49 protein-coding genes and 2 tRNA genes (2 of these 51 cut by a window edge) are annotated in these 57,671 nt (G+C 36.4%); 33 read left to right on the forward strand and 18 right to left on the reverse strand.

From position 1 onward, the window contains the following. The 7 genes from HUS24_RS01865 to HUS24_RS01895 all read left to right on the forward strand — a co-directional run. Window positions 1-8: the final stretch of a CvpA family protein gene (locus tag HUS24_RS01865; protein ID WP_173910362.1), read on the forward strand. It extends 583 nt beyond the left edge of the window; the window shows 8 of its 591 coding nt (coding positions 584-591); the start codon falls outside the window, past its left edge; its stop codon occupies window positions 6-8. Window positions 9-32: 24 nt separating this feature from the next. Continuing rightward, on the forward strand, window positions 33-1,577 hold the full coding sequence (gene purF, locus HUS24_RS01870; protein WP_173910363.1) for an amidophosphoribosyltransferase: 1,545 nt from the start codon (window positions 33-35) through the stop codon (window positions 1,575-1,577). A 124-nt stretch (window positions 1,578-1,701) separates the two neighbouring features. Continuing rightward, window positions 1,702-3,591 carry a M48 family metalloprotease gene (locus tag HUS24_RS01875; RefSeq protein ID WP_173911372.1) on the forward strand — a complete coding sequence of 630 codons (1,890 nt, stop codon included), beginning with the start codon at window positions 1,702-1,704 and terminating at the stop codon, window positions 3,589-3,591. Window positions 3,592-3,720: 129 nt separating this feature from the next. Beyond that, window positions 3,721-4,407 (forward strand): hypothetical protein, encoded by a 687-nt coding sequence (locus tag HUS24_RS01880; RefSeq protein ID WP_173910364.1) that lies wholly within the window; start codon window positions 3,721-3,723, stop codon window positions 4,405-4,407. 34 nt (window positions 4,408-4,441) lie between these two features. Beyond that, the gene (locus tag HUS24_RS01885) at window positions 4,442-5,413 is read left to right on the forward strand and encodes a D-glycerate dehydrogenase (protein WP_173910365.1); all 972 of its coding nucleotides are present in this window, start codon (window positions 4,442-4,444) and stop codon (window positions 5,411-5,413) included. A 142-nt stretch (window positions 5,414-5,555) separates the two neighbouring features. Further along, window positions 5,556-6,941: a M48 family metallopeptidase gene (locus tag HUS24_RS01890; protein ID WP_173911373.1), complete on the forward strand. Its 1,386-nt coding sequence runs from the start codon at window positions 5,556-5,558 to the stop codon at window positions 6,939-6,941. Window positions 6,942-7,050: 109 nt separating this feature from the next. Beyond that, window positions 7,051-7,416, forward strand: coding sequence for a hypothetical protein (locus HUS24_RS01895; RefSeq protein WP_173910366.1), 366 nt, complete (start codon window positions 7,051-7,053; stop codon window positions 7,414-7,416). Window positions 7,417-7,696: 280 nt separating this feature from the next. On the opposite strand, the gene HUS24_RS01900 is transcribed toward HUS24_RS01895, so the two are convergent. Continuing rightward, window positions 7,697-8,143 carry a GatB/YqeY domain-containing protein gene (locus HUS24_RS01900; protein ID WP_173911374.1) on the reverse strand — a complete coding sequence of 149 codons (447 nt, stop codon included), beginning with the start codon at window positions 8,141-8,143 and terminating at the stop codon, window positions 7,697-7,699. Between the two features lie 38 nt (window positions 8,144-8,181). Further along, window positions 8,182-8,397 (reverse strand): 30S ribosomal protein S21, encoded by a 216-nt coding sequence (gene rpsU / locus HUS24_RS01905; protein ID WP_001136722.1) that lies wholly within the window; start codon window positions 8,395-8,397, stop codon window positions 8,182-8,184. Between the two features lie 145 nt (window positions 8,398-8,542). On the opposite strand from rpsU, the gene tsaD reads away from it, so the two are divergent. Continuing rightward, window positions 8,543-9,553: a tRNA (adenosine(37)-N6)-threonylcarbamoyltransferase complex transferase subunit TsaD gene (gene tsaD / locus HUS24_RS01910; RefSeq protein ID WP_173910367.1), complete on the forward strand. Its 1,011-nt coding sequence runs from the start codon at window positions 8,543-8,545 to the stop codon at window positions 9,551-9,553. Between the two features lie 40 nt (window positions 9,554-9,593). Here the strand turns inward: tsaD and HUS24_RS01915 are convergent, their stop codons facing one another. Beyond that, on the reverse strand, window positions 9,594-10,031 hold the full coding sequence (locus HUS24_RS01915) for a hypothetical protein (RefSeq protein ID WP_173910368.1): 438 nt from the start codon (window positions 10,029-10,031) through the stop codon (window positions 9,594-9,596). A 149-nt stretch (window positions 10,032-10,180) separates the two neighbouring features. Then, a complete protein-coding gene (locus HUS24_RS01920; RefSeq protein ID WP_173911375.1) occupies window positions 10,181-10,522 on the reverse strand; it encodes an Imm51 family immunity protein in 342 nt (113 codons plus the stop codon). Window positions 10,523-10,914: 392 nt separating this feature from the next. Between HUS24_RS01920 and HUS24_RS01925 the strand changes: the two genes are divergently transcribed. Together HUS24_RS01925 and chrA are read left to right on the forward strand one after the other, a co-directional pair. Beyond that, window positions 10,915-12,447, forward strand: coding sequence for an esterase-like activity of phytase family protein (locus HUS24_RS01925; protein ID WP_173910369.1), 1,533 nt, complete (start codon window positions 10,915-10,917; stop codon window positions 12,445-12,447). A gap of 74 nt (window positions 12,448-12,521) precedes the next feature. Beyond that, entirely contained in the window at window positions 12,522-13,736 is a 1,215-nt protein-coding gene (gene chrA, locus HUS24_RS01930) for a chromate efflux transporter (protein WP_173910370.1), read from the forward strand. A 56-nt stretch (window positions 13,737-13,792) separates the two neighbouring features. Here the strand turns inward: chrA and HUS24_RS01935 are convergent, their stop codons facing one another. After that, entirely contained in the window at window positions 13,793-14,665 is an 873-nt protein-coding gene (locus HUS24_RS01935; protein WP_173910371.1) for an ATP-binding protein, read from the reverse strand. 197 nt (window positions 14,666-14,862) lie between these two features. On the opposite strand from HUS24_RS01935, the gene HUS24_RS01940 reads away from it, so the two are divergent. The 4 genes from HUS24_RS01940 (at window position 14,863) to HUS24_RS01955 (ending at window position 17,475) form a co-directional block, all read left to right on the forward strand. Further along, entirely contained in the window at window positions 14,863-16,374 is a 1,512-nt protein-coding gene (locus HUS24_RS01940; protein ID WP_173910372.1) for a DUF3336 domain-containing protein, read from the forward strand. Continuing rightward, entirely contained in the window at window positions 16,371-17,168 is a 798-nt protein-coding gene (locus HUS24_RS01945) for a protein kinase (protein ID WP_173910373.1), read from the forward strand. Before HUS24_RS01940 ends, HUS24_RS01945 begins: the two co-directional genes overlap by 4 nt. 108 nt (window positions 17,169-17,276) lie before the next feature. After that, window positions 17,277-17,361: transfer RNA gene (locus tag HUS24_RS01950), tRNA-Leu, on the forward strand. 40 nt (window positions 17,362-17,401) lie between these two features. After that, window positions 17,402-17,475, forward strand: a tRNA-Trp gene (locus HUS24_RS01955). A 191-nt stretch (window positions 17,476-17,666) separates the two neighbouring features. Here HUS24_RS01955 and mutS read toward each other — a convergent pair. The 4 genes from mutS to rpsT all read right to left on the reverse strand — a co-directional run bounded on the left by mutS (window position 17,667) and on the right by rpsT (window position 22,385). Continuing rightward, entirely contained in the window at window positions 17,667-20,306 is a 2,640-nt protein-coding gene (gene mutS / locus HUS24_RS01960; RefSeq protein ID WP_173910374.1) for a DNA mismatch repair protein MutS, read from the reverse strand. A 377-nt stretch (window positions 20,307-20,683) separates the two neighbouring features. Next, on the reverse strand, window positions 20,684-21,211 hold the full coding sequence (locus HUS24_RS01965) for a hypothetical protein (RefSeq protein WP_173910375.1): 528 nt from the start codon (window positions 21,209-21,211) through the stop codon (window positions 20,684-20,686). 14 nt (window positions 21,212-21,225) lie between these two features. Further along, window positions 21,226-21,630, reverse strand: coding sequence for a hypothetical protein (locus HUS24_RS01970; RefSeq protein WP_173910376.1), 405 nt, complete (start codon window positions 21,628-21,630; stop codon window positions 21,226-21,228). A gap of 488 nt (window positions 21,631-22,118) precedes the next feature. Next, a complete protein-coding gene (gene rpsT / locus HUS24_RS01975; RefSeq protein ID WP_065992630.1) occupies window positions 22,119-22,385 on the reverse strand; it encodes a 30S ribosomal protein S20 in 267 nt (88 codons plus the stop codon). Between the two features lie 213 nt (window positions 22,386-22,598). Between rpsT and HUS24_RS01980 the strand changes: the two genes are divergently transcribed. From HUS24_RS01980 to HUS24_RS02025, 10 genes are all read left to right on the forward strand, one after another. Next, the gene (locus tag HUS24_RS01980; RefSeq protein WP_173910377.1) at window positions 22,599-23,264 is read left to right on the forward strand and encodes an NAD(P)H-binding protein; all 666 of its coding nucleotides are present in this window, start codon (window positions 22,599-22,601) and stop codon (window positions 23,262-23,264) included. A 12-nt stretch (window positions 23,265-23,276) separates the two neighbouring features. Then, entirely contained in the window at window positions 23,277-23,789 is a 513-nt protein-coding gene (gene rraA, locus HUS24_RS01985; RefSeq protein WP_173910378.1) for a ribonuclease E activity regulator RraA, read from the forward strand. Between the two features lie 32 nt (window positions 23,790-23,821). Further along, on the forward strand, window positions 23,822-24,610 hold the full coding sequence (locus tag HUS24_RS01990; RefSeq protein ID WP_173910379.1) for a glutathione S-transferase N-terminal domain-containing protein: 789 nt from the start codon (window positions 23,822-23,824) through the stop codon (window positions 24,608-24,610). A gap of 242 nt (window positions 24,611-24,852) precedes the next feature. After that, window positions 24,853-25,794, forward strand: a complete 942-nt coding sequence (locus HUS24_RS01995) for a Dyp-type peroxidase (protein ID WP_173910380.1) — start codon at window positions 24,853-24,855, stop codon at window positions 25,792-25,794. A 96-nt stretch (window positions 25,795-25,890) separates the two neighbouring features. Next, window positions 25,891-26,244, forward strand: a complete 354-nt coding sequence (locus HUS24_RS02000; protein WP_173910381.1) for a hypothetical protein — start codon at window positions 25,891-25,893, stop codon at window positions 26,242-26,244. 79 nt (window positions 26,245-26,323) lie between these two features. Beyond that, window positions 26,324-29,782: a transcription-repair coupling factor gene (gene mfd, locus HUS24_RS02005; RefSeq protein WP_173910382.1), complete on the forward strand. Its 3,459-nt coding sequence runs from the start codon at window positions 26,324-26,326 to the stop codon at window positions 29,780-29,782. Window positions 29,783-30,016: 234 nt separating this feature from the next. After that, a complete protein-coding gene (locus tag HUS24_RS02010) occupies window positions 30,017-30,451 on the forward strand; it encodes an HIT domain-containing protein (protein WP_065992640.1) in 435 nt (144 codons plus the stop codon). A gap of 51 nt (window positions 30,452-30,502) precedes the next feature. Further along, entirely contained in the window at window positions 30,503-31,975 is a 1,473-nt protein-coding gene (locus HUS24_RS02015; RefSeq protein ID WP_173910383.1) for an adenylate/guanylate cyclase domain-containing protein, read from the forward strand. A gap of 555 nt (window positions 31,976-32,530) precedes the next feature. After that, window positions 32,531-35,722 carry an autotransporter outer membrane beta-barrel domain-containing protein gene (locus HUS24_RS02020; RefSeq protein WP_173910384.1) on the forward strand — a complete coding sequence of 1,064 codons (3,192 nt, stop codon included), beginning with the start codon at window positions 32,531-32,533 and terminating at the stop codon, window positions 35,720-35,722. A 211-nt stretch (window positions 35,723-35,933) separates the two neighbouring features. Continuing rightward, on the forward strand, window positions 35,934-36,884 hold the full coding sequence (locus tag HUS24_RS02025) for a GlcNAc-transferase family protein (RefSeq protein WP_173910385.1): 951 nt from the start codon (window positions 35,934-35,936) through the stop codon (window positions 36,882-36,884). Window positions 36,885-37,036: 152 nt separating this feature from the next. On the opposite strand, the gene HUS24_RS02030 is transcribed toward HUS24_RS02025, so the two are convergent. After that, on the reverse strand, window positions 37,037-37,255 hold the full coding sequence (locus tag HUS24_RS02030) for a hypothetical protein (RefSeq protein ID WP_254433789.1): 219 nt from the start codon (window positions 37,253-37,255) through the stop codon (window positions 37,037-37,039). Between the two features lie 147 nt (window positions 37,256-37,402). Between HUS24_RS02030 and dusB the strand changes: the two genes are divergently transcribed. Further along, on the forward strand, window positions 37,403-38,419 hold the full coding sequence (gene dusB / locus HUS24_RS02035; RefSeq protein WP_302476099.1) for a tRNA dihydrouridine synthase DusB: 1,017 nt from the start codon (window positions 37,403-37,405) through the stop codon (window positions 38,417-38,419). 88 nt (window positions 38,420-38,507) lie between these two features. Here dusB and HUS24_RS02040 read toward each other — a convergent pair whose 3' ends face one another. After that, window positions 38,508-39,101, reverse strand: a complete 594-nt coding sequence (locus HUS24_RS02040) for a DUF4291 domain-containing protein (RefSeq protein WP_173910387.1) — start codon at window positions 39,099-39,101, stop codon at window positions 38,508-38,510. A gap of 195 nt (window positions 39,102-39,296) precedes the next feature. On the opposite strand from HUS24_RS02040, the gene HUS24_RS02045 reads away from it, so the two are divergent. Continuing rightward, window positions 39,297-39,803: a DinB family protein gene (locus tag HUS24_RS02045; RefSeq protein WP_173910388.1), complete on the forward strand. Its 507-nt coding sequence runs from the start codon at window positions 39,297-39,299 to the stop codon at window positions 39,801-39,803. Between the two features lie 22 nt (window positions 39,804-39,825). Here the strand turns inward: HUS24_RS02045 and HUS24_RS02050 are convergent, their stop codons facing one another. Continuing rightward, the gene (locus HUS24_RS02050; RefSeq protein ID WP_173910389.1) at window positions 39,826-40,869 is read right to left on the reverse strand and encodes a nitronate monooxygenase family protein; all 1,044 of its coding nucleotides are present in this window, start codon (window positions 40,867-40,869) and stop codon (window positions 39,826-39,828) included. 200 nt (window positions 40,870-41,069) lie between these two features. On the opposite strand from HUS24_RS02050, the gene HUS24_RS02055 reads away from it, so the two are divergent. Together HUS24_RS02055 and HUS24_RS02060 are read left to right on the forward strand one after the other, a co-directional pair. Further along, window positions 41,070-42,329 carry a putative DNA modification/repair radical SAM protein gene (locus HUS24_RS02055; protein WP_173910390.1) on the forward strand — a complete coding sequence of 420 codons (1,260 nt, stop codon included), beginning with the start codon at window positions 41,070-41,072 and terminating at the stop codon, window positions 42,327-42,329. After that, on the forward strand, window positions 42,330-43,112 hold the full coding sequence (locus tag HUS24_RS02060; protein ID WP_173910391.1) for a TIGR03915 family putative DNA repair protein: 783 nt from the start codon (window positions 42,330-42,332) through the stop codon (window positions 43,110-43,112). 58 nt (window positions 43,113-43,170) lie between these two features. On the opposite strand, the gene HUS24_RS02065 is transcribed toward HUS24_RS02060, so the two are convergent. The 3 genes from HUS24_RS02065 to ahpF form a co-directional block, all read right to left on the reverse strand. Further along, on the reverse strand, window positions 43,171-43,875 hold the full coding sequence (locus tag HUS24_RS02065; protein ID WP_173910392.1) for a VIT family protein: 705 nt from the start codon (window positions 43,873-43,875) through the stop codon (window positions 43,171-43,173). Between the two features lie 122 nt (window positions 43,876-43,997). Beyond that, window positions 43,998-44,342 (reverse strand): hypothetical protein, encoded by a 345-nt coding sequence (locus HUS24_RS02070; RefSeq protein WP_065992623.1) that lies wholly within the window; start codon window positions 44,340-44,342, stop codon window positions 43,998-44,000. 175 nt (window positions 44,343-44,517) lie between these two features. Continuing rightward, entirely contained in the window at window positions 44,518-46,083 is a 1,566-nt protein-coding gene (ahpF, locus tag HUS24_RS02075) for an alkyl hydroperoxide reductase subunit F (RefSeq protein WP_173910393.1), read from the reverse strand. A 406-nt stretch (window positions 46,084-46,489) separates the two neighbouring features. Between ahpF and HUS24_RS02080 the strand changes: the two genes are divergently transcribed. From HUS24_RS02080 to HUS24_RS02090, 3 genes are all read left to right on the forward strand, one after another. Further along, a complete protein-coding gene (locus tag HUS24_RS02080; protein ID WP_173910394.1) occupies window positions 46,490-46,897 on the forward strand; it encodes a roadblock/LC7 domain-containing protein in 408 nt (135 codons plus the stop codon). 254 nt (window positions 46,898-47,151) lie between these two features. After that, window positions 47,152-47,508 (forward strand): roadblock/LC7 domain-containing protein, encoded by a 357-nt coding sequence (locus HUS24_RS02085; RefSeq protein ID WP_173910395.1) that lies wholly within the window; start codon window positions 47,152-47,154, stop codon window positions 47,506-47,508. 111 nt (window positions 47,509-47,619) lie between these two features. Further along, window positions 47,620-47,844 carry a DUF1653 domain-containing protein gene (locus HUS24_RS02090; RefSeq protein ID WP_173910396.1) on the forward strand — a complete coding sequence of 75 codons (225 nt, stop codon included), beginning with the start codon at window positions 47,620-47,622 and terminating at the stop codon, window positions 47,842-47,844. Window positions 47,845-48,156: 312 nt separating this feature from the next. Here HUS24_RS02090 and trmB read toward each other — a convergent pair whose 3' ends face one another. Further along, window positions 48,157-48,873, reverse strand: coding sequence for a tRNA (guanosine(46)-N7)-methyltransferase TrmB (trmB, locus tag HUS24_RS02095; protein ID WP_173910397.1), 717 nt, complete (start codon window positions 48,871-48,873; stop codon window positions 48,157-48,159). A gap of 198 nt (window positions 48,874-49,071) precedes the next feature. Here trmB and HUS24_RS02100 point away from each other — a divergent pair, with 198 nt between their 5' ends. Continuing rightward, window positions 49,072-51,522, forward strand: a complete 2,451-nt coding sequence (locus tag HUS24_RS02100) for an ExeM/NucH family extracellular endonuclease (protein WP_173910398.1) — start codon at window positions 49,072-49,074, stop codon at window positions 51,520-51,522. Between the two features lie 76 nt (window positions 51,523-51,598). Here HUS24_RS02100 and HUS24_RS02105 read toward each other — a convergent pair whose 3' ends face one another. Together HUS24_RS02105 and HUS24_RS02110 are read right to left on the reverse strand one after the other, a co-directional pair. Further along, window positions 51,599-53,470 (reverse strand): ATP-binding protein, encoded by a 1,872-nt coding sequence (locus tag HUS24_RS02105; protein WP_254433790.1) that lies wholly within the window; start codon window positions 53,468-53,470, stop codon window positions 51,599-51,601. Continuing rightward, window positions 53,467-54,156, reverse strand: coding sequence for a response regulator transcription factor (locus HUS24_RS02110; protein ID WP_173910399.1), 690 nt, complete (start codon window positions 54,154-54,156; stop codon window positions 53,467-53,469). Before HUS24_RS02110 ends, HUS24_RS02105 begins: the two co-directional genes overlap by 4 nt. A 241-nt stretch (window positions 54,157-54,397) precedes the next feature. On the opposite strand from HUS24_RS02110, the gene HUS24_RS02115 reads away from it, so the two are divergent. Continuing rightward, window positions 54,398-57,671 carry the start of an ESPR-type extended signal peptide-containing protein gene (locus tag HUS24_RS02115; RefSeq protein ID WP_173910400.1) on the forward strand. The gene runs 7,802 nt beyond the window's last position, so only the first 3,274 of its 11,076 coding nucleotides appear in the window; the start codon lies at window positions 54,398-54,400; its stop codon lies beyond the right edge, outside the window.

Raw genomic sequence — 57,671 nt, forward strand, 5'->3', positions numbered from 1 at the left:
TTTATTAATCCTAGCTGGTCTGCGAGGTAGCTATGTGTGGAGTCGTTGGTATAGCCGGTAAATCACCTGTTAACCAAATGTTATTTGATGCGTTAACGATGTTACAACATCGAGGACAGGATGCAGCTGGGATTGTAACTTGTCATAACGGTCGATTATTTCTCAGAAAAGACAATGGTATGGTGCGTGATGTATTCCATACCCGTCATATGCGTGCATTACTTGGAAACTATGGGATTGGACATGTACGTTATCCAACGGCAGGTTCATCGAGTAGTGCGGAAGCACAGCCATTTTATGTAAACTCGCCTTATGGGATTACACTTGCACACAATGGTAATTTAACCAATGCTGCTGAAATTCATGATGATCTATTCAAAACTGACTTACGTCATATGAATACTGACTCTGACTCTGAAGTGCTATTAAACGTATTTGCACATGAATTACAAAAATGTGGCACTTTAGCACCCAAAGCGGAAGACATTTTCCATACCGTAAAACGTGTCCATGAGCGTTGTAAAGGTGCTTATGGTGTGGTTGCAATGATTACGGGACATGGGATTGTTGGTTTCCGTGATCCAAATGGTATTCGTCCACTGATTTATGGTTCACGTTTAACTGAAACTGGTGAAAAAGAATATATCATTGCGTCTGAGTCGGTTGCGATCACTGCACTTGGCTTTAAAGTCGAGCGTGATATTGCGCCAGGTGAAGCGATTTTCATCAATGATCAAGGTGAATTGTTTACTCAGCAATGTGCGGAAAACTCACGTTATCGTCCATGTATTTTTGAATATGTCTATTTTGCACGTCCAGATGCGACCATTGATGGTATTTCTGTGTATAAAGCACGTTTGAAAATGGGTGAAACATTAGCGAAGAAAATTCTTCGTGATTGGGGAGAGGACCATGACATTGATGTGGTGATTCCGATTCCCGATACCAGTCGTACCTCTGCTTTAGAGTTGGCAAATGCGTTGGGTGTGAAATTCCGTGAAGGGTTTATGAAAAACCGTTACATTGGTCGTACCTTTATCATGCCAGGTCAACAGCAACGTAAAAAATCAGTACGCCAAAAACTTAACCCAGTAGAGCTTGAGTTTAAGGGTAAAAACGTATTGTTGGTAGATGATTCTATTGTACGTGGTACAACGTGTAATGAAATCATTCAAATGGCACGTGATGCAGGTGCGAAGAAAGTGTATTTTGCTTCAGCAGCGCCTATGGTGAAATATCCAAACGTGTATGGTATTGATATGCCAGCAAAAGCTGAATTGATTGCATCACATCGTACTGTTGAAGAAATTCAAGATATTATTGGTGCTGATCGTCTGATTTTCCAAGATTTGGATGATTTAAAAGCGGCTGTTAAAACCCATAAAGTACCTGAAGTTGAAGATTTTGACTGCTCTGTTTTTGATGGTATTTATGTGACAGGTGATATTGACGCACAATATCTCACTAATCTGGAAAATAGTCGCAGTGATTTAGCGAAAAAAGAAAAAGATGGCTATATTGATGTCAATATCGATGCAGCATCGGTTGATTTAAGTGGTATTAAAGAAGGTGCTTAAGCCCTACAATAGGGTGAAACTCTTAAAAAGCGGGTAATTCCCGCTTTTTTACTTTATGATATTTCGCATGATAAATCCTGTATCATGTTCTTAATATCCTAACAATGTAATGAGGATGTTTACATTGAAAGATGTCAGCCATTATTTAATAAAAAACAAAAATATACTGTGGTCTGCAAGTATTTGCTCAGTTGCTGTACTGATTACGATTTTTATTTTAAATACGGTTTTAGGCTTATTGGTTCATTATGTTGATCCTTTAGAGTCAATATTTTGGCATTTTTTGAGTCCATTTTGTGTTGGGCTTTTATTGACTGTGATTTTAAGCTCGATTGTTTATGAGTTTTATGTATTTCGTGAAGGTGGACATTCTTTAGCAAAACAATTAAAAGCCCGTCGTTTAAGTTTGATCGAAAGTACGCCTGAAGAAAATGTAGCATTAAAAATTACTGAAAAACTCGCTGAGAATTTTGATATTGATGTACCTTCCGTGTATGTGCTGCCAGATGAAGTTGGGGTAAATGCTTTAACAGCAGGGTTTCATCCACGAGATACAGTAATTATTTTGACGTGGGGTGCTTTACAAAATTTAGATGAATTAGAGCTTTATGGCTTATTAGGGCATGAGTTTAATCAAATCTTGTCAGGTGAAGCCAAAGAAAATACCCGCCTAAAAATTTTGTATAGTGGTTTAACATCATTTAGTCAGTTGGGCAGTAAAATTGCGAAACAAGGTTTTGGTGTATATGAAAAAAGTCGCCGCCATAAATTTGAAACCAGTTTTGTGGCAGTGGGTGGGGTGATTTGGCTAATTGGCAGTATGGGAATTTTAATTTCCCGTTTAATTAAATATTTTACTTTAGGTGGACGAACATTTTATAACGATTACAAAGCCAAACGTTTGATGTTGAATAGTGCCAATATCCAAACTTTATTGAGGATTTATGTGCATCATGCAGGCTCACAAATTCATAGTGAATATTCTGAATCTATTGCACATATGTGTTTTGCAAACTCACTCAGTCCGCAAAGTTGGCTGAATATTCATCCGAGTATTGAAGATCGCATTTATGAATTGAATCCAACCCTGTTGCAAGATTTGCAAATTGAAAATTTAAAAAAATTACGCAGCCAACCCTTGTTTGTCTTGATGCGTCCTTTGGAAGAATTAAACACTGAAACCTATAGTCCTTGGATTTCACCACAACCTTTGCCATTGATTCGTTTATCACCGATTAGTTTTGCACTGAATGATGCAATTAAGCCATTAAACTCTGAAGTACGCTGCCAAATGCAGCGTCCAGACTTGTTGCAACGTGCGATGCAGACCTCAACAGGTTCACGTGAAGTGATGGTGGCGATTTTAATGATCCGTCAATATCGTGAATTTATTCCATCAAATGCAGAAGTTAGTCGTGCGATTGTGGATGCTTTATTAAATTTAGATGGGCGTGTACATATCCAAATTTTTCATGATGCCTGTGCCAATTTGGGCAATATGCCTGCAACCAGCGCACGCCAATTCGTGACAAAACTGGCTAAAATTATTCAGGAAGATGGTGAGATTGGTTTATTGGATGCATTGTTAATTGAACGAGTCAAAGCAGAACTAAATTTACTGCCATTACATACGCCTTCGTCTTTAGAAACGGTTAAACCACAAATCGTGCGTTTGATTGATGCCTTACTACATGTGCAACAGATCAATAGTGAAAATCAGCTTGAGGTCCGCTATGACATTTTACAGCGAGTTTTAAGCAAAGAAGAATTAGAGTTATTTCGTGAAATTTCAGATGAACCCATTGATTTAAGCGAAGTTTTAAATGACATCGCGGGTTTGTTGTTGCGAGATCGCCTAAGTATCTTGGGTGTTGCTGAAGTGTGTTTATGGCATGATCGTATCATTACCCAAGATGAATTAGATGTTTTGGAATTGCTGTATTGGCGTTTAGGTTTTGAAACTGAGGAAATTGTTGATCAAATGCATAAGAAAAATAGTGTGATGATTATCTAGGGCTTAACTTTTTGATCTGCATACTATTTTAGGGTAATCTGTTGATTTAATATGCTGATGAATATAAATCACAACAAAAGTCTGCAAAGCTCGGTAGAATATGTAGCGAATTGAAAGTTGAATAATGTGATGAATGTGAGCGTACAACAACACCAGCGAAGTATTTTAGCTGCGATGGGAATCGATGTCTGGGTTCCCAAGCTGGATGTACCTGTGCGTCACATGCAAAGCCAATTATATCGTGACACCGCAGCACCTGAAATTGTATCAGAAGATGTCATATCAGATGTACAGTTTCAAACGGAAACTGTTGCGGTAGAAGATATTGTTCCTGCACAGCCACAATCAGAACAACTACCCATTCAAACACAGGCTGAATCTATTCAACATACTGAAGTTGCTTTAGATATACAGCCAATCAATCGTCCGACTGAAACGGTAGAAATACAAAAACTTGCAGCTTTTGAGTTACAAGCCATTTGTTTAAAAAGTTGTGTGATTGTGATTGATGCAACACAAATTAGTACAGAACAACACACGCTTTGGCTAAACATTCAAAATGCTTTGATCAGTGAGTATTTTGAGTTGAAATGGCCATTTCCTGTGACGCAGTTTCAAGATGGACGAGGCGTACACATGTATATTCAGGGTTTTTTGGATGCTTTGAAACACGATAAAGTGATCATCACTTTGGGTGAAATTTCACACTTAAAAAATACGGATGCGATCCAATTGGCAAGTTTACAAGAAATGTTAGCGCAGCCGAAATTAAAACGTCGTTTGTGGAAGTTTATGCAGAAATCACCAGTGAATTAGAATTATTGTGAATGCAAAACAACAGGGAGATGTCATGCAAAAGAAAGTTGTGATATTTAGTCAAATAGACAGCGAAATTTTAGAGAAATTACAAGCGCAGTATCAGGTCGTGGTCATCAACCCAAAAATCGGCGATGTTAATGTGCAAATTCAGCGTGAACTTATCGATGCGGATGGCATGATTGGGGCTGGGCGCGTACTCAATGAAAAAAATTTAGCCACTGCACAAAAGCTAAAAATCATTTCTTCAGTCAGTGTTGGTTATGACAATTATGATCTCAGTTATTTAAATCAAAAGAAAATCTGGCTAAGTCATACACCACATGTACTGACTGAAACAACTGCAGATTTGGCTTTTACTTTGCTGATGAGTGCAGCACGTAAAGTCCCGAATTTAGATCAATGGACTAAACAAGGACAGTGGACAAGAACGGTAGGTACAGCCCAATTTGGACAAGATATTTTTGGAAAAACACTCGGAATTATTGGTCTAGGGCATATTGGTGCAGCGGTGGCTCGGCGTGGTTTTTATGGTTTTAATATGAATATTTTGTACCATAATCGCCGTGAAAAATTAGAGTTGGCACAACCTTTAAATGCACAATATCGAAGTTTAAAAGATTTATTACAACAATCTGATTTTGTTGTGGTTGCTGTTGATTTAAATGCGGATTCAAAGGCTTTAATAGATGCAAGTGCTTTTGATTTGATGCAGAAACATGCTGTTTTTGTGAATATTTCACGTGGTTCAGTGGTGGATGAGCAAGCATTGATTGAAGCATTACAGCAAGGTAAAATTTTTGCCGCAGGTTTGGATGTTTATCAAAAAGAACCGTTACAAGCGTCACCATTGTTTAGTTTAGAAAATGTCGTGACATTGCCACATGTCGGGTCAGCAACGGCAGAAACACGTAAAAAAATGGCAAATTTAGCTTATCAAAATCTTGTCGATGCGCTTGAAGAACGTACCCCACGTTATTTAGTGAATGAAAGTTTTTCCAACTAAAATGTTGTTAAAAAACTGCTACATTTTGTCTCGAATTTGTGCTAAATCCGATGCTATAGTGGCAGTAAATATCTGTTAGAGCATGGCATTGAAAAAGATTTTGCTGACACTGGGTTTAAGTCTGAGTTGTACGGTAAATGCAATGGAAGATTTCTATCCTATACATAGCCCACAGTTAGAGATTCCTGACATTGGTGGTGGTGTGGGTTTAATTGATCAGCAAAAAGAAAAAATGATTGGTGAGAAAGTCTTTCGTGAAGTTCAACACCAAATGCCGATTGTGCAAAACCCGTGGTTAGAAGATCAATTTATGTTGGTCTTTTCTAAAATTTTAAGTCAAACCCAAATTGGTTCACCCATCGGTTTGGTGATTGTCAAAGACCCTCAAATTAATGCTTTTGCTGTACCTGGTGGTTTATTTGCTTTAAATACAGGGATGGTGACTTCATCAAAAAGTATGGATGAAGTTGTCGGTGTGATGGCGCATGAGATTGCGCATGTCACACAGCGCCACTACAGTCGCTCGCAAGAAGCCTTTAAAGGACAGGGCTTATTGGCTTTGGCGGGTATTATTGTTGGCGCTGCATTAGCCTCAAAAGCAGATGGTGATGTGGGAAGTGCAGTGATGCTAGGAACTCAGGCTGCACTTTGGGATAAACAGCTCAGTTATAGCCGTAACCAAGAGCGGGAGGCGGATCGTATTGGGATGCAGTTTATGTATAACGCAGGCTATAATCCTGAAAGCATGGCAGATTTTTTTGAAACGATGCATCGAGCAACCAGTCGTTTAAGCTTTTTGCCTGATTTTTGGTTAACCCATCCTTTAACTACTGAGCGTATGAGTGAAGCACGCTTACGTGCCAATCAATTCCCACGTGTGCCTTTTAATAATAACCAACAAGAATTTGATCTGATTAAATGGTACACTGCAGCCGTTTCAGGGCAAACCTCACAACAACAACTTGATACATTGGTAAAGCAAAATAATTATGCAGGGTTGTTGGCAGCAAGCGAATATAACCTACGTCAAGGTGATTATGTGCAGGCACAGAGTTATTTAAACACTGCGAGAAAAATGAATCCTGATTACACATTATTTAATATTATTCAAACTGATGTATATCTGGGGCAAAATAAAATTGAAGATGCCTATCAAACCATTATTAATAAACAACGCATTATGCCTGAAAATAGAGCGCTGACTTATAAATTAGCTGAAGTATTAATTCGCCAAAATAAGGGTAAAGATGCTGAAAAATTGGTGAATCGTTTTGTAAATAAAAATAAAACAGATATTCAAGGTTGGCAGTTATTACAACAAGCTTCCAATTTAGATCAAAATAATCCGATGCGGACGGTGAATGTATTGCGTTATCGCGCTGAAGCGCAATATTGGGGTGGTGATGAAGAAAATGCGATTAAATCTTTATTACACGCGCAGCGTTTGGCAAAAGATAATAATGCCATGCGTGCACGCATTGATAGCCGTTTAAAAACAATGCAAGATGACCGTAAACTACGTATTTAAGTTGATAAAAATTGTTTAAATCTTCACTTTGTAACAAATATAAATATCTATTTTCTATAGAAAAAGTTAATCTTGTTCTAAAATAATTTTTTAAGTTTTAAGTAAGTCTATGAAAAAAATAATTGCAGTTTTGGTGTTAATGGGGTCTACACAGTTGGTATTTGCGGATTCAGCAGAGCGTTATGCACGTCAAGTTGAAAAGATCTCAACACAATATAATACGCAAATGAAAAGCTTTTTGCGCAGTTTAAATCCACAAATCACTCAGTTTGATGCGAAGCAAAAGGCGCAGTATTGCGATATTGTTAAAACCTATGTGGATAACATGTATAAAGCAACCGATGAAAATCGCAGTAACTTACCGCCTTCATATATGTCGATGACAAAGCAAGATGTGATTAATAAAGTAAATAGTTCACCTGAAATGCAAATTTTAAAAAAATATAATATTCAGTGCGATCTAAACAATAGTTAAATTTTAGAAATTGATTTATAGGTTATTGATTTTAGAATAAATAATAAAAAAGTATGCTTAACTAGGCGTACTCTAGTTTATTGGATTTATAGAAAACTTTAACTCTCTGATCTATGGTGAAGATTGAAATATGGATTTATTGAGTTTGTATAGTGTTAGAAAAAGAATTAAATCAATTTGGACTATTCAAACAAATCAATTATTTCATTGCAAAATAATTTTTTAAATCTCTGTTTAAATAGACCAAACCAAACAATAAAAGATTTTTTAGATCGGGAAATTAAGCAAGTTTTGCTTTAATTTTTGCTGAAACTTGTGCAGGATCGGCACGTCCGGCTATGATCGGACGTAGAGAATTCATCACCTTACCCATATCTTTCATGCTAGTAGCACCTTGCGCTTCAATGGTTTGCGCAATGAGAGAATCAAGCTCGTCCTCTGACATAGCTTCAGGTAGAAACTGAGATAAAACCTCAATTTCGGCTTGTTCTTTACTAGCTAAATCTTCGCGATTAGCACCTAAAAAGGCTTTAACCGACTCTTTGCGTTGTTTGATTTGCTTTTCAATGACCGCAAGAACCTGAGTATCGTCAAGCTCTATGCGCTCATCGACTTCGATTTGCTTGATTGCTGCCTGTAGACCACGAATTACCGTTAACTTATCCATTTCTTTGGCACGCATAGCGGCTTTCAAAACGTCAGTGATTTGGTTTTTTAAAGTAGTCATTGAAATTGTCCAGTCAGTCAATCATTCACAAATAAATCTTAGTAAAGGCGAGTAGTACGTACTGATTCACGCGCCAATTTCTTTTGGTAGCGTTTAACAGCAGCAGCTTTTTTACGTTTACGTTCTTGAGTAGGTTTTTCGTAGAATTCACGTTTACGAACGTCAGCAAGAACACCTGCTTTTTCGCATGAACGTTTGAAACGACGGATAGCTACGTCTACTGGTTCGCCTTCTTTCAATTTAACTTGTGGCATGAAGAATCCTCATTGGTTTATGGATAAGATCAGGGTTGAATTACCCTTGATCACAAGTGAAGGACAGTATTTTACTCATTTACATCTCATATCACAAGTCTATAATAGCTTTAGCAATATTTTGATACGGGTAAAAGGCAATTTAATGATCGTTCTCGGCTTGGAAACTTCCTGTGATGAGACAGGTTTGGCGCTTTATGACAGTGAAGTCGGCTTAAGAGGTCAGGTACTGTATAGTCAAATTAAACTCCATGCTGAGTACGGTGGTGTGGTGCCTGAACTTGCTTCACGTGATCATGTAAGAAAGTTAATTCCATTGATTAATCAATTGCTTGAACAAAGTGGTGTGAACAAATCCGAGATTGATGCGGTTGCTTATACGCGTGGACCGGGTCTTATGGGCGCACTGATGACAGGTGCATTATTTGGTCGCACATTGGCATTTGCACTCAATAAACCTGCAATTGGAGTGCATCATATGGAAGGTCATATGCTTGCACCACTTTTATCTGCTCAACCACCAGAATTTCCGTTTGTCGCTTTATTGGTTTCTGGTGGACATACCCAACTGATGGCAGCACATGGCATTGGTGAATATGAAATATTAGGTGAGTCTATAGATGATGCAGCAGGGGAAGCCTTTGATAAAGTTGCAAAAATGTTGAAACTTCCTTATCCGGGTGGCCCAAATATTTCCCGTTTAGCAGAACAAGGCGATAAAAATGCCTTTGAATTTCCACGCCCAATGTTGCATCAAGGTTTGGAGTTTTCTTTTAGTGGTCTAAAAACTGCGGTTTCAGTGCAACTGAAAAAACTAGACGGTGAAAATCGTGATGCGGATATTGCAGCTTCATTTCAAGAAGCTTTAGTCGATACCTTAGTCAAAAAATCTGTGAAAGCACTAAAGCAAACAGGTTTAAAACGTTTGGTGATCGCAGGTGGGGTGAGTGCCAACAAACGTTTACGTGAACGTCTTGAAGCAGATTTAGCAAAAATCAAAGCGACTGTGTATTATGCTGAACCTGCACTGTGTACTGATAATGGTGCAATGATTGCTTTTGCAGGATATCAGCGTTTAAAAGCAGGACAAAAAGATGGTTTGTCAGTTACCACCACACCACGTTGGCCGATGACTGAATTAAGCAAGCCTGAATAGATTTTTAGTCAAAGAAAAAGAGGCATTTGCCTCTTTTTAATTATTTTACGCCAATAATTGTTGGATGCTCAGAGTTGAAGTCAATGTAATGAGGACCATTTCTGAAAGTTCTACAACTATATACATCTCCAGATTTATCTTTAAAGTAAAATTTCCATCCTTTAGTATTGATAAAATTAATACGATATTTGAAATATATATGTGGAGACTCTATAACCTCACCACTTTTAATCCCAATATGTTGAGCGTCTGTCGATGTTTTACTTATTGAGTTTGGAACCCATTCTAACTCTTTAAAATCATCTTTATTTTCAAGCTCTGTAATTAGATTAACCTGAGAAAGTTCATTCGTTAAACCTTCAAGAGTGTAACCCGCTGATTTTGGATAACCTACAATATATTTCTGTCCGTCTAAACTAATGTGCTCTAACTCTAAATATTCATTATTTTCAGTTAAGTTTAATTTAACACCATTCATGATTTTTACCTCTACACCTTTATAATGTGTGGAGATATTAAAATATTTTAAATGGCAGGTTTAAACTATACCTAGATTTAGGTATTTTAACAGTTGGTATGGAAATAATATTAATAAATTATTTAATGGTGAATGATTTTTTAATATAATTAATCCAACTCTGCATCTGAAAATATTTCAATCATAAACTCAGGTTTATCTAAAGCCTGTCTAAAAATGAGAATAAATTTCTTTAATGCTTCAGCATCATCTGAATAAGCACAAAACATATCTGCTTCAGGATCAAATTTAACAACTTCAACCAATTCAGGAAGTTGCTTATCTACATAAGCACTGGCCAATGATGCCCAATCATAACCATTGCCTTCGACACCTTCATCAGCACGACTTTGAAAAATTTGCGATTGGAAATCTGGAGGTGTTTCAAAAAGTATGCTGACTATATTTTGCTCGCCATGTAAGTGTCGTGATACTTTGAAAATACAATGAATTTAATTTATGCATTTTCAATTTTTCTATTGACAGATTTAACTAGCATACAATTTAGAACACCACCGGAAATCTAAATCACTCAAATACACAGAACAGCTATTTTCATGTTCTACCCAAAAGAAAGGCTGAATGATTTCTTTAAAATTATGAATACTCATTATGATCTCGCTTTATTGGAATATGATTTTTAAGTTGAACTATGATTTTTAGTGTAAAGCCGATTGACGTTCGGCATTGTTGAAATTATGAAATGGATCATGATTTAAATGTGATATTTATGAGAAATAAGAAAAATACAGTTTGAACACATTTCAAAAAAATAAAAATTTCATAGATTTGTCATTGAAGCCCATTAGCATCGAAACACAATTTATCAGTGTGAAAAACAACAATGAAACAACAGCTTTTGGCACTCTCAATTTTAACGGCGATGACTTTGGTTGGGTGTGGAAATGATAAGGATAATGGGGATACAAGTAAACCTGAGCCTAAAATATTAACACAAGAAACACCTTTGAAATTTGCTGACAAAAATTGTTGGTTGGGTGGAACTGCTAAATCGAGTGGTTTGGATTTAAATACTAATGGTAAGTTAGATATAAATGAAATTCAAAAAACAGAAAATGTGTGTTTAACAAAAAATGTATTTGCCAATGGTGTCCGTCTAAGTTATGAAATTATGGACATTAAAGGCATCGCAGACGGTGCAAAAGCAGGCAATAATATCGAGTTTCGTCGTGGTGGTTTTGGGTCGGATTTGGTAGCTCATCCCACTGAAAAAAATCAATTTTATGCGCTGACAGATCGTGGGCCAAACGCAGATTATAATTTAAATAAAGACAATGGGAAAATGTTCCCAGATCCAAGTTATACGCCACGCATGGGTTTATTTGAAGTGCAAAGCGATGGTACTGTCAAAAAACTGAAAGAAATTTTATTAAAAGATCGTACAGGCAAAAATATCACAGGATTGCCGAATCTCAACTTTGGTGCGACCAAAGAAGCAGCGTATGATGTGTATGGAAAATTACTCAAACAGCAAACTGATGAATATGGTTTAGATCCTGAGGGGATCGTTGCGCTTGCTGATGGAACGTTTTGGGTGAGTGATGAGTATGGTCCGCATATTGTACATTATGATGCGAATGGCAAAGAAATAGACCGTATCAATGCGTTTGCAGAGGATAATCGCCGTGTTGGAGGATATTTGTTACCTGCTGAATTTTCAAAGCGTCGTCCAAATCGTGGCATGGAAGGTTTAACCATCACGCCTGATGGTAAGACACTGGTTGGGATTATGCAGTCCACAATGGACAATCCAAACGCAGAGGTTAATAAATCTGATTTAACTCGTATCGTGACGATTGATTTGACGACTAAAACAGTAAAACAATATCTGTATAAGCAAGAGGGTGGTACAAAGGCATATTCTAACTCTGCGATTACTGCTTTAAGCAACACTTCATTCTTAGTGCTTGAACGTGATGGTGATTTTTACAAAGACAATCCTGATGTCTTTAAGCGTGTTTATAAAATTGATCTGCGTAATGCGACCAATTTAGAAGAGATCAAAGAAACTGCCCAAATTAAACAAGATCAGAAACTAGGTTTGACTATTGATGGGTTAACTTTAGAGCAATATGTTTTAGCAAAAGGTTGGGATGGCTTAAAAGCCCTGAATATTGTTTCATCTGCAAAAACTTTAGTTTTAGATATGAATAAGCAAGTTAAATTTCCACATGACAAAATGGAAGGTTTATGGCTGATTGATCAACAACGTTTAGGTTTAATCAATGATGATGATTTTGCGCTTTGGGTCAATAAAGGTGTGCTCGAACAGAAATATTTAGATAAAGATAAAAAAGTGATTGATGGAAATACTTTATATATCATTGATCATCTTGATCTAAAACCATTACCTTGATGCTTTAAATTATAGATGAACAGTGTGATTTCATGCTGAGATCACACTGTTATTGACTTTATATTAGTACTTTTATGACTCATTCAGCAGAGATTAAATTTTCAAATTTTTATATTTTTATGACCTTTTTAAGGTTAGGCTGCATTGCATTTGGTGGACCTGCGGCACATATTGTTTTATTTCATAATTTTTTGATTAAGAAGTTATGCTGGTTAGATGAGCAAGAATATTTTAAAGTTTTGGCATTAGCGCAAATCATTCCAGGACCCACCAGTAGTCAAGTGGGGATCACCATAGGGTATTTAAAAAATGGTTACTCAGGGGCTTTTTGTGCTTGGTTAGGCTTTACTTTACCTTCTGCGATCTTGATGGCAGGCGCAGCATGGTTGGGGCAATATTTTTTTGAAAACCTGAATCTATATTTTTTCCACATCATTCAACTGATTGTATTGGCTGTGGTATTTTGGGCATTTTGGCAAATGTTACGCAGTCTTTGCCACCATGTTTGGCAATATATCGTCATGTTGTTTTCAGCAATTTTTATTTATGCGGTACCGTTATCTGCCAATCAAATTATTGTTATATTGCTCGCTGCAATGGTGGGATTATTTTTAGCTCAAAAAAAAACCAAACAAAATGAAGAGGTTGAAAAAAACCGATTTCAACTTAAAAGTTCTAAAGCCTATTTTTGGTTAATCTTATTTGCCTTGCCATTTTTATTATTTCCTATTTTAAATTATTTGCATCCATCATTATTTATACAAGGCTTTGAACATTTTTATAGCTCAGCGTCTTTAGTTTTTGGTGGTGGGCATATTATTTTGCCCTTGTTACATCAGGATTTTGTTGCGACAGGCTTAATCTCAAATGAAAAATTTGATTTAGGTTATGCGATTGCACAGTTAATGCCAGGACCTTTATTTAGTTTTGCCAGTTATTTAGGTGCATTATTACCGTTTACATCATCGACTTTAATCAATGCAAGCCTTGCGACCATCATGATTTATTTGCCTTCATTTTTATTGGTTTTTGGAACTTTGCCGTATTGGTCTTGGTTGATGCAACAGCAAAAAATCTATAAAGCCATTCAAGGGATTAATGCCGCAGTGGTGGGCTTATTACTATGCTTGATTATACAAATGACTGAAAAATATATTGTGCAATGGTTGGATGTTGTATTTGTCATCGTGGTAATTTTATTATTAAAAACGAAACTACCTGTGTGGTTAACACTGATTGCAAGTTTTGTGAGTTATTATATTTATTTAAATACTTTTGTTATGTCATAAAAATAGACAGTGTAAAAATGCTGTCTATTTTTATTTAACTTATGACTTTATTTAAATCATAAGGCTTTTAATTTTTCTGAACCAATCCAATGTTTTGAAAATTGATACGCTGCACGACCAGAGCGTTGTCCACGACTTTGACACCAACGTAAAGCCTCCGCACGAGTCTCATCATTGAAAGGCATATTTTCTTTTGCTAAATAATGCTCAACGATTTCCAAATACAGATTTTGATCCATTGGATAAAAAGACAGCCATAACCCAAAACGGTCTGATAAAGAAATTTTTTCCTCAATCGCTTCTTGAGGGTGTAACTCTTTATATTGAGGGACATCAACTTTGGTGACAGGGGTATTTTCATGCATAAATTCAGGCAATAAATGGCGGCGATTACTGGTTGCATAAATAATAAAATTACTTGAACCTGACTGTAACGAGCCATCTAAAACACTTTTTAAACTTCGATAATTTTCATCCTCTGCATTAAATGCCAAATCATCACAATATACGATAAATTTTTCAGGACGATTTTGAATAATTTTTTGAATTTCAGGTAAATCAGACAAATCATCACGTTCAATTTCAATTAAGCGCAAGCCTTGATCACGATATTTGGTTAATAACGCACGCACAATAGACGATTTACCTGTACCACGAGAACCTGTGAGCAAAATATCATTGGCTGGAAAACCATTTAAAAATTGTTCTGTATTTTGCAAAATTTTATCACGTTGACGTTCAATGCCTTTTAAATCGTCTAAATGCATCGCCTTAGGTTGATAAATAGGTTTCAATTGCTTGTCTTGCCAACGATAAGCAGGTGCAGAAAAATCAGTTTCTTGTTTGGGTTCGGGTAATACATGTTTCAGTTGTTCAAGCACGGTTGAAAGTGATTGGATCAGAGAATCAGGTAAATCAAAAGATGCCATAAACATTCACTAAAAAATTATCATTTGATGAGATATTAGCACTAGAATCCTTAAACTGTGAATGTGATACAGTGAAAATGAACATCCTAGTCAAGAAATAGTCGCTTTTAGTAATTGATTATGTAAACACAATTCCGCATAGTCGAATGAATCGAATACTCTATTTTTAGGGTGAATTACACAGGATTTTGTGGCATATGAAAATAGAATTCAAACATGAAATTAACCCACATCAAGCATATCGTATAAAAAAACTAAAAAGGCAACTTGAACACGCTGAAAATTATGAAGAATGGAAGGCAATCGCACTTAAACTCGATGAGGAAAGTGGCACACAAGAATGGAAATATGATAATAGTTCAGCTTATTTTGATGCCGAAATCATTTCGCATCGTTTAAATATTTTAAGACGTTATCGCCATCAAAAACGCACAGCCGATTTGATCTATATTTTAAGTGAAGGTTTAAGCCACGATATTGCTAATATCGCCCATCCATTGCTTTTTACAGAAACCTATGTAGGCACTAAAAAACTGATTGAAGATTATGTCGAAGAAGTCAGTCAAAGCTTGGCATTTGTAGCGTCTGCGGCATGTGAAGATTTAAGTTTAAAAGAAAAAATCGAATTTTTTAAAAATTGTGAAATGGTGTACGGACATCCTGCAATTATGTTTTCAGGTGGCGCGACGCTTGGTTTGTTTCATACAGGGGTGTGTAAGGCATTAATGGAACAAGACCTCATGCCAAAAGTCATCTCTGGCTCAAGCGCAGGTGCAATTATGACGGCAATGCTGGGAATCTCCGAGCCAAGTCAGATTCCTGATATTTTATCTGGTGAGCATTTTTATAGTGAAGCTTTTCATTTTAGAAGTCTAAAAGAATTACTCAAGGGCAATGGTGGTTTTGCGGATGTTAAATATCTAAAGAAGTTTTTGGTGGAAAATTTGGGGGATTTTACCTTTGAAGAAGCTTATCAAAAATCTGGCTTAGATATTAATATCAGTGTTGCACCTTATAATGTGTCACATGAAGATGCGCGTATTATGAACAAATACACTGCACCAGATTTGTTGGTGTGGAGTGCTGTGCTAGCATCCTGCGCAGTTCCGATTTTATTTCCACCAGTACGCTTAACAGGGAAACGTTATGATACGGTGCATACACCTTATCTTGCGAGTACACGTTGGGTTGATGGCAGTGTGCGCAGCGATTTTCCGCAAGAGAAAATGTCACGTTTGTATAATATCAATTACACCATTGCCAGTCAGGTAAATCCGCACATTGTCCCATTTATGCAAACCGATACTGAGCGTTTTAGAAAGGATTTACTCAGTTGGCCAGAGCGGATTGTGCGCAAACATGGTAAAACCATTGCCATGGATGTAATGGATTTTACCCGAGATCGCATGGGACGTATTCCATCAGTGCGCAGGCTTTTAGAGCATGGCTATGGCATTATTGACCAACGCTACTATGGCGATGTGAATATCATTGGAAATCATAGTTTGAAACATTATCAATATATGTTGCAAAATCCTCGTCCTGAACTCTTCCAACTTTTACAAAGAGAAGGCGAGCGAGCGACTTGGCCTAAAATTTCAAGTATTGAAACCCATGCTCGTATTGGTAAAACCATTCAACATTGCTTAGAAGTGTTAGAATTTAGCCTTAAAAATAAAGCAACATCAGCACAACTCGTTGATGCATGAGCAAACAGCAACTTGGTAAAGCACTGAATTCTGCCCGAAGCCAAAGCTTTGGGCGTAGAGTGTATTGCCTAGAAAATACCACAGGTAAATATTGGGTCAAACGCCAACTTATTCATGTGAGTGCTGAGTATGAACGTGGATTTTTAAATGAATTAGCAATTTATACACGGTTAAACTATTTAGAATTACCAGATCAAAATATTCTGTGTAATTTTTCGATTTCAGACATCAAAGATAACGCGCAAAATTATTCAGGCTATTTAAATCAAGAACTATGTGTAGCACATACAGATGCACTTTTTGCTGACAATCCCTTAGAAATGGCATGTTCTAAAGTGATACAGGTGTTAAAACAGAGCTTGGATGTGCTGGAAAATTTACATGAATTAGAGTTTATTCATGGTGATTTGAAAAGAGAACATTTTAGGCTATTAAATGATGCGGTCAGTTTAATTGATTTTGAACAAACGTGTCATTTTGATGATGTGAAGCAGATGCCAAATACAGCAACGCCACGTTATATGGCACCTGAACTTTTTCATGCAAAGCCGAAATCTATACAAAGTGATATTTATGCTTTAGGGATTATTTGGCTAGAGTGGCTGACGCAAGAAAAACTACAAGCAAAAACCTACCAAGATTGGGCGTATTTGCATTGTCAAAGCTTAAAGATTTATTTACCTGAGTCATTTTCAGTATTTTTAGAAATCTTGGAGCAAATGTTAAACAAACAAATCTCTCAACGTTGTATAAATATTTATCAAATAAAACAAGTATTAAGCCAAATTGTATAAACAAAAAGCGAAGACCGATGATTTTGTTTTATATTTAAACAAATAAGTCTATTTTTTGAAAAAAGGACTTGTCAGACGATAATGATCTCTATAATATACACAGCCATTGGGGACGTGGCGAAATTGGTAGACGCACTGGATTTAGGTTCCAGCGCCGCAAGGTGTGAGAGTTCGAGTCTCTCCGTCCCCACCAAGCATTTATTAAGTAGCTTAAAAACTTAATAATCTGCAATAGAGGATTGGTGTAATGGTAGCATGACGGTCTCCAAAACCGTTCGTCAAGGTTCGAGTCCTTGATCCTCTGCCAAAATTTAGTTGTAAAATTAGGGACTTATTTAAGGTCCCTTTTTTATTGCATCTTTTTATTATAATTCTTGTTTTACATATAATCATTACGCTAGTTTTAGATCACTGGCGTTCAATTGTAAATGAATAAAAAGAACAGGGTAATTTAAACAAACCTGTTCGAATGATCAAAGTCTAAAAACAAAGTTAAACTCATTTATTTTTCAATAAATCCTTCAATTGATACAGTTGTGCTAACGCTTCACGAGGGGTTAAGTCATCTACTTCAATATTGGCAAGTGCTTCTAATGCAGCAGAAGGCTTTTCGATTTCAATAATTTTTTCAATCACTTCAGGTTCAACCTGCATATCAGTAAATAAATCATTTTGCACAGTGTGATTGAGTTGTTGATGTTGCTGTTTTTCTAATGTTTTTAAACGTTTTTGTGCTTCTTTAATTACACTTTCAGGAATACCTGCCAGTTTTGCGACTTGTAAGCCATGACTTTGACTTGCAGGACCTTTCTGCACTTTATGCAATAAAATTAAATTACCGTTGAGTTCTTTGGCAGTGACATGATAATTATCAATTGCATTTTCTTTAGCGAGTTCAGTCAGTTCAAAATAATGTGTAGCAAATAGACATAAACATTTAATACGCTTGGTTAAATCAAGCACACATGCCCAAGCCAATGATAAACCATCATAAGTACTGGTGCCACGCCCGACCTCATCCATTAAGACTAAGGACTGATTGGTTGCATGATGTAAAATTTGTGAAGTTTCAGTCATTTCCACCATAAAGGTTGATTTTCCTGAAGATAAATCATCTGCTGAACCAATACGGGTAAAGATACGATCAATTGGTCCAAGTTGTGCTGATTTTGCAGGGACGAAACTACCACAATAAGCAAGCAAGCTGATCAAGGCTGTTTGACGCATAAAGGTCGATTTACCGCCCATATTTGGGCCAGTGATAATCGCCATACGATGATTAAAATCAAGTTGGGTATCATTTGGGGTGAAAGGAGTTTTGCTTAAAGACTCCACCACAGGATGACGACCCGCAATGATATTTACCCCAATCTCGGGACTATATTCAGGACGACTCCAATTGTTTAAACGCGCCTGATGGGCAAAATTTGCTAGCAAGTCAATTTGAGCAATGGCACTGCTCATCATCTGCAAGTTGGCAATATCCGCACGTAACTCTTCCAAGAGCATTTCAAATAATATTTTTTCACGTACCAATGCGCGTGATTCGCTAGAGAGCACTTTATCTTCAAAGGCTTTGAGTTCTGGCGTGATATAGCGTTCAGCATTTTTTAAAGTTTGACGGCGGATATAATGCTCTGGTGCTTGCTCAGCTTGTGCACGTGTTAATTCGATATAATAACCACTGACACGGTTATAGCCGATTTTTAAGGTGCTAATGCCAGTATTTTCACGTTCTTGTATTTCTAAATCAATTAGGAATTGTCCAGCATGATCACGAATTTTACGCAATTCATCTAGTTCACTGTCAAAACCTTCAGCAATCACATTGCCATCACGTAATAAAACAGGTGGATTTTCCACAATCGCTGACATCAAGCGAGCATGTAAGCCATTAAAATCACCGAGTTCTTGATTAAGTTGTTGCAATAATTCAGTTGATTTTGTTTGTTTTAAAATCGGTTGTAGTGCATGTCTTAAAAATGGAATCTGTGCGCATGCTTGACGTAATTGCACCAAATCACGTGGACGAGCACTCCCCAAAGCGACTCGACTCAAAACGCGTTCAATATCACCTATTTCCTTTAAAACCAGACGAACAGGCGCTTCATGATAACCTTTGAGTAAAATATCAATTGCATCTAAACGTGCATCTAAAATTGCCGTATCACGCAGCGGTTGCATCAGGGTACGACTCAGTAAACGTCCACCCATTGCGGTTTGTGTGTCATTGATCAAAGAAAATAAAGAAGTTCCGTGTTCAAATAGTGGTTCAATAATTTCTAAATTACGGCGTGTCACTGGATCAAGTGCAATAAAATCACTACTTTGTTCAAGCTTGATCGAGCGAATATGAGGTAAAGCCGTTTTTTGAGTTTCTTTAGCATAGTGAATCAACGATGCCGCAGCCGCTTTGGCTAAAGGTAAATGATCAATCCCAAAACCCGATAATGTTGACACAGCAAATTGATCACATAAGGTTTTTTGCGCATTGTTAATATTAAAATCAACATTTGGACGCTTGGTAATTGGGCATTCGATTTGTTTTTTAATCGCCTCAATTATATGTGTATCTACCAAATCCTCATCAATTAAAATTTCACTTGGCATCAAACGTGCCAATTCCAAAGGCAAATTTTCAGGTTTATATGCTTGCTGTTGTACTTTGAAAATACCAGCACTTAAGTCTAACAGCGCAATTCCCATTTGATTTTGTTGGATACACAGTGCAAGCAAGTTGGAAGTTTGATGTGCGGTTAATAGTGCATCGTCGGTTAATGTTCCAGGTGTAATAATCCGTACCACAGCACGCTCAACAGGCGCTTTACCTGTAACTTCTCCGACTTGTTCGCAGATCACAACGGTTTCGCCTTTTTTGACTAAGCGAGCCAAATAACCCTCTGCGGCATGAAAAGGGACACCTGCCATTGGAATCGGGTTGCCGTTGGTTTTGCCACGATGGGTGAGAGTGATCCCTAATAATTTGGCTGCTTTTTGTGCATCATCAAAAAATAATTCGTAAAAATCACCCATGCGATAAAACATGAGTGAATGTGGATGTTCGGCTTTTACTTTTAAGTATTGCTGCATCATTGGAGTGTGGTTTGAAATATTCGCCATGATTTCAGTCATATTCATAAAAAATAAAAACCTTAAATTAAATAGAAATTAGGGACTTGAGACTCTCACATTTTACAAAAGTAGCATAAATATAAATTAAGCTTTAAAAGGATCGTACTTTTAGTGAGCTTTTAAATTTTGATTTTGGCAACTTATTTACAGTAATGGAGATCATTCAGTAAATTTTTCAATTTTAGCAAAGATCAATAAATTAATAAAAAGGAAAAGCCAAAACGTGGGTAAATTATTAAGACTCTAGACTAACACGACTATTCTGCTAGTTTAGAGTATTAATAATGGAGGACTTACGCTGGCGGTATTAAAAAATGGACAGTGTTCTAAAAAGTATGCTGGCATTACACCGTTAGGTAGGCTTAAGTAAAACTTAATCGTAGTTATGGATTACTCCAATTTTCTGTTTTCTTATTCCATCTTTTCATATCTCTAACTGCTTTACACTCTAAAATCTGACTAGAGATTTTATTTCCATTATTTTGAATAGGGTAAAAAGTTGCAATTTTAGTATTATTCTTGAAAGCCTCAATTTTATTTGCTTTCGAAATTTCTTTAACTATTTTATTCCACGCTTCTGCATCTTCTTTTGAGGTTGTAGTTAATGGTGGTTTTAACCTTTGTCCCCCATCAATACTCAATGATAGATATTCATCACCTAAAAAATTTGCAAAATTTTCTCCCTCTTTACTCACGATAATATTGTTATCATCCTCTTTGATTATAGGTTTTTCATTTGTACAATATATATTCAACTCAATTCCTTGATGATCTATGAGTTTTTCTTCAGGCATATTTCTAAGATAGAAAAAACGACTACCATCTTCTTTTTTCATCGTCCACTCATTTACTTCTGCCAAAACTGAGCTTGATAGCAGCGTCAATAATGTTGCGGAAATTAATTTTTTCATATTTTTAATTCACTTTATTTAATTAAATAACAAACATCAATTTTATGATTCGTTGTTTTCAAACAAGTCCAATTATTTTCAAATTTTGGGGTTATTTTCCCAGATTTTTTATCTCTTGAATAATAATTATCATTTGTTCCTTCGCCTATATCTTTATCATTTTTTAATACCCCGAAACCACACCCTTTTGTGTCATATTCAGGACACATTGTAGACTCTTCAATAAAGATTTCAGACTTACCAAATTTTAAAGCTGTATACATGCCACCCGCACCACCACCAGATGATATGATGCATTTTTGCGCTGGCTGTAGCTTACCTTTAATCACTTCTGCACAAAGACCTTTAGAATCAGGGAACTCATGCGCATAAGCCGTTCCAAATATACACAGCCCTAATAAACAATAAATTGGTTTCATTTTTAAGAACTCCACTTTTAAGATTTTTTAAATACTTTTTTATTTTTCACTTGGAAATTTACCATAGTTTCAAGAATTCTATATGTGCAAATAAGTAAAAATATTCTTAGGAGTGTTATGGAGTTAATTTGATGTGGTAACTCAATTTGGAATGGTGTTGGTTAAGGTTATATGTTGAGTTAAAAAAGAGCTTTAAATTCTCATTAGGTAAATTTAAGTGTAAATCTTCTAGTCTAGAGCTTAACATAAAGTAAAGTCAGTTATTTATGTATACAAAAGATAAAATGAGATTAGATATAGATGATGCTGATACGAGTGAGTTTTAAAATATAGTTTTAAAATTATTTTTCCGAAAACAAGTCCTAAAGACTTGTATGTGAGTTTATACAAAAGAAACAAGTTTTTGTTAATGTAATGATCACATTTTTATTTTTTAAAATATAGCGTCACAAAAAAAAGCCCTAAAAGGGCTCTTTTTACGCAACAAATTAGTTCGCTAAAGCTTTAACTTGTGCATTTAAACGGCTCTTATGACGAGCAGCTTTGTTCTTATGGATGATGCCTTTATCAGCCATACGGTCGATGACTGGTACAGCTGTTTTATACGCTTCAGAAGCAGCAGCATAGTCACCAGCAGCGATAGCAGCTACTGTACGTTTAAGATAAGTACGAACCATAGAACGTAAGCTTGCGTTGTGTTTACGTGCTTTAACGTTTTGTTTAGCACGTTTTCTAGCTTGAGCAGAGTTTGCCACTCGTGCACTCCTTGAAAATAGATTGGTCTGGGCGGGCTGAAATTACATCTGAAAACCTACATCAGAGAATTTTCACCAGCCCGTAAACAAGTGCCATATTTTGATTAAAGCGCACATTAAAGTCAAGTCTTGACATGCTTTGACACCAATTAGATGCAGAAAAAAACTCAAGAAACCGTTAGATTATTTAGAAATCAAGGAGATTGTTTAAAAATGACACAAACGATTAAAAATGCAATCGTCATTGGTGCAACAGGTTTGGTGGGTAAAGCTTTAATCAAACAACTAGACCAATTAGCACAATGTGAAAAAATTACAGCAGTTGTTCGACAGGAAGATATTGAACTTAAACAACGCTCTAAAGTGGAACAATTGGTATTAGATGATTTTCTTTTACTGAATGATCAGGATGTTCATGGCTTTAGTCATGCTTTTAGTTGTTTGGGTTCAACGCAGAAAAAAGCAGGGTCTAAAGAAAATTTTTATGCCATTGATTTTGAGATAAATGCACATTTTGCTGATTTATTTGAAACTACGGATACTCATTTTATTTTAGTGAGTGCAATGGGGGCAAATGCAAATTCTAAGATTTTTTATAATCGAGTAAAGGGTGAGTTGGAAAATTACTTACAAAGTTTAGGTTTGGCACGTATTTCTATTATTCGACCTTCTTTGTTATTAGGTGAGCGAAATGAGCAACGGACACTTGAAGATCTGGGACAAAAAGTTTTTCAGAAATTGTCGCATTTCATTCCAAATACATTTAAATATAAGCCAGTGACAGCCGAACAAGTGGCTCATACTATGGTCGAGGTTGCGCAAACTCAGACTGTTAAATTTGAAATTTATGATAATTTACGCATACAAAATTCCAAATAAAGGAGAATTAAATTGACTTCACCCGCTTTTGTAACTTGCGATTTACTGGATGATAATCCTGAAAAAGACATTCAAACTTTAATTCCTTCTTTAGATGGTCGTTTCTTTAAAAGTTATGGTGAACGCAAAAGTTTTGGCGGTCAAATCGTGACTGTAAAATGCTTTGAGGATAACTCTCGTGTTAAAGAACTATTAGCGACGGATGGCACAGGTAAAGTTTTGGTGGTCGATGGCGGTGCTTCTATGCGTTGTGCCTTGATGGGCGATATGATTGCTGAATCTGCTGTAAAAAATCACTGGAATGGTGTTGTAATTTACGGCTGTGTACGTGATGTAGACGCAATTGCTGAACTTGATCTTGGCGTACATGCATTGGCTTCAATTCCACAAAAAAGTAACCGAAAGGGCATAGGCGAAGTCGATGTTCCTTTGTATTTTGGTAGTGTAACTTTCAATTCTGGTGATTTTATCTATGCAGATAACAACGGAATTGTAGTTGCCAAAGAAAAATTAGTTGATCTTTAAAATAAGGGTGCTTAAGCCCTAAGGATAACAAAATGGTGCATCATCAGATTAAAGTTGCTCAAGCATTGATTTCAGCAATTACAGAGGGTGGGCGTGGCGCAAACGGTACGCCATTTCCTAATCAGCCTGAAAAAGCGTTAAAGTTATATGAATTTGAGGGTTCACCATTTTGTCGTCGTGTTCGCGAAGTGATGACATTATTGAACTTGGATTATGAAGTTTATCCATGTCCAAAAGGTGGTACAAAGTACCGTGCGATTGCCAAAGAACAAGGTGGAAAAGCCCAGTTTCCGTTTTTAATTGATGAAAATACAGGCGAAAAACTGTATGAGTCTCAAGATATTATTCATCACTTATTTAAAAATTATGGAAAAAATGGCAAAACACCAAAAAGATATGCACGTTATCCAAAATTACCTGTTGTTGCATTTGCAGGGACATTGGTAAATGGTGCACGCGGTGTATGGGTTGATAAAAAAATTGTCAATCGTGAAGCCCCCAAACAACTTTTAGAGTTATGGGGTTTTGAGGCGAGTCCATATACCCGTGTGGTACGTGGAGTTTTAACTGAGTTAGAACTGCCTTTTGTTTTTCATAATGTGGCGAAAGAGCGTTGGCAAGATCAAGGTCCTTCATTTTTACGTTTAAAGCCCGGTAAATATGTACCATTAAAAGATGGTAAACGTTCAAAAGTTGTGGATGTCATGGGGCGTCATAAAAAAGACATTCAAGTGCCATACTTGGTTGATCCAAATACAGGTGCGCAATTATTTGAGTCTGAAGCAATTATTGATTATTTACAAAAAAAATATGGTGCTTAAATTTTAAGCCTGAAAGCATCCGTAAGGGTGCTTTTTTATTGAGATCGGGGATGAGTTTAGGCAAATATTAAATGACTAGCGTTAATGTTTGAGCAAGAAAATAATTGCTTTAAAATTTAGGTTTATCGTGGACTTGAAAAGCCAATGCTAAAACAAGCGTTAAAAGATGAAATATTTTTCTTCATTTTAGAACATAGAAATTATGCTAAATTAAAATAAATATAACGAATTTAGGAAAGATGATGGCGAACACTCGAATTCAACCTGTTATGAGTCGTCCTGGTGAGAATGCGCTTTTTATCGTTTTAGGTTTAAATCCAAGTGATGATGCGATCAGTACCGTGCTAGATTTCGCAGCAAATTTCTCAGCTTTAACACGTAGTTTAACGGGACGTTATCCAGAAGCGCAGTTCAACGCAACTTTAGGTTTTAGCTCAAATGCATGGGATCGTTTATTTCCACATCAAGAAAAACCTAAAGAATTAGAAACATTTAAAGAAATTAAAGGTCCAAAATATACGGCTGTTTCAACCGAAGGGGATTTGTTTTTCCATATACGGGCTGATCGTCAAGCGTTGTGTTTTGAGTTAGGCAGTATTATTCAACAACAATTGCAACATGCGACTTATTCAATCGATGAAGTGCATGGCTTTCGATATTTTGATGGGCGTGCCATCATTGGTTTTGTTGATGGTACGGAAAACCCTGAGCCTGAAATTGCCGCAGAATATGCTTTGGTCGGGGATGAAGATGCTCAGTTTAGAGGTGGAAGTTATGCCTTTATTCAAAAATATACCCATGATATGCAAAAGTGGCGGGCTTTAAGTGATGAAGAACAAGAAAAAGTCATAGGACGTAAAAAGTTTAATGATGTGGAGCTAAGTGATGAGGTAAAACCGCTTACTGCACATAATGTAGTTAGTAAGGCGCATGATGAACAGGGCAATGAGTTAAAAATTATGCGTGCCAATATGCCATTTTCAAATCCTTCTAAAAATGAATATGGAACATTTTTTATTGGCTATGCACGAAAATTTAGCGTGACTCGTCAGATGCTTGAACATATGTTCCAAGGTGATGCTGCAGGAAACTTGGATCGCCTACTTGATTTTAGTACAGCGCAAACAGGGACTTTATTCTTTGTGCCTACTGTTGATTTCCTTGATGATTTAGGAGATGAGTGATTTTTTAGCTTGTAGGAAAGGGATGCCGTGACATCCTTTTTCACCTAATGTTGAATGATTTGCTAAAATGACATTTTAATCAGGATGAGTTTCAAGATGTTTGCAAAAATTGCCGGGCTATTTAAAGCAAATAAAAACACAGCAGAGCAAGCATTTTTGCAGGAAAATCATATTCAAATTGATGCTGAAAAAGGGTTTATTGTTGATGGAATCGTGGTGAATGATTTATCTGAGCGTCTTGAATATTTTTCCAATCGTAAATTAAATCATTTTGATGATTTAGAAGCATTGTTTTATAAGGCAATTTTGATTAATGAGAAAATTGATTTGGAAATTGCTTCAGGGCGTTATGTTCAAAGGCTTGGAAATGATGAGGAAAATTTAAAACAATTAAAAGAAATTATTCGAAAGTTGAATGCGTATTATAAAGAGTTTAAAAGAGAGAAATAAAAGCATTAGACAAAATCACTCAACTGAATAAAGTCATCATGTTAAACTATCGCCCATGTCTTTTAGACCCAAAGTGATTATGTTTAAACAAGAAATTTCTGATCTTCATTTAAAACAACTCAAAGCAGGTGAAAAGCGTTGGATTGGTTCGATGCTTGGTTCTTCTGCTGCCTTATTATTCAAAGAAATTTCAGAGAAATCTGAGCAGTTGTTTGTGCTTGTTGCGCGTAATAATCAGCATTTGGGGCAACTTGAAAGCGAACTTGAGTTTTATGGGATAAAACCGACCATTTTCCCTGATTGGGAAATCTTACCTTATGATCGTTTATCACCCCATCAAGATATTGTTTCAGAACGGCTTTCAATCCTTTCAAATATGCCAACTAAAGGCATATTACTTGTTTCAGCAACAACTTTGGTGCAACGTGTTGCACCTACATCGTGGGTTTTAGGTGAGCATTTTGATATTAAAGTCGGACAGAAATTTGATTTAGAACAACAAAAAATGCGTTTGATTCAAGCCGGTTATCACTTGGTCGATACTGTTTATGATCATGGGGAATTTGCGGTACGTGGCAGCATTATGGACATTTATGCATCTGGGCAAAATGCTCCGATCCGCATAGATTTATTTGATGATGAAATTGATAGTTTAAAATTTTTCGATCCGGAAACGCAAAGAACCACCACCAAACTAGAAAATTTTACAGTATTGCCAGCCAAAGAATTTCCATTGAAAGAAGCAAGAGCAGTATTTCGTGATCGTTATGCAGAAAGCTTCCCAACGGCAAATCCTAAGAAAAATCCAATATATACTGATGTCTTAGAAGGCATTGCATCGGCTGGTTTAGATTTTTATTTTCCATTATTTTTTAGCAAAGAAGCAATGCAAACGCAAAGTAGTTTAATGTCCTACTTTCCCAAGCATTGTATTGTCATTATAGATACGCATTTGGATGAAGGTTTAACTCATTTTTGGAAAGATGTGATGCGTCGTTATGAAGATCGCCGTCACAATGTAGATCAGCCTTTATTGCCACCTGAAGAACTGTTTATCCAACCAAACCAATTGTTTGAATATTTAAATCATTTTCCAAGAATTATTGCTTCAACTGAAAAGATTGAGTTAAAAGCAGGTGCACTTAATTTATCAGCAGAATTACCGCCTCGTTTGCCTGTAGATCCAAAACAAGAGCGACCATTCAGTGCTGTTAAAACTTATATTGATGAAGCCAATCATCCTGTGTTATTGGTGGCTGAAAGTGCAGGTCGTCGTGAAACTTTAAAAGATGCCTTGCGTCCAAGTTTGGGTGAAATTCCAGTTGTAGAAAATTTTAGCGAATTTCAAAGCTCAAATTATTCGGTTGCAATTACCAATGCACCTTTAGATCGTGGTTTGGTAGTGACAGATAGTTTATCGGTCATTTCTGAAAATCAGCTTTATGAACATCGGGTGGTACAGCGTCGTCGTAAACGTCAGCAAGAAGTTTCAGAAGAGTTTTTAATTAAAAGCTTAACTGAGCTGAATATTGGCGCACCTGTGGTGCATATTGATCATGGTGTTGGGCGTTATGCAGGCTTGGTGACGCTAAATATTGATGATCAAGATTATGAGTTTTTACAGCTCAATTATGCGGATGAAGCCAAAGTTTATGTGCCTGTGACACATTTACATTTGATTAGTCGTTTTAGTGGTGGTGATCCTGACCTTGCACCTTTACATAAACTTGGTACTGATGCGTGGAACAAAGCCAAACGCAAAGCACTTGAAAAAATCCATGATGTTGCAGCAGAGTTATTACACATTCAAGCACGTCGTCAGTCTAAACCTGGTATTAGTTTTGAGCTTGAACAAAGTGCTTATATGCAATTTTCAAGTGGTTTTGCGTATGAAGAAACATTGGATCAAGCCAATGCCATTGAAGCAACCTTACATGATATGCAACTGGCAAAACCGATGGATCGTTTGGTCTGTGGTGATGTCGGTTTTGGTAAAACAGAAGTGGCGATGCGAGCAGCTTTTGTTGCAGTACAAAATAATAAACAAGTTGCAGTACTTGTACCAACAACACTTTTGGCACAACAACATTATGAATCATTTAAAGACCGTTTTGCCGATTGGCCGATTCGTATTGAGGTTTTATCACGTTTTGGAACCAGTAAAACACATACCAAAACCATTGAAGATTTAGCGGATGGTAAAGTAGATATTGTCATCGGCACACATAAAATTTTGCAAGAAAATGTGCAATTTAAAAACTTAGGTTTGATGATTGTTGATGAAGAACATCGTTTCGGTGTGCGTGACAAAGAACGGATTAAAGCTATGCGTGCCGATGTAGATATGCTGACGCTTACAGCGACCCCGATTCCACGTACGCTGAATATGGCATTTAGTGGCATGCGTGATTTATCCATTATTGCCACACCACCTGCACGTCGTTTGGCAGTCAAAACCTTTGTCAATGAACAAACTGACGAAACCATGAAAGAGGCGATTCTACGTGAATTGTTGCGTGGTGGTCAGGTGTATATTCTACATAATGAAGTTGAAACCATTGAACGTGCTGCTGAAAATATTCGCAATCTTGTACCTGAGGCACGTGTTGCGGTAGCACATGGGCAAATGCGTGAACGTGAACTTGAACAAGTCATGCAGCAGTTTTATCACAAAGAATATAATGTTCTTGTCTGTTCGACCATCATTGAAACAGGCATTGATGTTCCGAATGCCAATACCATTATCATTGAGCGTGCTGATAAACTTGGGCTGGCACAACTGCATCAACTTCGTGGACGGGTGGGTCGTTCACATCACCAAGCCTATGCTTACTTGATGGTACCATCAATCAAAGGCTTAAAAGGCGATGCAGAAAAACGCCTTGATGCGATTTCACGTGCCTCAACTTTGGGTGCAGGTTTTATGCTGGCTACAGAAGATTTAGAAATTCGTGGTGCAGGTGAGTTACTCGGTGAGCAGCAAAGTGGTTCAATGAATGCGATTGGCTATAGCTTGTATATGGAAATGTTGGAAAAAGCCACCAAAGCCATTCAACAAGGCAAAACTCCGAACTTCGATGCGCCATTGTCTTTAACTTCAGAAATTACTCTGCATATGCCAGCATTGATTCCAGATGATTATTTGGGTGATGTGCATCAGCGTTTGATGTTCTATAAGCGTATCAGCAATACTGATACTCAAGAGAAACTTGATAATATTCGCATGGAGCTGATTGACCGTTTTGGTGTGCCACCGATTGCAGTCAAACAATTGTTTAGCGTGCATCAAATTCGTATTAAAGCCGAACAGTTAGGCATTACCAAAATTGATATCGGTGCAAATGGTGGGTCTATTGAATTTTCACCAGACACACCAGTGCAAGCCATGACTATTATCCAACTCATGCAAAAACAACCCACTTACTATCGTATGGAGGGTGGGCAAAAACTTAAAGTCATGGTGATGCTGGAGGAAAATGATAAGCGGATTCAGTTTATTTTAGACTTACTGAATAAGCTTCTCGCTGACTTAAAATAGTTCTAACGCCAATCGTTACGCATTTATTTGCTGTAACGATTGGACAAATACATGGCAATATATGAGCCAATGTGTATGCATAATATTTTTATCACTTTTTAGTCAATAGATTTGTTATCAAGATCAAAACAAACTGTATTTATTTGTACCAAAACACAAGCCTAGCAATATTCACGTTAAAACTGATGTGTTAGTATTAGGCATCGTTTTTAATTTTATGTCATTTATAAAGATATGTTTAGTTTGCATCCCCAACTTGCTCAAGATACGTTTTTTGTCGGCGATTTTCCGCTTTCTACATGTCGTTTAATGAATGATATGCAATTTCCTTGGTTAATCCTGATTCCACGTGTACCAGGAATTACTGAGCTTTATGAGTTAAGCCAAGCCGATCAAGAACAGTTTCTACGTGAATCAAGCTGGCTCTCAAGCCAACTTTCTCGTGTATTCCGTGCAGATAAGATGAATGTCGCTGCTTTAGGAAATATGGTGCCACAATTGCATTTCCATCATGTGGTACGTTATCAAAATGATACAGCATGGCCAAAGCCTGTATTTGGTCTACCAGCAGTGCCTTATTCAAATGAAGTTTTAGCACATATGCGTCAAACGTTGATGCTCGCGCTTCGTGGTCAAGGGGATATGCCATTTGACTGGCGCATGGACTAATCGCTATTGCGTATGGATAAGTGAATAATAAATGACATTCGAGGTCATCATTTGCCATTAGAACGTATGTTTGATAAGCAACCTAAGCAATTTGAAATATTTCAGCGTTTGATGGGATATATCATGATTGCGGTGATGTTGCTGATTTATTATTTCACTTCTCCCAATGCACATAATCAACTTTATGTGCCGATCTTTATTCTTTTTATTTTTCTGATCAGTCCACGATTGTCACGTTGGTTAGAATATCAATATGGCTCGGTGGTTCGTAAAAGTGTCTATTTCCTGATTGATATCGTGGTGATTGCAACGGCTTTAGCAGCCGTACATCTCAGCCTTGTTATTACCTTTATTTTATTATTTGTTGCGATTTATTTGGCGGTGAACCATAAAATTTCGATGATGATTGGTTCGTTGGCGATCTTAGTTAGTATTTTTGTTTTTTATTTTAATATTATTTTTATCTTTGGTTTTGATGATTATTTTCAACAAACCTCTATGGAACTGACTGTATTAAGTTTTATGGGGTTGATTATTTTCATTAATATTTCAAATTATTATCAAAAAAGAAGAATGAAGCGGGTTGATTTACAACGTCAAAATTATTTTAATGAAATGAATCGATATATTCAGCTCTCCAACCAACTGAGTCGCTATGCGCCATTACAATTATGGCAATCTATCATGCGTGGTGAAACTGAGGCAAAATTAGAATATAAGCGTAAAAAAATAACAGTGTTTTTTTCAGATATTCAAGGTTTTACAGAACTTTCTGAAACTTTAATTCCAGATGATTTGGCATTTGTATTAAATGATTATTTGAGTCATATGACAGAAATTGCCAAGCAATATGGTGCAACCATTGATAAGTTCATGGGGGATGCCATTTTAATCTTCTTTGGCGATCCTGACTCACAGGGCGTAGAACAAGATGCAAAAAACTGTTTGGATATGGCATTGGCAATGCGTCAGCAAATGAAATTTTTGCGAGCGCGTTGGGAGAAAATGGGTTATGCACCGCTACATATTCGCATGGGAATCAGTACGGGTTATTGCCACGTAGGAAACTATGGCGCAGTGCATCGTATGACTTATACCATTGTTGGGCGTGATGCAAATTTAGCAGCACGTTTACAAAGCGCTGCTGAAATTGATGAAATTTTAATTTCAGATGATACTTATAAATTAGTGAAAAGCTGTTATTTATGCGCTCCTAAAGAGCCGATGGAGTTAAAAGGTATTCAAGATGCTGTGAAAACTTGGCAAGTTGTTGAAAAATACAATAATATTCATAATGAGAATGAGCAATGGTTTGATTATGAGTACAAAGGTTTTCATTTGGTTTTGAATATGCAGGAAGTTCAAAATTTCGAATATAGTGAACTTATTAATGTGTTAGAAAATATGATTAAACGTATTCAAGTTCAAGAAAAACTGACCAATGCACATGGTGTTGCAAAATTAAGATTGGAAGATGAAGTGATACTTTTCGAAAAAACTTTAGATTTGAGTGACGAAAAATAAAGTGTAGGCTGTTGTGTTCTAATTTGATTGATATTCAATAACGAGGGAGAACAATTTCACTAAGATTTACACTTGATACAACCAACCTGATAATCTTAAGCTAAAAAATAACTACCTTTATTTTGTTTCATTTTTGTTAAAATTTATGAAATTGAAAACTTCAATTTTTATTTCTAGCTGTATTTTCTTTTTTGAATGAAAATAATCGTTATTTCTCTTGAAGCTGCTGATATGCAGCTTACAACGGTATTTTGTTCAAAGTGCCTATAAAACAGACTGAATGATGAGCATAATTACCCTAATTGATATTTTAAATTACTGAAAAGTACAGTACTGAAATAGCTATTTTGTTTCCACTTCGTGTATTTATGCTTAGGTTTATTTTTAAGAATAATTATAAAATTCCAATTGTTTGAGCTTTTAAGAATATTATTCTAAAAGTTAAAAATTCCAAAAAACACATACATTTTCAAAAATTTATTTTTAAGTATAATTTAAAATTATAATTTACTTTTAATTAATCTTTATTAATCATTACAGAGAGAATAGAGTAATATGAATAAGATTTATAAATTAATTTGGAATATTACAACCCAATCTTGGGTGATCGTTTCAGAGCTTGTAAAAAGTCAAGGTAAAAAAGGCACTGTTGTAGTTGGTTCAATGACTTTGGGGCTAACTATTGGGGCTTCAGCACAGGCAGCTATAGTGGGATTGCTGATTGATAATGGTGCATCACGTCCTACAAATCTCGAAACAAGTTATAACAATGAAATAATTCGTCCAGATTTTGATTATTTTTCAATGAAAGGTGTTTCGGTTATATCTGGTAGTAAGTTGGATTTTAAAAATGGCTTAATCAATGTAGATATGACTGGAGGTGCCTTATATGACTCCTCACGCTATCCTATAGGTATAGCCTTATCAGGAAATGGCAATAAAAATCCAATAAATTTTGATAATACAACCATCAATGTGAAAGCTAAAAGGTCAGCCAGAGGTATTGAAGATTATAATATTAGTTCGATCAATTTAAATAATATGACCATCAATGTTGATGGTGGTTTGGATGGTTCAGCCGCATTATATGGTTATCATCAACTGACCTATAACGACTGTCCTTCGTGTGGACCTGTGAATGTGACAGGTAAGACTACTGTCAATATTAACAATCCTACTCAAAGTGCAAATAATACAACCATCGGTTGGTATAGCATAGGTTCTGGGGCAAAAGCACATGGGATTAAGTTTACAGGTGGCGAGTCTATCACAAATGTGAACAATAAAGATGCACTTGCTTATGGTTATGTGCTTAATAGTAATGGAAAAATTGATTTTGATGGGGTGAAACTTTCAGGTACCACAAATGGTCAAGATCGGATATATATTGGTGCTGGTGGAACAATTAACTTCGCTGGCGATACTGTTGCAAATAGTCCGATTCATCTGCTCACGCATTATGGTGATGTTCATTTTGAAAAGCTCAATGCTGATACCTTTACATTGGCAGAATTTCGCAGTATCCAAAAAGCCATTGATGGCGGAACAAATGATGATGGGGGCGTATTAAACTCTAAAGTTCATTTGGGCGATAAAACCTTAATTGCTACTGGGGCGCACGATACTGCTGATAATTACAATGTTTATAAATCTTCTTTAATTGGTTCAGAAAACAGTAAATTTGTTAAACAAGGAAATAATGCACTTAGTTTCACCGGCAGTAGTTCGAATTTCTTAGGTGAATTAATCGTAGAAGAGGGGATCGTTCAAGCCAATAATGACGCAGCTTTTTTAAATACCAAACAAATTACCGTAAAAGATGGTGCTGTATTGGCTGGAAGTCATTATCGAGGAAATAATCTGACAGGGGCAAAGCCGACACCTGGTGTGGGGAAAAAAGTCGTTATTGAAAGTGGTGGCACTTTACAAGTGGGTTCTGCGCTAGGCGCTACAACTGCAAAAAGGGCATTTAATATTGGTGGTGATTTAATTAACCACGGCACAGTAAAACTCAGTAATGATCAAGGTGTGGTTGGTAATACCATGTTGGTCACAGGTGATTATGTTGGTTACGATGGTAGCTATTTAGATATGTCATTTGAAATTACTCGAGATAGCCCTTATAACACAGAGCTTGATCATGACAAATTAACTATTCAAGGGAACTCTAGTGGAACCACAAAAGTAAGGGTTAAAAATCTAGGTAGCAAAGGTATCGATTATACCAAGCAAAACGGTATTCAACTGATTGAAGTGCAAGGTGAGATTTCTGATGCTGAGTTTATTCAAGATGGGCGAATTGTAGCTGGAGCTTATGATTATTACTTACAACGTGGTAATCCACAATTCGCAAATTTATTAGATGATAAATCGGAAAATAATTGGTATTTAAATAATAATATTCCTGATTCGACCGTAACGCCAACAGTTAAACCGACCGTAACGCCAACAGTAGAACCAACAGTAGAACCAACAGTTCAGCCGACTGTAACACCTACGGTAGAACCGACAATTCAGCCGACTGTAACGCCTACGGTAGAACCAACCGTTAAACCAACTGTAACACCGACGGTAGAGCCAACCGTTCAACCGACAGTAACCCCTACAGTAGAACCAACAGTCCAGCCGACTGTAACACCTACGGTAGAGCCGACTGTAACACCTACGGTAGAACCGACAGTTCAGCCGACTGTAACCCCAACAGTTCAACCAACTATAACGCCGACGGTAGAACCAACAGTTCAGCCGACGGTAGAGCCAACCGTTCAACCAACAATCGCACCTACTCAAGCACCAGTTGAAATTATCCGACCAGAAGCGGGTTCTTATAACTTTAATACTTGGGCAGCCAACAATATATTCCGTCTTAATTTAAATGACCGATTGGGCAGTATTGCACAGGGCGAGTCTAATCCGCATCAAGGTAGTGTGTGGATACGCTATGTGGGCAATGATATTGATATGGAAGATAAAAGTGGTCAATTAAAAATTGATGGTGAGCAAAATGTAGTAATGCTCGGGACAGATTTATTTATACATTCGGCAAATGGTCAGAACCAATTCACATTGGGTGCTTTAAGCGCATACGGAGATATTAAGGGTAAAACCTATAATAGACTATCTAAACATAGTAGTCGCCATGAGGTCGATGGCTTTGCTATAGGTTTATATGGAACCTTCCAACAAAATGCAGAAACTAAAACTGGTTTATATGCAGACAGTTGGGTGTTATGGAATGATTTTGATAACAAAGTTTCTGGGGATGGCTTAGCCACAGAAAAATATGATGCTGACGGGATAACCGCTTCTGTTGAGCTGGGATATAACTGGAATGTGTTGAAAAAAGAAAATGTTCAGTATGTTTTACAACCACATGCACAATTGATTTGGCAGGATGTAAAAGCGGAGCAGATCAAAGAAGACAATGGTACAGACATCAGATTTAGTGATGATGCAAACTTACAATCCCTCTTGGGCTTAAGGGCTGCAGCGAATATTCAGTTGAGTCAAGCGATGTTGACACCATATGTTGAAGCTAACTTTATCCATAACAGTGAAAATCATCGTGTTTATATGAACAATGTTGCTGCCGACTTGGATAATAAGGGCGCTGCTGGTCAAGTCAAGCTTGGTATAGAAGGTAATATGCAAAATCGCTTTGCGATAAAAGCTGAAGCTGCTTATACAGGTGGAAGCTCAGACTATAAAGAGGTGGGTGGTAATTTAACTTTGAAATACCGTTTCTAATTTAGAAAACTCAGTAATTGCCTTGTATGTAATGCAGGGCAATTACATTATTTATTTTTATTCAAAATGTTGTGAAATGATGATTTTTAAAATCTAAAATATGTTTATAAATCATAATTTCATATGCTTTTTTGTGATTGCTGCAAGAAAGCTATTGTAAAAATATTAAATCATTGGGCTTAGGTTTTTTTAAGTTAAATAGTATTGAAGAATGATGAATTTTAGAAAAGAAGAAGCATCAATTTTTGTTTCTATTGCTTCATATCGTGATCCTCAACTTCCTCTAACAGTTGCGTCTTTATTAAATCAAGCGGATTATCCAGAAAGGGTGTTTATCGGGGTATTAAATCAAGTACATTTAGACAAAGATAAAGATTGTATCTCCATTGACTATCCTCAAATGCAACAACATGTCATGGATTATAATGATGCAAAAGGTGTTTGTTGGGCTAGAGGCTATATTTGGAGTGAATTATTAGATCAACATGATTTTGCTTTACAAATCGATAGTCACAGTCGCTTTGCAAAAGGTTGGGATACCACACTTTTGGAGATGTATATAAAAATAAATGATGAAAAAGCGATTATTACACATTATCCGATGGGATTTGATACTGAAACAAATCAACTAAATGAACAAATGTACACTTATTTTAATGTACAAAAATTCCGTGATACCCAATTACCCGAAGTTTCTTCAGGTGCAATAGCACTTGATCGAGCACCTAAGCAGTGTGCAAAAACGGCATTTATTGCGGCTGGGTGTCTTTTTGGTCGAGGAAATGTATTTAAAGAAGTTGCATACGATCCATATATTTATTTTCATGGCGAAGAAATTACCTATGCAGTTCGCCTATGGACGCACGGTTATAATTTATACTTACCCAATATGCCTTTTATGTGGCATGATTATCAAAATATCAATCAAAGACCTTTGCATTGGCAAGAACATAGCATGTGGCAACTCAAAGATAAGTTAGCCCAACAACGCTGTCGACATTTATTAAGAATTCAAAAAGCCGATGATCTGAGAGCTTTACATCAACTAGAACAATATGGCTTAGGATTTATCCGCAGTTTGGATGAATATCAGATATTCTCTGGACTTAATTTTCAAAAACAGACACTTAGTAATAAAGTAAAAACAGGGACAGAATACTAGGATAAAATAATAGAAAATTTCGGAAACTAGTAAAATATTGAATACTACATGGATATTAACTTATATATTTGATCTAGTGTAACCTATTTTAAACCGTTTCCGTGTTCTTTGAATAAGTAAAAACAACTATCAATCAAATGATTTGAGGCAAATTATTTTAATTTTTTTGACACAACCTTAGCTTCTGGATTTAGAATAGCAGGATTAACCAGAATCTCTGCTTCAAGTCGCTTAATCCATTCTTTGGCTAATGACTCTTTTGCAAAAGTTCTTGTTTTAATAAATGGTGGTAAGCCTTTACGAGTTATTCGTATTTGAGCTCTGTATCGAGTTTTACCATCTGCTGTAGTTCGTTCTGCAATTGTTCCCATATTTACGCCATAAAGTTGGATTTACGCCACAAGGGTGATTATGGCGCAAATAAGGCGTAAAGAATAGTTAAGAATGATTGAAAATGATGTAAAACCTTTGAGAATATGGGAAAGTGAAAATTGAGTAAAAACAACGTAATTGCAGAATTGTTTGATAAATCAAAACATTCCCCTATTTTTGTCGCACCGATGGCAGGTGTCACAGATCGTCCATTTAGAACATTGTGCAAGTACTTTGGTGCAGGTCATGCGGTCAGCGAAATGATGACCTCTGACCAGACTTTGCGCATGACTAAAAAAAGTTTATACCGTGCCAACTTTGATGGTGAGCTTGCCCCTATTTCAGCACAAATTGCAGGTTCAGAGCCTGAACAACTTGCAGAAGCAGCACGCTATCAAGTTTCTAATGGCGCGCAAATTGTCGATATTAATATGGGATGTCCTGCAAAAAAAGTCTGTAATAAATTAGCAGGCTCAGCTTTACTCAAAGATGAAGATTTAGTCGCTCGAATTTTAGATGCTGTTGTAGCTGCGGTAGATGTTCCTGTGACCTTAAAAACTCGTTTGGGTTTTTTAAATGGACATGAAAATATTATGCGTGTTGCTAAGCGGGCAGAAGAAGCTGGTATTGCAGCACTCGCTTTACATGGGCGTACCCGTGAAGATATGTATTTAAATACAGCACGTTACGGCTTGATTAAAGATGTTAAAAGCCTGTTGAATATCCCTGTCATTGCCAATGGTGACATTGACAGTCCTGAAAAAGCCAAATATGTATTGGACTATACAGGTGCGGATGCGGTGATGATTGGGCGTGCAGCACAAGGTCGTCCGTGGATTTTCCGTGAAATAGATCATTATTTAAAAACAGGTGAGCATTTAGCAGCACCTGATATTCAAGAAGTTAAAGACGTATTACTTGGACACTTGTCTGAGTTGTATCAGTTTTATGGTGAGTATTCGGGGTGTCGCATTGCACGTAAACATATTGCTTGGTATACCAAAGGCTTACGTTCAAGTAATGAGTTTCGCCAAAATATGTATAAAGTTGAAAATACTGCGGATCAAGCCAAAGTTGTAGAAGATTATTTTAATCATTTATTGGATCAAGGTAAGATTATGAGTGATGTACAAGTAGAGAAAGTGAATTTGCTTGATGTATAAATAGAATAATCCAATTAGAAAACATGATTGTAAAATGGGAGTTTTCTCTCTCCCATTTTACAATCATGTTAAATTGCTCAAGATAGCATTAATCTATGACTAAATGTCTTTTTAGTTCAGCATTTAAAGGATAAATCCGTTCTTTAGGTAGTAACTTTTCAGCATGTTTATATTGTCCATTGCGTCGAAATTGTGCCATTTTACGAACCAAAGGCGTAATGTCTTTGATAGTTAAGATAGCCGCATCGTTAAATTCTTGAATCAAAAAACGACTGATGCCAATCTGAATACTACGGTATTCAAGTTTGTTACTTTTGAGGTTACGCTCAGGATCCCATTGCACATGAACATGTGCATTTTCAAAATCTTGCAGCCAAAGTGCACCATTTTTCTGTTGAGATAATGTAGGATCCGTATGTACGCTTAAGGCTAAAGCTTTTTCCCAAAAATCACGTTTAATACGAATGGCAAGAATATATTCTTGCCCTGATTTACTTGCCCAATTACTGCGTCCCATCAACCATAGAAATGATGGTTTAATCCATGTCATTCTTTGAAATGAGAATGGTGCAACAAATTTCTGATGTTGAACTGCAAGTTGAGCGATATTTTTATTGTAGGCTTGATAGACCGTAATACTATCACGGTCATATACTGCACGAATTTCATGATATGCAGGCATGATAAATCTCACTTGTAAATTTGACTAAGTTTTAAAAAAATAAAAACCTAAGTTAGACAAGTGGAAAATGATTCACCGCTAGGCAAAAAATTTGATTCATCATGATATAAATTCTAAAAATAGAAATACATTGTTATTTTAGTCAAAATTATGCTTTGATCAAGCGAAATCGATGAGATCAGTAACTTTTAAGCAATGAATAAAACAACATTTCAACTCCTTGCTCAATACAATCTTTGGGCAACTCAAGGTTTGGTTAAACATTTAGAAAAAATGCCAGATGATGATTTTCACCAAGATGTCGGTCTGTTTTTTAAAAGTATTTCAGGTACTTTAAATCATGTATTACTTGGAGAGCATTATCTTTGGTATCCACGCTTTAAAGAGGGAATTTCACCTCGAATAGCTTTAGATCACACTATACATACGGAAAAATATGCGCTGTTAAATGAGTTAGAGCAGAAATCAAAGAACTGGATTGATTTTATAGAAACAATTCAAGCCTCTTTATTTGAGGGAAATTTAACTTATCAACGCACTTCGGGTCAAACCTTGACATTGCCTTATGCAGCAACATTATTGCATGTGTTTAATCACGGGACGCATCATCGAGGACAGGTGAGTGCAGCAATGACCGTTTTAGGTTATGCATGTCCTGAGCTTGATTTGGTATATATGTTGGCAGAGAAAAATCAGGCTTAAAGTTAAACCTGATTTTTTAGAATTAAGATTGATTCATTTCTAAAATTAATTGATTAATCAAATCGGGTGCTTCTAATGCACGAATTTGAGAAACATTTGAACCTGCCCAAAAAGCGCCGTAACTATCATCACCTTGCTGAGTCGCTAAGGCATTTAATTGCTTTGCTAAATCGTAAGCATAAGGATAGGGCGCAACATTTGGACGATCTGGTAGATCAATAAATGATGCCCATTGATTGATTAAACCACGTGCAGGGCGACCAGAAATGCTGGCTGTGATTTGTGTAATAGGATGATCAAATAAAGCCTTACGATATGCCGCATTGGCATTAGAACTTTTACATTGTACAAATGCCGTCCCAAGCTGCACAGCTTCAGCACCTAAGTTTAAGGCTTGTTTTGCTTGTTGACCATTCATAATACCACCCGCTGCAACCACAGGGATTTGGCAATGTTTTTTAATCAGTTGAATTAAATCAAAAGTTTTAATTGCACCATCTAAGTTTTGATTGAAAATTCCACGATGTCCGCCAGCCTCAACACCTTGAGCAATAATGATATCAATCCCTGCCTCTTCAATGGCTTTGGCTTCAGCAAGATTGGTCGCAGAGACCATGGTAATGATGCCAGCATTTTTGAGTTGTTGAATTTGGTATTGATGGGGAATACCAAAATGAAAACTAACAGCTTTCGGTTGCGTTTCTAAGACTAAATTTAAAAAATCGTCATTGTCTAAAAAACTCGGATAAATACATTTTAAATCCGTAGGAGCTTCAGAGTTGATTTTTGCAAATTCAGGTTGTAAATGTTCAATCCAGATTTGATTTGCATTTTCATTTAAAGGTTCTGGTTGATGACAAAAAAAGTTAACTTGGAAAGCATGCTCAGTCAAAGCTTGTGTTTTCAAAATTTGCTCACGTGCAGCCGCAACTGAACTTGCTCCTAAGCCTAATGATCCAAGTCCACCTTGATTTGACACTTCTGCTGCGAGTTCAGGTGTTGAAACTCCCGCCATTGGTGCTAGAAAAATCGGATGTCGAATTTCTAATCGTTGTAATATATTCATTGCTAAGCTCCCTCATGATGTTATTAACTTAGCTGATCTATATAAAAAATGGCAAATAATAATCATTATTTAATAAGGAAATATCATTCGAGATAGTAATAATTAATACGACACGGTTTGTCGTTTAAAAGACCGTTGAAAAAAAATGCTGTGATTAAAATTTTATAATTTGGACATCTTGTTAATATGTGGTTAAAGCGATGTCTGATCGTATCAGTGAAAAGTTAAAAATTTTAGCTGATGCTGCCAAGTATGATGTGTCATGTTCGTCCAGTGGCAGTAATCGTAAAAATAAAGAAAAGGGTTTGGGAAATACTGGCTCTGGGATCTGTCACAGCTATACCGAAGATGGACGCTGTGTATCTTTGTTAAAAATTCTATTTTCAAATGTTTGTATTTATGATTGCTCTTACTGTGTTTCTAGACGTTCAAACGATGTGCAACGTGCAGCATTTACGGTACAAGAAGTCGTTGATTTGACCATAAATTTTTATCGTAGAAATTATATAGAAGGTCTATTTTTAAGTTCAGGTATTTTTAAATCAGCCGATTTTACTATGGAGCGAATGCTGCAAGTCGTTAAGAAACTTAGACTTGAAGAAAATTTTAATGGTTATATTCATCTTAAAACCATACCTGGCGCATCTCCAGAAATCATCCATGAAGCTGGTTTATATGTTGACCGTATGAGTATTAACCTAGAGATGCCCACCGAAGCGGGGCTAAAACAATTTGCACCCGAAAAATCACATCAAGAAGTGCAAAAAGATTTGGGAATTGTGCGAGATCGTTTGATTCAATTCAAAGATGAACGAAAAATAATTAAATCTGTGCCTAAGTTTGTGCCTGCAGGGCAGACTACCCAAATGGTGATTGGCGCACATAACGAAACAGATCAAGACATTATTTTAATGGCAGATCAACACTATAAAGAATTTAAATTAAAGCGCGTTTATTTCTCTGGTTATATTCCAATTAATCATGAAGAAAAAATGTTGCCTGCGATTGGTTCAGCACCACCTTTATTACGTGAAAATCGTTTATATCAGTCCGATTGGTTGATGCGTTTTTATGGTTTTGATGCGACAGAAATTGTGGACGAGCAGCATCCAAACTTAGACTTAGATGTTGACCCAAAACTGGCTTGGGCTTTAAGAAATCCTCAACAATTTCCTATAGATATTAATTATGCAGAGTATCGTATGATTTTGCGTGTACCTGGAATTGGCGTACGTTCAGCCAAGAAAATTATGCAAGCCCGACGTTTTGGAAAAATTCATATTGATCAATTAAAACGTTTAGGCGTGGCATATAACCGAGCGCAGCATTTTATACGCTGTGCAGATACGCCTAAATTTTTAAAAGAGCAATTACCAAGTCAGATTCGTCAGCAAATTTTGCAATCTGGACAATCAAAATATCAGAAACAGCTCTCACCACAGTTAGGTTTTGGTTTTTAAATGGCAAGTTATATTTTTGATGGCACTATGACAGGATTATTGTGTTGCGTATTTCGGGCATTTCAATTCAGAGAATTTGAAGTTGAAATTCATCATGAAGCAGATTCCCAACAGGCGCTATTTGGTGAAAATATTCATGTTCCATCTGATGAAACGCAAGCATTACGTGTTTGGCAAGGCTTACAACAAAAAATCTCAGCCAATGCAATTAGAAATTTTTACTACACATTTTTATCTGAGCAAGCTCAAGCTTTTCAACAACTTTTTAATTTTAGTGTTTATGTTTTTTTATCCCAAAAAAATGTAGATCAAAACTATGGTCATACTGCTGTCTTAGCTTTATCACAATGGGCGAAGCAAGTCGGACGAGAAAAGCATCGGATGGAAGCTTTTGTACGTTTTAAAAAATGTAAAGATGGATTATTTTTGAGTTTGATTAAGCCAGATTTTGATGTTCTACCTTTAATTGTGAAGCATTTTAAAGCACGTTACCAAGATCAACGTTGGCTGATTTATGATGAAAAACGTAAATATGGGATTTATTATGATTTAAAAAATGTACATCAAATTCAAATGAATGCTAACGATATTGATCAAAATTTAGCAACAGGGCGTAGCCAAAGCTTTAATATTGAACTTGATGATGAAGAAATCTTATATGATCAGCTTTGGAAGGATTATTTTAAAAGTGTAAATATTCAAGCACGACAAAACATGAAACTGCATATCCAATATGTGCCAAAACGATATTGGCGCTATATGAATGAAAAAATGATCAATTAATTGCTTGGCATATTACATTTTAGTGCTGTTCTAATTCCTCTATGACTGAGAAAGCCTTTTACATTGGATTGACTTCAAATAAAGAACCAATCCACATTGCAAATGCCATTGCGATGATTCCCCAAATCACAACACGTAAACTTCCTTTGAGCATGGATGTCCCAGCAAAATAACTGGATAATGCACCTAAAATAGCCAATGATAAAATACCCACCACTAAAACCACGTGTTCTAAATAGGCTTCTGGACTGATTAAAATGGATAATGTTGGAAATAAAGCCCCTAACGTAAAGGAGAGGGCAGATGAGCCTGCTGCCTGCAATGGTTTTGCCGCAGTCATTTCATTGATACCGATTTCATCACGTGCATGTGCTTCTAAAGCATCTTTTTCAGTTAATTGAACAGCGACTTGGTGTGCTAAATCAGGGTCTAAGCCGCGATAGATATAGATTTGAGTTAATTCTTTAAGTTCTAAATGCGGATTTTTTTCTAATTCTCGTGCTTCAATTTTTAGATCTGCTTCTTCAATATCCGTTTGAGATTTGACAGAAATGTATTCTCCAGCAGCCATTGAACTTGCACCAGATATTAGACCTGCGATACATGTGACTAATAGTGTATGACTGGATGCGCCACTGGCTGCCATTCCAACCACTAAGCTTGTCACTGAAATAATACCATCATTCGCCCCCAGCACTGCCGCACGTAGCCAACCTGCACGATGGATAAAATGTTGCTCGTGGTGAGAAAAATGTGAAGACATATTCATCTATTTAATGAAAAATATTATAATCAATATAATAGAACATTGATTAAAATAAAACACTTAGTCAAAATTTATCCGTAAAAAAACTCCCGGAGGAGTTTCTTTAGTGACTTAGTATCTTAGTTTTTAGCAGCTTCTTTAACATCTGCAGCACCTTTTTCAACTGCGCCAGCAGTTGCAGCAGTTGCATCTTTTGCCGCATCTACAGTTGCATCAGCAGCATGAGCAGTTGCATTTGCAGCATCATGAGCAGCATTTTCAGTTGCGCTTGCAGCATTATCTACAGCAGTTGCAGTTGCATTAGCAGCATTTTCAGTTGCGTTTGCAACATCATGGCCAGCTTGCTCAGCAGCATTTTCTAAATGCTCACCAGTTGATGCACCAGTTTCAGGCGCTTTGTCTTTATTACAACCCACAAGTGCAACGGTAGCAGCAAGACCTAGAGCAACAAGTAATTTATTCATTTGTTTTTACCTTCTTAACCTATTATTTTTTTATCCATAACAATGGATATTCTGAATATAAACAAAATTATGAGAAAAAAATATTAAAAATTGTTAATGCTACAAAAAAATTAAAGCGCTTCATTTCTAAAAATGAAACGCTTTTTTATTTAAATGATTACAGGGTTTAAAATGATCACTGCCCAGAACGAATAATATAATCAAAAGCAGACAATGACGCTTTTGCACCTTCACCTGATGCAATGATGATTTGTTTGTACGGTACAGTGGTACAGTCACCCGCAGCAAACACACCTTTCACATTGGTTTCGTTGCGATCATTCACCACAATTTCATTACGGTTTGAAAGCTCCACTGCAGTGTCTTTTAAGAAATCGGTATTTGGTAATAGACCGATTTGCACAAAGATTCCTGCGAGTTCAACCGTATGCTCTTCATCAGTCGCACGATCTTTATATTTCAGTGCGGTCACTTGCGAACCATCACCGATGACTTCAGTAGAAAGTGCATTCATAATGACTGTGGTATTTTTCAAGCTATGTAATTTGTCTTGAAGCACTTGATCCGCACGAAGTTTGGTATCAAATTCAACCACAGTCACATGCTCTACAATACCTGCAAGGTCAATTGCTGCTTCTACACCTGAGTTACCCCCACCAATCACCGCAACACGTTTTCCTTTAAACAATGGACCATCACAGTGTGGGCAGTATGCAACACCACGGGTTTTATACTCTTTCTCACCGGGTACATTCATTTCTCTCCAACGCGCACCTGTCGAGAGGATTACAGTTTTCGATTCAAGTTTGGCACCATTTTCCAGTTCCAACTCAACTAAACCAGTCGTAGTTTGATCAGCACCAACAATATTTTTCACTTTTTGTAGATTCATGATATCCACACCGTACTCACGCACATGTGCTTCCATATCTGCTGCAAATTTTGGACCTTGGGTTTTTTGCACTGAAATGAAGTTTTCAATGTCCATGGTATCCATCACCTGACCACCAAAGCGTTCAGCGACAATACCTGTACGAATACCTTTACGTGCAGCATACACTGCAGCAGTTGCACCCGCAGGTCCACCACCGATGACTAAAACATCAAATGCATCTTTGGCATTTAATTTTTCGGCATCTTTGGCAGCCGCACCCGTATCCAATTTTGCTACGATTTCTTCCAAAGTCATTCGACCTTGACCGATATGTTCACCATCTTGGAATACCATTGGTACAGCCATGATTTTGCGTTCTTCGACTTCGTCTTGGAAGAATGCACCATCGATCATGGTTGCAGTAGTATTTGGATTGTTAATTGCAATCAAGTTTAAAGCTTGTACAACATCAGGACAGTTATGACAGCTTAAAGAAACAAATACATCAAAGTTTGCTTTTAGGTCTAGGCTTTTAATTTGCGCTAAAACTTCATCAGATACTTTAGGTGCATAACCAGACACTTGTAACAAAGCTAAGATCAGTGATGTGAATTCATGCCCCATCGGTAAACCCGCGAAGAATACACGCGGTTGCTCGCCAGCTTTTGCAATACCGAAGCTAGGTTTACGCTCATTTTGACCATCAAAACGTGCAGTAACTTGGTCAGAAAGTGCAGCGATTTCAGTGACTAATTCTTTGATTTTGTCTGATTTATCAGAATCGTTTAAAGAAGCCACAATATCAATTGGGCTTTCAAGGCGTTCAAGTAAAGTTTTAAGTTGTGCAGAAGTATTGGTATCTAACATTGCTAACATCTCCAAGGGAGTAAATTTATTCATTGAGCTTATAATAAGTTAAATTCAATCATAGGTAAAACAGTTTGTTTTTATTGTATTGATCATCTTTTTCGATTTTATTAAATCAGCATTTTATTTTTATATAAGCATATATGGAAATACAAAATAATGCATGGAACTGTATTTATTATTTTATTTAGAAAATATGAAAAGTGGATTAATTTGAGTGATAAAATTAATTATACAAATCTAAAATATTTTCAAAATAACAAAATATTTTGTCAAAAATGTATTAAATATTAATTTTTATGTGATATATTTCGCATAGATTGGGGCGATATAAAAATTAATTACTTTTTTCATGAAAAATAACTCAGGAAAAGTGAATTAATTTAATTGGTTAATAAGGTGGATTATGTTAGATGTAAATCTATCAAGAAAAATTCCAGAAGAATTTGTAAAATTTGGGGAACAAAAGATCAGAGAATTACTGAATAGTGTTTCAGGAATTGATTTTGTAATGTTATGTTCTTCTGACGGTTTTGAAGTAACACTCGCAAATAAAAAGCAAGTCAATAATTCAGGAAAGATTGCTGCTGTCAGTAGTTCTATTCTTGCAATGGTAACAGCATTTATTTCTGAAATAAATTTAGTAGGTTGTCAAACCATTACGCTTGATGCCGAAAATGGTAAAGCTTTATTAACTTCTGTACCTCATTCTAAATACCCAATGGTATTGGTTGCTCTGACATCTAAAGATATTTTAATTGGACAGATGTTATATGAAACTAAAGTTACAGTTGATCAATTAATTAAATATTAAGTTATATTAATTTGTAATATTAAAGGAAATATAGATTTAATTTTTTTCAATAAGCTATATACATTCAACTAGATATTGCTATATTAGTGTGAAACGATGTAGAAATAAAAAATTGATATTGTAGTGAATAGAATTAACAGCTCAATATTGAATTTTTAAAAAGAACTCGATTAAAAATCGAGGGCAGATGGTTTTAGTTGCATTTGAAATGTAATTAAGACAAAACACCTAAACAAAAAACAATGGGGAATCCTATGGCGCGTATTACTTTAGAACCTTTAACGGATATTGATGGTTTCGTTTGTGCTGCATTAGTTGATAGTGAGAGTGGTTTATCTCTTGCTACAGCTGGTACAGGTATTGATTTAGAATTAGCTGCTGCTGGTAATACAGAAGTAGTTCGTGCTAAACGTAAGGTTGCGAAAGCATTGAAATTAGATGACCAAATTGAAGATATTTTGATTACTTTAGGTAAACAATATCACTTGATCCGTCCTTTAGAATCTAATGAGAATCTATTCCTTTACTTGGTATTAGATCGTAGTAAATCTAACTTAGCTATGGCTCGCCATGAGTTAAAAGGTTTTGAAAAAGAATTAGATTTTTCTTAATTCAAAATCAAAAAGAAATCCGCTATTTATAGCGGATTTCTTTATTTAAGATTTGTATAAATATAAGTTGGCTTTTATACTTATATTTTGATTGTAAAGTGTAAGAAGAATATGCAGCAGGGTATATACCGTCATTATAAAGGAAATCTGTATCAAGTTTTGTATCTTGCTCAACATAGTGAAACACAAGAGAAACTGGTAGTTTATCAATGCTTATATGGTGATTATTCTATCTGGGTAAGACCTTTAAGTATGTTTAATGAAAATGTAATTTTAGAAGATGGAGCTGAAAAGCCTAGATTTGAGTTTTTACATAGAATAAATGAATTAGATTAATTTAATTGCATTTAAGTTGGAATTGTATTTTGGTTTAATAAATTTTTAGTCTTTATTATATGCAATATAATTTAGTGAATTCGCATAAATATAAATTTAAACTCATATAATCAATGTGTTGTTTTTATTTGCATAACAATAAGTTTAATAGTAATGAGATTTTCACAAAATATTTTCATTTAAAAATAATAAATGAAATTAACTTATTATAAGAATATAATAAATTGCATTAAGGATAAAAATAGGATTAAGTAATTGATACTTAATCCTATTAATTTTTAAGTAATGTGTTAGATAGAATTAACTAGAAACTCAATTAATTTTCTTAAAAATGAAATCATTAATTTTATGACCAGCTTCGATACCACGACGTTCAAATTTAGTTTGTGGACGCCACTCAGGACGTGGGTAGCTATTGCCTTTTCCAGCCATATTTTCTAAACGTGGGCGATTGTCTAAAACATCTAACATCCACTCAGCGTACGGTTCCCAATCTGTTGCCGCATGGAAAGTACCGCCAATTTCTAACTTATCTTCAACCAATGGCATACGATCATGTGACACAAAACGACGTTTAAAGTGACGTTTCTTTTGCCAAGGATCAGGGAAATATAATTGTACAGTGTTGATGCTATTATCTGGCATTTCACGTAATACCTGAATCGCATCTGCATCTAACACACGTAAATTTTTCAGTTCAGCCATGCCTGCTTCATACACACACTGTGCAATACCTGGGACATGCACCTCGATGCCAACAAAGTTGCGTTCAGGATTGGCTTTTGCCATCAGTACCAAAGAACGCCCCATGCCAAAACCGATTTCTACAGTCAAAGGACGTTCAGGATGTGGAAAATGCTGACGTAAATCGCCAACAGGGTATTCCAAAATTAGATCACGATGTTGTTCAAGCGCAGATCGTTGTGAGGTATTTAATGGCGCAGAACGGCGCATAAACGTCACAATTTCGCGGTGCTCATGCAAATTGTCTAACTCTACAACTTGCGCTTCAATTTGATCGTTCGACATAAGCTTGGGGATTACCAAAAATTCAAAAGGCGTATTTTAAGTCCTCTACTTATCAAGTCAAACCTTTTTGTGGATTTACCTACTGAAATTTAAAAATAAGAAGGTGATAAAAGACATGTCATTTTCATAGATATGTCATTTTTTAAAATTATGCTCGCTAGCGGTCAAACAAAACTTATTTAACAAAAAGTCAAAACCATGAAATTATTAAAACCGCAACATTTAGCGTTGAGCTTAAGTCTATTGGGCTGTTCATTTTCCACACATGCCCAATTGATGTTTAGTCAATATATAGATGGATCTACCAATAAAAAAGGCTTAGAAATCTATAATCCAGATGCTAATACAGTGAATTTAGCCGATTATGAAATTCAACAGTTTAGTAATGGTGCTGTGACTCAAACTTTTGCAGTAAATCTGCAAGGTTCATTAAAAAGTAAAGAAAAATTTGTAATTGGTCGTCAGGAATTAAAAGATGCACTTGGTGCCAAGGTCAAGCAGGTTGCTGGATTAAGTTTTAATGGTGATGATGCTATTGTTTTACTCTACAAAGGGACACCGATTGATCGTTTTGGTCGAGTAGGCGAGCAACCAAACAATGGTTGGGGCAGTGCAGGCAGTAAGGGTAAAAGTTTTAGCCGTATAGAAACACAAAATAATCAGAATGCGATTGATCCAAAAGCTGTTTTTAATTTGGATAATTCTTGGAAAGTTTGGTCAGATCGTGTAGCAGGAGGTTCCAGCACACCACCTGTGACCAATATCATCAGTTGTAGTACAGCAGATACAGCAATTGCGGATTTACAGACTGCTACGCAAGATCAGCAATATGTGGTACGTGGTGTGATCACTGCAGATTATCGTTATCAAGACGGTTTTTCTGGTTTTTATGTGCAAACGCCTGACACTAAAGCCAAAGCTAATGTGAGTAATGCGATCTTTGTTTATATTCCAAATGCGAGCACAGTGGTGGGTGGCAAAGTAGGTGAGGAGGTAATTTTTAAAGGGCGTTTAAAAAGCTATCAAAATCAATTACAAATCGATGAGCTGAGTAGCAATATTCAAACATGTAACTCTTCGGCAGCCAATTGGGTTACAGCGCAAAGTGTACAATTGCCATTTAATAATTTGAATGATCCTTCTGGACATTCAGCAAAGCGTTACCAAGGCATGTTGGTAAAATTACCACAAACCTTAACGGTCAGTGAAAATTATAACTATGGTCGTTTTGGTGAGTTGTCACTCAGCTTAGGACGATTATATATTCCAACTAACTTATATCCAGCAAACTCACCTGAGGCAAAAAAATTAGCACAACAAAATTTATTGTCTAAAATTATTTTAGACGATGGTTATAACAATCAAAATCGAACACCGTGGTTACCAGATCATTTTAATGCTAAAAATACTTTACGTTCAGGCTACCAGATCAACAATGTCGAAGGGATTTTAGAATATCGTTTTAATGCTTGGCGTATTCAACCGATTCAAAATAAACTTAAACCACAAGTGATCAGCACCTCAAATGCCAGATCAAATATCCAAGCCAAAGATACACAGCAAATTCGAGTCGCAGCATTTAATGTTTTAAATTATGACAATTCTCCATTGATCGGTGTGAAGCCTGACCGTGGTGCCAACACGGTTTCAGAGTTTAATCGTCAACATGACAAAATTGTCAGTGCAATGAAAAGTATTGATGCTGATGTGTATGGTTTAATGGAAATTGCTAATAATGGCTATAGTGATAAAAGCGCAGTCGCTTACTTAACGAAAGCTTTGGGTACAGACTGGAAATATGTAATTCCAGACAATATGGATAAATTAGGTACAGATGCGATTGCCGTTGCAATTATCTATAACAGTAAACGCGTTAAACCTGTCGGTGCAGCAGTGGTTTATGATGATGCGAGTATGATGAACCGTTTCACGATGGCACAGACTTTCCAGCCACTTGCGGGCGGTAAAAACTTTACCGTTGTTCCAAATCATTTAAAATCTAAACGTTGTGATGATGCCAAAGATTTAGATCTTGATCAGAAAGATGGGCAAGGTTGTTATAATCAAACCCGTTTAACTGCAATACAAAAACTGAGTCAGTGGATTGCAAAAAATCCAACTCAAGTTTCAAATCCAAACTATTTATTGGTGGGTGACTTTAATAGTTATGCGAAGGAAGCGCCAATTTTAGCGCTGGAAAATGCCAATTATAAGGTTTTGTTAAATGACGAAAAAATTGGACAAGGTAAAACCGCGTATAGTTATGTATTTGGTGTGGCAAGTGATGCCAATGGTTATGGTGGCGCAGGCAATCTAGACCATGCGATTGCAGATCAAAACTTATATCCAATGGTGAAACGGGCATTTGCATGGCATATTAATGCTGATGAACCAACGGCATTGGATTATAATGAAGAATATAAAACTGATGCACAAAAAGCAGATTTCTATGCCGCAGATGCGTTCCGCTCTTCAGATCATGATCCGATCATTGTTGATTTAGATTTGAATAACCACGTGTTACCGCCAAAACCTGAACCTGAAGCAGAACATAAAAAAGGTGGTGGTGCTTTCGGTTTATGGTCGATTTTGGCACTTATTTTTACTGCAATTATAGCAACAAGAGTGCGTGCGAAAGGTTTAAGATAAATGCGTTTATATTTATCGTAATCAATAATCTGAGTTAAAAAGAGAGCAGATTGACTGCTCTCTTTTTATATTTTAATTACAAATGTAAAGATGCACGAATGATAGTTTCACCTTGTCGAGATTGCATTTCAAAATCTCCACCCAAACGCTTTACTCGAACCTGCATACTTTGTAAACCAACATGGAAGCCTTGCTGTACTGTAGTTGGGTCAAAACCTATACCGTTGTCTTGAATTTCTAAGATTAATATATCTTGTTCATTTTCATATAAACTGACTTTAACCTCAGTCGCTTGGCTATGTTTGACAATATTATTCAGAGCTTCTTCTGCCACACGTGCTAAGGTCAGTGATTGAATCATACTTGGAATGCTGATCCATTGGGGTGGCATGTGCCAAATCGAGTGAATGTCCATTTCTTCAAAAATTTGCACAAAACGATGACGAATAGGTGCAGCCCATAATACTGGATTTTCAGGTACTTTAGAGCCTAAGCTTGATCCTGAGTCAATCACTTGACGTAAATCATTGCGCAATAATTTTAAAATTGACATGATTTGGGTTTTATCTACATTTTCATTTAAATCTAATAAAATCATAGAACGAGAAATCGAACCTCCCAAACCATCATGTAACTCATGCGCTAAGTTTAGGCGTTCCTGTAGGCGCATATTATTAACTTCAAGCTGGTATTTTTTATTTAAAGATTGTTCTAAATCAAAAGTAGTTTTTTCAACAGTGCGACTCAGTTTTTTATTAAAATTTTCGACTTGGTTAATATTTTGCGTAATTCGCCACGCTAAAATACATGAAATGGCTAAACTGGTAATAGGTGCAGCAAAAGGCAACCATAAAAAGGCATTAATATCAGACTGATAAATTAAAGCGTCATGTATCATGATAATAACAAAAATATTAAAAATAGCAGCGAGCATTAAAATTTCGACACGTCTATCTTTATAAGCAATCCATTGAAAATAAATACAATTTAAAAAAAATACTAAACCACTATATATAAAGCAAAACAGAAGCATATTTTTTAAAGATTGAAGTGGTACAAATAGCAATAAAATGGCAAGAAAGGTGCTCATACCAAACAATATATATTCGGTTTTTTTATAGCGTTTACGGGCAAAACGCCATGAAAACAAACACAAACAACTGACATAACCCAATAGAAATATAATGTTTAAGCGAGAAGTGAGCAAAGTATCGGTAAAAGGTAGTGGCTTGGTCATTAAGATATTGCTAATAAATAACACCCAAAATAGCGAAGTTAAAGCAAACCATCCAAAAGCATATTCTTTACGGCGAAATAACCAAATAAATAAACCTGTTAAACCAAGTACTAAGGTAATAATTAAATTAAAAAAATAAGTCGTACGTCTTTCAAGGATATATTGTTGATGTAATTGGCTAATATGCTCAACAGAATTAAACTCAATTTTGGTTAAACCAGAAGCTTGGGATTGTACACCGATGACCTTAATCAAAATCTCATTATCATGAGGATGTAGTGTAGATGCAGGTAAAACCCACATACGGGGCATATTCCAACTGCGGGATAAGGGTTCAACTAAAGACTGATCATGCCAAAGTAGTTCACGATTACTATAAACTGCACCAGCCATATTGATACGATCTAATAAAAAAGAAGCAGGTTGTGACTGGTCAAATGTAGAGACACAGTGCCGTTGCCAAATGATTTTATACCAAGCAACGCCTGTATAATTTTTCCAAGCAATATCCCAGTTATGTGGCAAAGTTACTTTTTCCCAACCTGTTTTGGGGATGGTGTCAGCATGATGTGCTGCTGCTTTAACGACATCTATACTAATAATTTTGAATTGACAAGGATTTAAAGTTGCAGGAATTCGTACCAAATCTTGGGCATTCGCGATTTGAAAAATAAAACACAAAATTAAGCTGAGAATAAGGCGTACAATCAATCTAAAATTCCCAAAATTCGAGCAGCATCTACAGCCATAATACGAGTAGAAACTGATAATTTGCGATAAATATGTTTGACATGGGACTCAATGGTGTAGCGAGAAAGATTAAGCTGATCGGCAATTTCTTTATTACTTAGACCTTGTGAAACTAAAATTAGAATTTCTTGTTCACGTTTCGACAAAACCTCAGTTTTTTCGAGTTTTTTAATTTCTGTATGTTGCTTTGTTTCGATTTCATCGATGTGTAATTTTTTTAAGATTTTTTGGGCAATAAAAGGATCAATCGGTGCACCACCACGCAGTACGCTTCGGATTGAAAGCATGACTTCTAGATCATCGCGTTCTTTTAAAACATAGCCTGTTGCACCAGCGCTAATAGCAGTTAAAATGGCGTCTTCAGTGCTCCATGCGGAAACCACCAAAACCAAAATACTTGGATCATATTTTTTTAAAGTTTTAATAAAATCCAAGCCATTACCATCAGGTAAGCCTAAGTCCACCAAAGCAAATGAAGTTGAATGTTTCTGTAAAAGCGCATTGGCTTGGGTTAAGTTTGCTGCAAACAACAAATTTTCAGACGTATAGCCAATGTCAAGTAATATTTCTTTGAGGCGAACTTGTATGAGTGGCTCATCTTCGACCACAATTACGGGTACAGGTAAACTTAACTCACTATTTAACATCGCTATTCTCTAATAATTTGTTTTATATACTGTGCCTCTAATCTCATTTTTTTTCTATCCCTGAAATTAGGTATTTTGCTTATTTTTAGCGTAAATCACAATCGGGATTTGGCATCATTTCAGTCACGATAATTAAATTCTTATTAAAAATTTTCGTCAGAATACCTGAACTCAGGGATATAAAAAATAACAAAAAAATATTGAAATAAAAACAAATACTACATAAATGGATATAAATCTCATGAATCACATTTTTAAAAAAATTTGGAATAAGTCTCTAGGGCGTTTTGTTGTGGTTTCAGAGAATGCCAAAAGTACAGGCAAAACAGACAACACCACAGGCGATATTCAAAACACATCACAAAGCGATTTCGCAAGCCAAGCTCAGACTCAGACCTTTGACAATGGGTTTAAACCGCTATTTTTAAAAGTGCTCGTGCTGAGTGTGGCAAGTATTACAGGGAGCAATGTGTGGGCAGGTATTGTTTGTGTTACTGATCCAACAAATACCAGCTCTATGGCACTTGGCGATTATGCTATTGCATGTGGTTACTCTAATAGTGCTGCACGGGATCAGAGCAGTGCATTCGGAAATTTTAATAATGCCTCAGGGGAATTTAGCAGTGCATTGGGGAATTATAATAATGCCTCAGGGAAAGCTAGCAGTGCATTGGGGGTTAGTAATAATGCCTCAGGGGAATCTAGCAGTGCCTTAGGGTTTGTTAATACAGCCTCAGGGACGTATAGCAGTGCATTGGGGTATGGTAATACTGCCTCAAAACAAGGGAGTACAAGTATTGGTCGCCAAAACCAAGCGATAGGAGTTTTATCGAATGCATTTGGTTCGGGTGGTCAGTTAGATCAATATAGTTTTAAGAGAGATCCAAGCGATCAAAACAACTTAAAAAGAATGTATTTTGGTGATTCTCTCATTACTACAACTACCGATATTAATCATTTTTCAGAATTAACTCCAGCAAATATTTTAACCATTGACGGAAAGGCTTTATCGCCTGATGAAAAACAAGAGTTTTTAAACTTATTTACCCAAACTCAAAATGAAAATACTGCTTCAGGTATAGCGAGTAATGCCTTTGGAGTTAGTAACACTGCTTCAGGTACAATGAGTAGTGTAGTAGGTACACGAAATACCGCCTCAGGGTATATGAGTAGTGCTGTGGGTTATAACAACCAAGCGACTGCAAAAAATAGTAGCGCTTTTGGTAGTAATAGTAAGGCAACACATGAGGGTGCAACAGCACTGGGTAATGGCTCAGAAACAGACCGTGATAACACTATCTCTGTAGGTAAAGCAGGTGCAGAAAAACAAATTACCCATGTCAAAGCGGGGAATGCAGGTAGTACAGATGCGGTCAATGTACAGCAATTAGAAGCAGCAATTGCAGCGATTCCAACAGGTGGAGCAGTAGCGAGTGATAATTATGCCGTGCCGAATAGTTCAGCTTTAGGTTCAGCCAGTGGTTCTGCACATCCAACAGAAAGTGATGGAACCAATTTGACTAAAGTTGCAGGGATAGACGTTACTGCAACTGGTTTAAACATAGATGATATCACTTCATTTACAATCAAAAATCCGATGGGACAAGGTCAAGTTATTACAGATCCAAATGAAGTCGCTGCTTTTAAAAATGCTGCTAAAAAAGGTGGTAACTTAGCAGTTGGTTTTTCTAGTAATGCAGTTGGTGTACAAAATACTGCATCAGGTTTTATCAGTAATGCAGTTGGTGTACAAAATACATCCTCAAGTTTTATCAGTAATGCAGTTGGTATACAGAACACTGCATCAGGCTTAGGTTCAAATGCGATAGGTTCTGCAAATATTGGGTCGAGTGTAGGAAGTACTGCGATTGGTTTTGCTAATCAATCAACTGGTCTATTTTCCAATGCAATGGGTGGGAGCATTTTTAATATCCTTCAAATGGATGTTAAACTTGATCCTAATGACAATAAAAAAATCAGCATTGATGGGATAGACATTATTACGGTGAATGCCATTACAGGAACTGATCCACGAACAGTTGCACAAGGCTTAACCGCAGCAGATATAGCTAGTATTAATGGACAAAGTTTAAGCCTTGAAGAAAAACAACTTTTTATTGCTTTGCTTAATAATTCAAATCCACCACAGTTTAATACTGCATCAGGCATGCTTGCGAGTGCTTTAGGTACGGCAAACACAGCCTTAGGTACACAAAGTAGTGCTGTAGGTATACAAAATATCGCCTCAGGGTATATGAGTAGTGCTGTGGGTTATAACAACCAAGCGACTGCAAAAAATAGTAGCGCTTTTGGTAGTAATAGTAAGGCAACACATGAGGGTGCAACAGCACTGGGTAATGGCTCAGAAACAGACCGTGATAACACTATCTCTGTAGGTAAAGCAGGGGCAGAAAAACAAATTACCCATGTTGCAGATGGTACGCAAGCCAAAGATGCAGTGAATCTATCACAAGTACAAGGTTTAATTGCAAATATTCCAACAGGTAGCGCAGTGGCTACCAATAACTATGCACAAACTACAACAAGTGTTGCGCTCGGTGAAGGAAAAGGTGTAGCGCACTTAATTAAACGAGATATTAATAATAAAATATTAGAAGTAAATGGGATTGAAGTACAAACATCAGGGGCAGGAACGAGCATTTCCGATATTACAGGTTTTGGCGTTCTTGTGGATATGGGTTGGGGGATAGTTCCAAGTTTTGAAACTGATGCGACAAAAGTAGCTGCATTTAAAAATGCAGTACAAAAAGGCGGAAATATTAGTCTTGCTGAAAAAAGTAGTGCGATCGGTATTGCCAATATAGTGACATCTACAGCAGATATTGCAAATGCGATTGGGTATGAAAATAGAGCAATAGGGGCTCAAAGTAATGCAATTGGTCGACAAAATGTGGTTTTAGGTCAAGCTGCGAATGCGATAGGTAACCAAAATATTGCATCTGGAAAATATGCCAATGCTATAGGTGTGGGCAGTGTTGCTATTGGAGAATCCTCAACTGCGCTTGGTAATGCAGGATTTCCAGATGGTAATAACTATCTTATTACAACCAAAAATGCGGCAGGACATGTCAATAAAATTAATGAAATTTCAGTTGAGAGTACGGCAACGAGTGATTTTGATTTAGAAATTAATCCAAGCAAATTAACAAAATTTAATGGTGAATTTGTTTCAGCACAACAAGCGACAGTGATTATCCATGCGCTAAAAAATGGGGCTAACCTCACTACAGCAAGCAATACAACAGCAATAGGTACAAATAATATTGCGGCAAAATATAACAGCAGTGCAATAGGTTATGGCAATACTGCAACAGGTAAGGCGAGCAATGCGATAGGTATCGGTAATGAAGCCAAAGGTTGGTCAAGTAATGCAATAGGTTTTGGAAATAGTGCAGCAGCTGATAATAGCAATGCAATAGGTTCTCAAAATAACGCGAAGAGTGACTCAAGTAGTGCATTTGGTGTCTATAATACTGCTTCAGGTCAAAGCAGTA

Origin of the sequence: Acinetobacter sp. Marseille-Q1618 (genome assembly GCF_902809855.1) — a bacterium.
Lineage (GTDB): Bacteria > Pseudomonadota > Gammaproteobacteria > Pseudomonadales > Moraxellaceae > Acinetobacter.

What these genes read in the sequence shown, in the direction of transcription:
- purF (WP_173910363.1), top strand. Translation starts at nt 33, where the DNA reads ATGTGTGGAGTCGTTGGTATAGCCGGTAAATCACCTGTTAACCAAATG.
- HUS24_RS01880 (WP_173910364.1), top strand. Translation starts at nt 3,721, where the DNA reads ATGAATGTGAGCGTACAACAACACCAGCGAAGTATTTTAGCTGCGATG.
- HUS24_RS01885 (WP_173910365.1), top strand. Translation starts at nt 4,442, where the DNA reads ATGCAAAAGAAAGTTGTGATATTTAGTCAAATAGACAGCGAAATTTTA.
- HUS24_RS01890 (WP_173911373.1), top strand. Translation starts at nt 5,556, where the DNA reads ATGGAAGATTTCTATCCTATACATAGCCCACAGTTAGAGATTCCTGAC.
- HUS24_RS01895 (WP_173910366.1), top strand. Translation starts at nt 7,051, where the DNA reads ATGAAAAAAATAATTGCAGTTTTGGTGTTAATGGGGTCTACACAGTTG.
- HUS24_RS01900 (WP_173911374.1), bottom strand. Translation starts at nt 8,143, where the DNA reads ATGACTACTTTAAAAAACCAAATCACTGACGTTTTGAAAGCCGCTATG.
- rpsU (WP_001136722.1), bottom strand. Translation starts at nt 8,397, where the DNA reads ATGCCACAAGTTAAATTGAAAGAAGGCGAACCAGTAGACGTAGCTATC.
- tsaD (WP_173910367.1), top strand. Translation starts at nt 8,543, where the DNA reads ATGATCGTTCTCGGCTTGGAAACTTCCTGTGATGAGACAGGTTTGGCG.
- HUS24_RS01915 (WP_173910368.1), bottom strand. Translation starts at nt 10,031, where the DNA reads ATGAATGGTGTTAAATTAAACTTAACTGAAAATAATGAATATTTAGAG.
- HUS24_RS01925 (WP_173910369.1), top strand. Translation starts at nt 10,915, where the DNA reads ATGAAACAACAGCTTTTGGCACTCTCAATTTTAACGGCGATGACTTTG.
- chrA (WP_173910370.1), top strand. Translation starts at nt 12,522, where the DNA reads ATGACTCATTCAGCAGAGATTAAATTTTCAAATTTTTATATTTTTATG.
- HUS24_RS01935 (WP_173910371.1), bottom strand. Translation starts at nt 14,665, where the DNA reads ATGGCATCTTTTGATTTACCTGATTCTCTGATCCAATCACTTTCAACC.
- HUS24_RS01940 (WP_173910372.1), top strand. Translation starts at nt 14,863, where the DNA reads ATGAAAATAGAATTCAAACATGAAATTAACCCACATCAAGCATATCGT.
- HUS24_RS01945 (WP_173910373.1), top strand. Translation starts at nt 16,371, where the DNA reads ATGAGCAAACAGCAACTTGGTAAAGCACTGAATTCTGCCCGAAGCCAA.
- mutS (WP_173910374.1), bottom strand. Translation starts at nt 20,306, where the DNA reads ATGAATATGACTGAAATCATGGCGAATATTTCAAACCACACTCCAATG.
- HUS24_RS01965 (WP_173910375.1), bottom strand. Translation starts at nt 21,211, where the DNA reads ATGAAAAAATTAATTTCCGCAACATTATTGACGCTGCTATCAAGCTCA.
- HUS24_RS01970 (WP_173910376.1), bottom strand. Translation starts at nt 21,630, where the DNA reads ATGAAACCAATTTATTGTTTATTAGGGCTGTGTATATTTGGAACGGCT.
- HUS24_RS01980 (WP_173910377.1), top strand. Translation starts at nt 22,599, where the DNA reads ATGACACAAACGATTAAAAATGCAATCGTCATTGGTGCAACAGGTTTG.
- HUS24_RS01990 (WP_173910379.1), top strand. Translation starts at nt 23,822, where the DNA reads ATGGTGCATCATCAGATTAAAGTTGCTCAAGCATTGATTTCAGCAATT.
- HUS24_RS01995 (WP_173910380.1), top strand. Translation starts at nt 24,853, where the DNA reads ATGGCGAACACTCGAATTCAACCTGTTATGAGTCGTCCTGGTGAGAAT.
- HUS24_RS02000 (WP_173910381.1), top strand. Translation starts at nt 25,891, where the DNA reads ATGTTTGCAAAAATTGCCGGGCTATTTAAAGCAAATAAAAACACAGCA.
- mfd (WP_173910382.1), top strand. Translation starts at nt 26,324, where the DNA reads ATGTTTAAACAAGAAATTTCTGATCTTCATTTAAAACAACTCAAAGCA.
- HUS24_RS02010 (WP_065992640.1), top strand. Translation starts at nt 30,017, where the DNA reads ATGTTTAGTTTGCATCCCCAACTTGCTCAAGATACGTTTTTTGTCGGC.
- HUS24_RS02020 (WP_173910384.1), top strand. Translation starts at nt 32,531, where the DNA reads ATGAATAAGATTTATAAATTAATTTGGAATATTACAACCCAATCTTGG.
- HUS24_RS02025 (WP_173910385.1), top strand. Translation starts at nt 35,934, where the DNA reads ATGATGAATTTTAGAAAAGAAGAAGCATCAATTTTTGTTTCTATTGCT.
- HUS24_RS02030 (WP_254433789.1), bottom strand. Translation starts at nt 37,255, where the DNA reads ATGGGAACAATTGCAGAACGAACTACAGCAGATGGTAAAACTCGATAC.
- HUS24_RS02040 (WP_173910387.1), bottom strand. Translation starts at nt 39,101, where the DNA reads ATGCCTGCATATCATGAAATTCGTGCAGTATATGACCGTGATAGTATT.
- HUS24_RS02045 (WP_173910388.1), top strand. Translation starts at nt 39,297, where the DNA reads ATGAATAAAACAACATTTCAACTCCTTGCTCAATACAATCTTTGGGCA.
- HUS24_RS02050 (WP_173910389.1), bottom strand. Translation starts at nt 40,869, where the DNA reads ATGAATATATTACAACGATTAGAAATTCGACATCCGATTTTTCTAGCA.
- HUS24_RS02055 (WP_173910390.1), top strand. Translation starts at nt 41,070, where the DNA reads ATGTCTGATCGTATCAGTGAAAAGTTAAAAATTTTAGCTGATGCTGCC.
- HUS24_RS02060 (WP_173910391.1), top strand. Translation starts at nt 42,330, where the DNA reads ATGGCAAGTTATATTTTTGATGGCACTATGACAGGATTATTGTGTTGC.
- HUS24_RS02065 (WP_173910392.1), bottom strand. Translation starts at nt 43,875, where the DNA reads ATGTCTTCACATTTTTCTCACCACGAGCAACATTTTATCCATCGTGCA.
- HUS24_RS02070 (WP_065992623.1), bottom strand. Translation starts at nt 44,342, where the DNA reads ATGAATAAATTACTTGTTGCTCTAGGTCTTGCTGCTACCGTTGCACTT.
- ahpF (WP_173910393.1), bottom strand. Translation starts at nt 46,083, where the DNA reads ATGTTAGATACCAATACTTCTGCACAACTTAAAACTTTACTTGAACGC.
- HUS24_RS02080 (WP_173910394.1), top strand. Translation starts at nt 46,490, where the DNA reads ATGTTAGATGTAAATCTATCAAGAAAAATTCCAGAAGAATTTGTAAAA.
- HUS24_RS02085 (WP_173910395.1), top strand. Translation starts at nt 47,152, where the DNA reads ATGGCGCGTATTACTTTAGAACCTTTAACGGATATTGATGGTTTCGTT.
- HUS24_RS02090 (WP_173910396.1), top strand. Translation starts at nt 47,620, where the DNA reads ATGCAGCAGGGTATATACCGTCATTATAAAGGAAATCTGTATCAAGTT.
- trmB (WP_173910397.1), bottom strand. Translation starts at nt 48,873, where the DNA reads ATGTCGAACGATCAAATTGAAGCGCAAGTTGTAGAGTTAGACAATTTG.
- HUS24_RS02100 (WP_173910398.1), top strand. Translation starts at nt 49,072, where the DNA reads ATGAAATTATTAAAACCGCAACATTTAGCGTTGAGCTTAAGTCTATTG.
- HUS24_RS02110 (WP_173910399.1), bottom strand. Translation starts at nt 54,156, where the DNA reads ATGTTAAATAGTGAGTTAAGTTTACCTGTACCCGTAATTGTGGTCGAA.